This is a genomic window from Kocuria sp. p3-SID1428 (assembly GCF_025149945.1).
GTDB lineage: Bacteria > Actinomycetota > Actinomycetes > Actinomycetales > Micrococcaceae > Kocuria.
This window is the reverse complement of record NZ_JALXVH010000021.1, coordinates 1-46676: the sequence shown is the minus strand read 5'-3', so window position 1 is coordinate 46676 and position 46676 is coordinate 1. Positions and strand designations below refer to the sequence as shown.

The window sequence follows — 46676 nt, the reverse complement described above, 5'->3', positions numbered from 1 at the left end:
AGCTCTCACGGTCAGCCGACCTTCTGGCGGCGCAGATTGCCGTCGGGATCAGGGCGCAGGGACGCCGGGAGGCGCGCGGGTGACCCTTCATGGCGCCCCTGGTGCGGCATTGGGGATTCTGCGCTCGAGCTTGCCGGCAAGCATCGCCGCTGAGGGGACTCAGCGACGGCGCTTCAGCCCGCAGCGCCAGAACCACACCACGGGGCCTCTGGGTCGAGGCGTCCACGCTGCGAGGCCGCTCGATATGCCCCAGAGCATATCGAGCGGCCTGCTGCGGCGTGATCACGGGGATGCAGGCCGATCCCGTACACACATTTCTGCCTATAACCCCCTATAACCCGCGAGGGGTGTCGGAGCCTGTCAGCACAGACAGAAGCACCCCGATCCGAAGGGATCGGGGTGCTTCTGGGACTTTCGTGCGCGAGGGGGGACTTGAACCCCCACGCCCTCTCGGGCACACGGACCTGAACCGTGCGCGTCTGCCAATTCCGCCACTCGCGCTCGTGGTTCGCAGGAACTCTCATCCCTGCGGGCAACGACGGATAGCGTACCCGAGTCCGTGCTCGCGCGCCAATCCGGGCGGACGGGGCCTCAGATGGACTTGGGTTTGCCGGGCAGCTGGGTGTCGCAGCCGGGGGTCGCCCAGGCCTTGAGGAAGCCGGCGGACTGGTAGACGTAGGCCTTGAACGTCATCCAGGGGTGGCGCCAGTAGGAGTCCACGTAGTCGATGGGCGACCACTGGGTCTGACCGCTGTAGCACCGGTCCACGATCAGCTGGGCCCGGGCCACGTGAGGGCGCATGGTGATCACGATGATGTCGTCCCAGCCCCGCTCGTCCACCAGCTCACGCAGCTTCATGGCCTCGCCCTGCGTGGTGGAGGGGTCGGGCTCGAAGCAGATGGCCTCGTAGTCAACGTCGGTCTCGCAGTGCGGCTTGCCGATCTCGTCGGTGGTCGCCTGGCCGCCTCCGCCGAAATCGCCCTGCGGGGTGGCGTACACGACAGTGGGCGCCAGGCCCTGCTCCATGAGCTCACGGGCGTGCTCCACGCGGGTCCCGTCGGCGGGACCGAGCACGAACACCGCATCGGCCGGCTGGGGGGCCTCGGTGATCTCGGGGTGCAGCAGCACGGAGGTGCACACGATCAGCCAGGCGAGCACCAGTGCGCCGGCGGCGATCCCGAGGGCCGCCAGGCGACGACGGCGGGGCGAGGCGCTCCTGGGCGAATGGGGGGTCGTGCTCATGAAGGTGCCGCTCTGCTCGGGATGGGGTGCGGATCGTCGTGCCGCGGCCTCTATTCTGGGGCCCCCACCCGGAAGGATCCCGCAACATGTCCGAGAACACCTCTGCCGCGTCCGAGTTCGCCGAGGACGGCCCGGGCGTCGTCGTCCGGATCCCCATGCGCTGGGGCGACATGGACGCCTACGGCCACATCAACAACGTGGAGATCGTGCGCATGCTCGAGGAGGCGCGCATCGAGGCCTTCGGCGTGCCCGTGGGCACCGGGCATCAGGCGCGCCCGGCGCAGGTCCGGCTCTTCGACGCCCTGCCGGAGGGCACCCAGGCCCTCGTGGTGGAGCATCGCGTGCGCTACGTGCGTCCGCTCGAGTACAGCAACATCCCCGCGCCCACGCGCGTGCGCATCGTGAAGGCCGCCGGCGCGGCGCTGGTCCTGGGCATCGAGATCGCCGACCCGCGCACGGGCGAATGGTGCATCCGCGCGCACACGCAGCTGGCGTTCTTCGACCCGCAGTCCCAGACCGTGCTGCGGCTGCAGTCGGCCCAGCGCGAGCTGCTGGCCCCGTACGCGGGAGACCCGCTGTTCAGCTGAGGGCGGTGCCGCCCTGTGCGGGCACGACGACGGCGCCGCGAGGCCGGCTCAGCTGGCGCGCAGCCGCCGTCCGATCGCAGGGGGCAGCTGCACGGTGCTGACGGTCTGCACGAGCCGTCCGGTCGCCGGCTGCGTGCGCCAGGTGCGCCACTGCAGCTCGTCGTCGCCGTCGGGGAGGTAGAGGCACATGGCGGCCGCGGCGCCGTCGCCGCCGCGAAGCAGCAGAGAGGCCTGGGCGGCCGCGCTGTGGTGCTGGAAGCGCTCGCGCTGCTTGACCAGACCTCGCGGGGAGTGCTCGGTCAGCGTGCAGCGTGCCTCGTAGGGCCCGCTTCCGGGCAGCGGGGACTCGACCCGGGTCTGCGTGGGCAGGTGCGGGAGCCGTCCGGGCATCTGCGCGAGCGTCTCGATCCACTCGGTCTCGTCCAGGCGCACCACGACCTGGTGGCCGCTGCCCAGCAGCCGCAGCTCGACCGAGGCAGAGACGAGCTGCGGCAGCTGCTCGGTGCGCACGGCCAGCGCCGGAAGGCGCGGGACGCGGTGCTGCAGGCTCAGCGACGACGGATCGACGCCCAGGATCGGGGCTGCTGCGCTGTGGTCGTCGGACTCGACGGTGGTGGTCATGATGCTCCTCCCCATGCCGGCGGCGTCCAGGTGGGGGCCTGGGGGAAGCCGCGCGCCGGTGTGTCGATCGCAAATTACCGGCAGGGGAGGCGGGCTGGCAAGCCGGAATGCCGGGCGGTGGGCCGTTCCGGGGACGCGTGTCCGCTATTGCGACGACAAGAGCGGCGGATGTGGTCTGTGACCTGGGCCTATGGCACGTCGTGGCCGCGAGCGGTGTTCCAGAGGCGGTACCACTGCTCGTGCGTCATATTCGCGGCGGCCACATCGGCCTGCGCGCAGGCGCGGATGCGCTCGGGGCTGGTGGTGCCGATCACTGGGCGGATCCGCTGCGGCAGGCGCATCAGCCAGGCCAGCACGACCGCCTCGCGGGAGCACTCCAGCTCCCGGGCCAGCTGCCGCACGAGCTCGATGGTGGGCTCCAGATTGCGGACCTCGTCGGTCGAGCTCGGGGCGGGCGCCCCGGTGAAGATCCCCTGGGCCATCGATCCCCAGGCCTGGACCTCGATGCCGGCGCGGGCGCAGCGCTCCAGGAACGTCCCGTCCTGGACCGTGGTGCGGCCCTCGGGGTGGTTCCACAGGATCTGAGCCTCGATCAGGTCGCGGTGATCCAGGCTCAGCTGGACCTGGGCGGCCGACAGCGGGCTGGTCATCGCCTGCTGGAGCAGCTGCAGGTGATCCCACGGCATGTTCGACACCGCCACGCGGCGGGCCAGCCCCTCGTCGACGATCGCATCCAGCGCGGCCCCGAGCTCGTCGAGATCCGCCAAGGGGTCCCAGCGGTGGATGAAGAACCGCTCCACGGACTCCATCCCCAGGCGGGTCAGCGAGTCCTCGAGCGAGCCGCGCACGGTGGCGGTCTCGAGCCGGTAGTGCATGGGGGCGCTTCCGTCGGCGGTGGCGCCTGGGATCCGGATGCCCGCCTTGGTCTGCACGCGCATGCGCTGACGGCGGCTCGGGTCCTGCGCGAGCCAGTGCCCCACGACCGTCTCGGACTTCCCGGCGGAGTAGATGTCGGCCAGGTCGAGATCGCGGTACCCGGCCTCCTCCGCGGCATCGAGCGCGGCGCAGCTGATCTCCGTCTGCTCGTCGCTCAGGGGGTCCTCGGCATCCCATGACCCGCCCAGCGGCATGGCGCCGTAGATCAGCCGAGTGAGGCCCGGGTCATCGCGGGTGTCCGAGGGCTGGGGGACACTGGTGCTGGAATCGCTCATGGCCCCAGTCTGGTCGGACCGGCCCGAGCAGGCGAGTCCGCCGCACCCCCAGCACACAGCGTCGAGGTCCCGCCCGGGGCCGGTCAGGAGAGCTCATGCTCGCGTTCATGCGCCACGGCGAGACCGACTGGAACCGTGCCATGCGCTTCCAGGGGCGCACGGACATCCCGCTCAATGACACCGGGCGCCAGCAGGCCCGCGATGCGGCCCAGCGCATGATCGACGAGGGCGAGAGCTGGGATCTGGTGGTCACCTCGCCGCTGTCCCGCGCCCGGGAGACCGGGCGGATCGTGGCGCAGGCCCTGGGCGCCGAGCTCGGCGGAGTCTGCGACGACCTGATCGAACGGTCGTTCGGCTCCACGGAGGGCAAGCACAACGAGAACCTCACCGCCCAGAAGTACGCCGAGCTGATGATCCCCGCCGAGCCGGAGGACGAGCTCGCGGCCAGGGCGCTGCGGGCTGTGCAGGAGATCGCCGCCGAGAACCCCGGCCGCGACGTCCTCATGGTCAGCCACGGCTCCCTGATCCGCATCGCGCTGAACCACTGGTCCGGCAGCACGCACCCCCGGATCATCAACACCCAGGTCCTGCAGATCCAGCAGGAGTGGATCGGCTGAGCCTCTGCGGCTCTCACAGCACGACGACGCCGGCCCTCCCCGCGCAGGAAGGGCCGGCGTCGTCGTGCCCGGACGTCCGCGGCGGCGGAGCCGGCCGGCGCTGCGGAGTCGATCAGCGGGTGTAGCGGGTGCGGGCCTCGGCAGAGCGCTCGCGCACGTCCTCGACCGAACGGGCGGCGCCGGTGTGCTCGCGCTCGGCGCGGGTCTGCGCGCCCTTGCCGAACTCGGGCTGCTCGACCAGCGGGTAGGCCTGCGGCAGCGCCCAGTCGCGATCGGCCATGACGTCGCGCAGGGTCGAGGGGTAGTCCGTGATCAGCCCGTCCACGCCCCAGTCGATGAGCCGCTCCATGTCCACACGGTTGTTGACGGTCCACGGGGTCACGGTCAGGCCGAGCTCGTGCGCCTCGGCGATGTTCTGCTCGGTGAGCAGGGTGTGCCGCGGCGACCAGACGTCGTAGCCGCGCTCGGCCGCATCCTGCGGGTCCATCCCGGCGTCCACCGGGTTCTCGGCCTCGGCCAGCGCCACCAGGGTCATCTCGGGATCGATCTCGCGGACCTGGTCCAGGGCGGCCCAGTCGAAGGACTGCAGCGTGGTGCGTTCGGGCCAGCCGTGCTCCTGGATCGTGGCCATGACGCCGGCCACCAGGGCCGCGCGCTCCGGGGCGTCGGTGGGATCCTCGACCTTGGTCTCGATGTTCCAGCGGATCCCGTCCTCGGCGCCGTGCTGGACCGCCAGGGCGAAGACCTCCTCGAGGGTCGCGATGCGATTGCCCTCGATGTTGTCCTGCACCGGGTAGCCGGGCAGCTGCTGGTAGCCGCAGTCCAGGGTCTGGATCTGCGCGTAGGTCAGCTCGCGGAACCGGTCGCCCACGTAGGGGTAGTCCGGATCGTTGGGGGTCGCCGGGCCGGTGTCCTGGCACTTCTCGGCCTGGATGGTGTCGTCGTGCCACACCATGACGACGTCGTCCTCGGTGAGGTGGGTGTCCAGCTCGAGGGTCGTGACGCCGAGCTCGAGCGAGCGGGAGAAGGCGGTCAGGGAGGACTCGGTCCACTCGGCGCGCCCGCCGCGGTGGGACTGCAGATCGAAGTCCTCGGCCTGCGAGGCGCTCGCAGTGTTCACGGGGGCAGGGGCGGCGACGGCGGCCGGGGCGGACGATGCGGCCAGGACCAGGACGGCTCCGAGCGCGACGGTGCGCAGCGAGGTGTTCATGGGCATGGGAGGGGCCTTTCCATGGGACGGTGAAGGATGCGTGCCGGGCAGTGCGCATCCGTCTGCGGTCAATCGACGGCAGGCCCGATGCGGCCCGGGCAGACACCGGCGACACTAGGAACCGCCCTTGAGCTTCCGGTGGCGCCCGAGCGAGGTGCGGGGGTCCATCGGATGGCCTGCGCGTGAACTGCCTCAGATGCATGGAAGATGCTCTGACCAGCGGGGATACTGTGGGAACCTGTGCGTTGGGGCCGTCGTCGGGGTCGGAGGCCGAGCGCGCGGCGATCACGGAAGACGCCAGGAGGCCATGGCCGTCTGGTCATGCGGACAGATGCCTCGCCGTGCCCCTGTTCCGCCTGTGATCGTGCGGGCTACAGTGGCCGGATCGGCCGCCAGAAGCGGATGACCAGCTCACGACTTCACAAAGGTGTGATCCCCCAGTGGCAGAGTCCCAGGACCGTCCCGACCTCTCGACAGCAGACCAGCAGGGCACAGGAGGCCGGGAGCATCCGCAGCTCGGCTCAGAGGCGTGGGTGCAGACCTACTACGCCGGCGCTCCGGCGCAGGACCTCGACAGGCGCGGCGAGGACGTGCTCGTGGCCCGCGCGCAGCGCCACCGCGAGCTCGCTCAGCGCCGTGAGCGCGGCGAGACCCTGATCACCACCGTGGACGAGGAATCGCGCACCGTCGTGCTGATCGTCGCCGACGACGTCCCCTACCTGGTCTCCACCCTCAACGCCCGGATCGCCGGCGACTGGGGTGGTGCGCGCCTGGTCGTGCACCCGATCCTGCGGGCCACCCGCGACGACGACGGTCAGCTGCGCAGCGTCGATGAGCTCGAGGACATCCGCGCCATCTCCAGCGGCGACACCCAGGCCATCCCGGTCGTGGGCGGGCTCGGCGAGACCTCGGCCGCCGAGTCCTGGATCCAGGTCGAGCTGGTGGAGCACCTGGACGAGGACAGAGCCCAGGAGCTCATCGAGGCCCTGCGTCCCGCGCTGAGCACGGTCGCGCAGATCGATGCGGATCACGACGACATGGTCCGCTGGGTCGACACCGTCAACGACTCCCTGAGCCCCATGCGCTCGCAGCTCGACGACGTCGAGCCGGCCCAGGAGTTCCTGAGCTGGCTGCTCGACGGCCGCTTCGTGCTCATGGGCGTCAAGGAGTACGACCTCTCCGAGGACGACGAGGGCCTCTACCTGTCCTCCGTGAAGGGCAGCGGCCTGGGCATCCTGACCGAGCCCCAGGAGAAGGCCGGTCGCCCCCGTCGGCTCACCGTGCAGGCCGCCGAGCACGCGCGCGATCGCCAGGCCATGTTCGTGACCAAGGCGAACACCCGTTCGGAGCTGCACCGCAACGACTACCTCGACTACATCGGCGTGCGCCGCTTCGACGCCGACGGCCAGGTCGACGGCGAGTACCTGATCCTGGGCCTGTTCGCCCGCAAGGCGTACTCGACCTCGGCCCGCAACACCCCATGGGTGCGGGACAAGGTCCGGGCCGTGGCCGAGTCCTTCGGCTTCCGCCCCGACTCCCATTCGGACCGCGACCTGCAGTCCGTGCTGGAGGAGTACCCGCGCGACGAGCTGCTGCACATGTCCGTGGACGAGGCCGTGCAGGCCGCCCGCGGCGTGCTGGAGCTCGACGAGCGCCGTGTGACGCGCGTGTTCTCCCGCACCGACCTGTTCGGGCGCTTCGTCTCGGCCGTCGTCTACCTGCCGCGCGATCGCTACAACACCGAGGTCCGCCAGCGGATCTCGGACATCCTCACCGAGGCCTACGGTGCCGTGGACGTCGACTTCGACGTCTCCCTGTCGACCTCCTCGCTGGCCCGCCTGTTCTTCCGGCTGCGCCTTCCGCAGGACACCCCGCCGCCGGTGGATCACGAGGACCTGCAGCTGAAGGTGCGCAAGGCCGCCCGCTCGTGGCCCGAGGCGCTGTCCATGGAGATCGAGGAGCTCTTCGACTCCAAGCGCGCCCGGGAATACGTGCAACGCTGGGCGGAGGCGTTCCCCGCGGACTACCGCGCCCACTACGAGATCGACGAGGCCATCGAGGACCTGCGCCGCTGCGAGATGCTGTGGGGCCGTGACGAGGCCCTGCCCGCCGAGGTGCGCGTGGCCCCGCCGGCCGCCGAGGGCGAGCCGGCGCGGGTCAACGTCTACCTGACCCGCAGCCTCACCCTGACCGAGATGCTGCCCATGGAGCAGAACCTCGGGCTGACCGTGCTGGATCAGAAGCCCTATCAGATCCGCACCGGCGACGGCCGCGAGTTCCAGCTCTACGACTTCGGCGTCGAGCTGCCCGCCGGCGTCGACGCCGTGGGCCCGGACGATGCCCGCACCGAGGACCTCATCGAGGAGATCCTGTGCGCGGTGATCTCGGGGCGCTCGGAGTCGGACTCCCTGGACCGGCTCGTGCTGGCCGAGCGCATGCACTGGCGCTCGATCGCCGTGCTGCGCGCCTACGTGAAGTACCTGCTGCAGCTGCGGGTCCCGCACTCCTTCGAGTTCATGTCGGACACGCTGCTGGCCCAGCCGCAGGTCACCCGGGGGATCGTCGAGCTGTTCGAGACGTCGTTCGAGCCCGAGCGCTTCGACGACGACGAGTCTCGCCAGGCCGCTCGCGAGAAGGTCCTGGAGCAGCTCGAGGCCGCCCTGGACGAGGTGCCCTCGCTGGATGCCGACCGCTTCCTGCGCACTCTCGTGGAGGTCGTCTCCGCCACGGCCCGCACGAACGCCTATCAGGAGGACCGCCCGGCGATCGCGCTGAAGCTCGAGCCGCGGCGCATCTCCGCGGCCCCGCTGCCGCGCCCGCGCCACGAGATCTGGGTCTGGTCCCCGCGAGTGGAGGGCACGCACCTGCGCTTCGGCCCCGTCTCGCGCGGCGGGCTGCGCTGGTCCGATCGCCGCGAGGACTTCCGCACCGAGGTCCTCGGGCTGGTCAAGGCGCAGATGGTCAAGAACTCCGTGATCATCCCCGACGGCGCCAAGGGCGGATTCTTCCCCAAGCAGCTGCCGGATCCCGCGCAGGACCGCGAGGCCTGGGCCGCCGCCGGTGAGGATGCCTACAAGGAGTTCATCGGCTCCCTGCTGGATGTCACGGACAACCTGGTTCCCGGCGACGACGGCGAGGATCGCACCGTCGAGCCCCAGGCCGTCGTGCGCCGCGACGGCGACGACTCCTACCTGGTGGTCGCCGCAGACAAGGGCACCGCCCGCTTCTCCGACACCGCCAACGGCATCAGCAAGGAGCGCGGCTTCTGGCTCGGCGACGCCTTCGCCTCCGGCGGCTCGGTGGGCTACGACCACAAGGCCATGGGCATCACCGCCCGCGGGGCCTGGGAGTCGGTCAAGCGCCACTTCTTCGAGCTCGGCCACGACACCCAGACCCAGGACTTCACGGTCGTGGGCGTGGGCGACATGTCCGGCGACGTCTTCGGCAACGGGATGCTGCTCTCGGAGCACATCAAGCTGGTGGCGGCCTTCGACCACCGCGACATCTTCCTGGACCCGGATCCGGACCCGGCGGCCTCCTTCGCCGAGCGCAAGCGGGTCTTCGAGCTCGGGCGCTCGTCGTGGCAGGACTACGACGAGTCCGTGATCTCGGACGGCGGCGGCGTCTACTCGCGGACGTCGAAGTCGATCCCGGTCTCCGATCAGGTCCGCGAGGTCCTGGGCCTGCCCGAGGGCACCACGGAGCTGGCTCCGCCGGAGCTGATGCGCGCGATCCTCAAGGCCCCGGTGGACCTGTTCTACAACGGCGGCATCGGCACCTACTTCAAGGCGGAGTCGGAGTCGAACGCGGACGTGGGCGACAAGGCCAACGACGCGATCCGCGTCAACGGGGCCGACGTCCGCGTGCGTGTGATCGGCGAGGGCGGCAACCTGGGCGCGACCCAGCTCGGCCGCATCGAGGCCGCCCAGAACGGCGTGCTGGTCAACACCGACGCGATCGACAACTCCGGCGGGGTGGAGTCCTCCGACCGCGAGGTCAACATCAAGATCCTCGTGGACCGCATGGTCGCCGCCGGCGAGCTCGCCGAACAGGACCGTGCCGGGTTCATCGAGTCCATGACCGATGAGGTCGCCTCCCTGGTGCTGCGCACCAACGTGGCGCAGAACATCACCCTCAGCGTCGACCGCTGGAAGGCCGGTGACTACACGCTGACCTACGCGCGGTTCATGGACTGGCTCGAGGAGCACGCTGATCTGGACCGAGCGATCGAGTACCTGCCCACCGACGCCCAGCTCGAGGAGCGCGCGCAGGACGCCGAGGTGGCCGAGCCCCTGACCGCTCCGGAGCTGTCGGTGCTCACCGCCTACGCCAAGATCCAGCTCTCCGGCCAGCTGATCCGCTCGGACCTGGCCGATGACCCCTGGACGGCGCAGGTCGTGCAGCGCTACTTCCCGGAGGCCATGGGGGAGCGCTTCGGCGAGGACCTGCAGACGCACCCGCTGCGCCGCGAGATCGTGGGCACCCTGGTGGCCAACCAGATGATCAACATGGGCGGGTCGACCTTCGCCTACCGGGCGCTCGAGCAGACCTCGTGCGAGCCCGGCGAGCTGGCCACCGCGTTCCTGGCCGCCGTGGAGATCTTCGAGCTCGATCCCCTGATGCAGCAGCTGGCCGAGCTGCCGGCTGACGTGCCGACCGAGCAGTGGATCCAGATGATCCAGGACGTCCGGCGCCTGCTGGACCGCGCGGTGCGGTGGCTCATCAGCCGCGGGCTCTCGCAGCAGCCGGTCGAGGAGATCGTCGAGTCCTTCGCCCAGATCGGCGAGGTCAGACGCGAGGGCCTGACCTTCCTGGGCGCCGAGGACGCGCAGAACGCGGACCGCCTTTACCAGCAGGCCCTCGAGGCCGAGGTGCCCGAGGACCTCGCCCGCTCGTGGTCGCGCCTGCTGGACTCCTACTCGCTGCTGGACATCGTGCAGCTGGCGCGCACGGAGGCCTCCGAGCGGGACCTCGAGGTGGTGGGGCGGCTCTACTTCGCCCTGTTCGAGCGCTTCGGCTTCCAGGCGCTGCTCACCCGGATCTCGGCTCTGCCGCAGACCTCCCGCTGGGAGGTGCTGGCCCGGATGTCCATGCGCGAGGACGCCTATGCCACGCTCACGGCCATGACCGCCAAGGCCCTGAGCGCCCAGGGGGAGACGGCCGAGCAGAAGACCGAGGCCTGGGTCGAGGACAACCGCCAGTCCCTGGAGCGCGTGGGCCGCACCCTCGAGGAGATCGAATCCGGTTCCACCCGTGACGCGGCCACGGACATGGCCTCGCTGTCGGTGGCGCTGCGCTCCATGCGCTCGCTGATCAGCGGCTGATCACCGGGACCGCCTCCTGAGCGCGACGGCGCCCGCTGCCTCTCGAAGGCGGCGGGCGCCGTTGTCGTGTGCGGTGGACGGCGTCGGGGAAGGTGCGGCTCAGGAGTCGTCCGAGCAGACTCCGGCGTAGCGGGTCTCGGACAGCTGCGTGATCTGCTCGACGTAGCGCTGCGTCTCCCGGTACTCGGGGATGCCGCCGGCATCGAGCACCACGGTGGGCCCGGCGTTGTAGGAGGCCAGCACCAGCTCGATCTCCTCCTGCTCGTCCGCGGGGTCGAGCTCGGCGACCATCTCGCGCAGATCGCGCAGATAGCGGCCCTGGGCGCGGATCGAGGCCTCGGGATCCGTGGGCTCCCCCTCGCCGTAGATCTCCCAGGTCTCGGGCATGAACTGCGCCAGCCCCTGCGCGCCCACGGGGCTCTCGGCCTCCGGATCCCAGCGGCTCTCCACATCCAGCTGAGCGGCCAGCAGCTCGGGCGGCAGCCCGGAGACCTCGGCGGAGCGTGCGACATCGTCGGCCCACTGCCGGGGGATGGTCCCGCCGTGGTCCGAGCACTGCGGGTCGCTGTTGTGCATGATCGCGCCGGCAGTTCCGATCACCAGCAGCACGAGCGCGCCCCAGACCGGCCAGGCGCGCAGCACCGCATTCGAGCGGGCTCTGCTCGAGCGGCTTGCGCTGGAGCGGCCCGGTGCCGACCCGCCTGCCGCCCGGCTGCCCTCGCGCGGCTGCGGACGCGGCGGCGCCTTGCGCCGGGGCGCGGGGGATGAGCGGCGTGGGCTCTTGGCGGAGGTGCGCTTGTCGGGAGACGGCATCGACTCGAGCCTAGGCCACACCGCCCAGCAGCGAACATGCCCGGTCATGGACACGCCAGACATCGGCGCTCGGCGGTGCCCGCGCTGGAGCCGGTCATCGGCCGCGCCTGTGCACAGCGCCTCCCGACGGGACCGGGCGGGCACAATGGGCGGCATGCTTCCCGAGATCATCGCGACCGTCGTCGCCGTCCTCCTGCTGGCCATCGGCTGCATCGGCATTGTGGTGCCGGTCCTGCCCGGATCGATCACGGTCGTGATCGGCCTGGTGATCTGGGCGGTCGTGGTGCGCTCGCCGGAAGGCTGGGTGGCCCTGGCCCTGGGCGTCACGCTGGCGCTGGCCGGCATGTCGGCGTCGATGGCGCTGACCGGTGCACGGCTCAAGCAGCGGCAGATCCCCAACAGCTCGGTGCTCTACGGCGTGGTGGGCGCAGTCATCGGCCTGTTCGTGATCCCGGTCGTGGGCCTGTTCCTCGGCTTCGCGGTGGGCCTGCTGGCCTCGGAGACCCACCGGCAGCGCGATCTGAGCTCCGCCCTGGAATCCAGCTGGATCGCGCTCAAGGCCATGGGCCTCGGGATCGTGATCGAGCTGGGATGCGCTCTGGCGGCCTCGGCGGTCTTCGTGATCTGCGCGATCGCGTACTTCGTCACGGCCTGACGGACCAGCCTGCTCGGTCGGACGACGGGCCCCTTGCGGTCCGGCCGGCCGACCGGTGCTCCCGCCGCCTCAGAGCCAGGGAAGCGGCAGCGCCTGGACGGGCTCGCCCGGCCGCACGCCGTCGGCGGGGATCAGCAGCAGCACGTTGGCCTGCGAGAAGCCGCGCAGCTGGTCGGAGCCCGCGCGTGACAGCGCCACCGCGCTGGGCAGCTCGGTGCCCTGGGCGTCAGCGCCTTCGCTCAGGTCGGTGATCGTGGTCCCGGAGACGGCGGCGCCAGCCACGAAGGCCAGTCCCGGTGCCAGTCGATCCGTCTTGGAGGCCGGCAGCTCGCGGGTCAGGCGCACCGTGGTCAGCGGCGGGATGACGTTGCCGCCGAGCCCGGCCAGCAGCGGCGCCCCCAGCAGCATCAGGGTGGTCATGGCCGCCAGCGGGTTGCCGGGAAGGCCCAGGACGAACGGGCCGTCCTCCGGCATGCGGGCAAGCAGCGCGGGGTGGCCCGGGCGCAGGCCCAGCTCGTCGATGAGCAGATGCGCGCCGCTGTCCTCCAGCGACGGGCGCAGATGATCCGCGGTCGAGCGGCCCGTGCCGCCCGTGGTGATGATCAGCTGCGCGCGGGAGTCCAGCACGGACTCCGCGCCCACCGCGGAGCCGGTGAGCCGCTCGAGCATCTGCTCGCGGTCATCGCCCACGCGGTGCACGGCATCCACCTGACCGCCCAGGAGGTGGACGAACTGCGGCAGCTGCGGGCCGAAGGCGTCCCGGACCCGTCCCGGCTCCGGGACGCCGTCCTCGTCGACTTCGTCGCCGGTCAGCAGCAGGGTCACGCGCGGGCGCCGCAGCAGCGGGAGCATGTCCAGGCCCGTGGTGGCCGCGAAGGCCACGTGCCCCGGGGTCAGCCGCGTCCCGGCGCGGATCAGCAGCTCTCCGGTCTCGGCTTCGCGGCCTGCCCGGCGCAGGTTCTGTCCCTCCTCGGGGGCGCCCTCCGGTGCCTCGGGGCTCAGGCGCAGCGAGTCGCCGTCCTCGAGGCCCCATTCCGAGCGCAGCACCGCGCTCGTGCTGAACGGGACCAGTCCGCCCGTGACGATCGGTGCGGCCTCGCCGACGGCCAGCGATCGCGGGGGCTTGAGCTGCGGCTCCTCGGTGCGGGCCCAGGCCACGCGCTGGTCGATCTGCTCGTACTCGCCGCGGTTGATCCGCCAGGGGCCCGGTCCGTTCACTGCCCAGCCGTCCATGGCCGAGGAGGTGTAGTGGGGCACCGGACGTTCGGCGCGCAGGTCCTCGGCCAGGGTCTCGCCCACCGTCTCCCCGAGAGGGAGCCAGTGCGGCGGCAGCGCCGCAGCGGCGTCGAAGGCCGCCTGGCGGGCCTGCGCCCAGTCGGGGCTGCGAAGAGTGCGGGTGGTCTGCGGCTGATCGCTCATGGTCTCCTCAGTCCTGAACGGGCACGAGCCCGAATCTCTTCACATCGTCCCATGTGTCCACGTCATCGGTCAGTCCCCTGACGGCTGTTTGCCGGTCCCACAGCGGCCCGAGGACTCGACGCACCGAGCGATCGACGACGGGCTGGTCGACCAGCTGCCGACCCAGCACCGCGCTGCGGTAGACGGCGGCCAGCGGCTGGAGGATGCCGCGATCGCTCAGCACGATCCCGCGCGGGGCCTCGAGGGGCGCTGTGCTGGTGCGGCCCGAGTCGGTGGCCTCCGAGGCGGGGGAGGGCGCTCGGCTCGTGCCCCGTGCCTCGATCTCGGCGATCAGGGCCCGAGCGGCGTCGGCGACCCGGGGCATGTCGCAGGCCAGGGTGAGGGTCCACTGCTCGTCGGGGTCGACGGCGCGGTCCGCAGTGCCGGGCGCGGCGGGATCGTCGCCCCCTTCAGGTTCGGAGGGCTCGGCGGAGGCGCAGGCCCCGGAGGGCTCGGCCAGCGCCAGGGCGAGTGCGCCAGCGGCCAGGGCGGCCGCCGGACCGGAGAACGGCGGGTCCTCTCGGGTGCGCAGCACGCCGTCCGGCAGGGGAAGGCCCTCCGGGCCCACGACGGCGATCCGATGCGCCGGAAGGCCGAGCCCGCTCAGGGCTTCGACGGCGCCGTGCACGAGGGCAGGGGCGCCGTCGCGATCCGGGCGCATCAGCGCCTTGGGCGATCCGCCCAGGCGAGAGGACCGGCCACCGGCGACCACGATCGCGCTCAGCGCCGCGCGGGAGCTGCGGGTGGGCGTCGGCGCGGATGCCGGAGCAGGCACCGGGACCGGCAGCTTCGGCAGCGGGGCCACCTCAGCCCCCGGCGAAGGGCGGCAGGACGTCCAGGGCGGAGCCGTCGGAGATCTCGGTCTCGGGCTCGGGGCAGGCCTGGCCGTCGAGCAGGAACGAGCAGCGCTCGAGCACCTCGGCCAGCGGCAGCTCGCCCGCAGGCGCGGTGGGATGCGCCGCGATCAGCGCGTTCTCCACCGCACCCCGGGTGACGCGGCCGTCGCCGTCGCGAGGCAGGGCGTCGTAGTCCAGCTGCTGTGTGTCCTGGCCCACCGAGGCCTTGGCCGCGGCGTAGTAGTTGACCGTCAGCGACATATCGCACCTCCATCGTGATCTCGCGCGCGCACGGCGGCGGGTTATGGTCGGATCAGGATCTCATCCACCGATCGCGGACATGGAGCGCTCGGGCTGGATGAAGCCGTCGTCGCCCAGTCCGGTGCGATCCATGCCGTGCGCCGCGGGCTTGATCCACATGGCCGCGCGCCAGCGCTCGGCGATCAGTTCGTCCGCCCGCTCCTGCGGCAGCGCGCCCTGCTCGGTCTGCCCGCGCAGCAGGTCGCGCAGCCCGAACTCCTCATGGGAGAACAGGCAGGAGCGGATCTCGCCCTCGGCGGTCAGGCGGGTGCGGCGGCAGTCGCCGCAGAACGGCTCGGTCACCGACGCGATGATCCCCACCGTGCCCAGCGGCTCCTCCGACAGGTCTGCTCCGAGGGCGCGCACGTCCCACAGCTCGGCCGGGGCTCCGGCGCGGGGGACCGGGCGAGGATCTAGACGGAAGCGCCGTCCCAGCAGCTGCCGGATCTCCGCGGCCGTGATCATGCCTCGGCGCGTCCAGGTGCGGTCCTCGTCCAGGGGCATCTGCTCGATGAAGCGCAGGTGCAGCCCCTGCTCGAGGCTCCAGGACAACAGCTCGGCTGCGCCGTGGTCGTTGATCCCGCGCAGCAGCACGGAGTTGATCTTCACGGGCTCCAGACCCGCCTCCTGAGCGGCACGGATCCCCGCCAGCACCTGCGGGAGCCGGTCGCGACGGGCCAGACGGGCGAAGGTCTCCCGGTCCAGGGTGTCCAGCGAGACGTTCAGCCGCGTCAGCCCGGCCTCCCGGAGCCCGGCGGCGCGACGGTCCAGCCCGATCGCGTTCGTGGTCAGGGAGATCGGCAGCTCGGGGTGCTCGCGGTGCACTCCGGCGATGATCTCCTCCAGATCCGGACGGATCAGGGGCTCGCCTCCGGTCAGGCGCAGCTCCACGATGCCCAGGCGCTGCACGCCGATGCGCACCAGGCGCTGGATCTCGGCGGCGGTGAGCAGCTCGGAGGACGGACGCCAGTCCATCCCCTCGGCGGGCATGCAGTAGGTGCAGCGCAGATTGCACTTGTCGGTCAGGGAGATGCGCAGATCGGCGGCCCGGCGCCCGAAGGAGTCGACCAGTCCCTGCGACGGATCCGCGGGTGAGGGCTCCAGGCGCGTGCGCAGGCCTGGCATCCCGAGTGCGGTGGTCATGGGGCTCACCTCGTTCCCTTCCCGGATCTGCTGCAGCCGGTGCTGGTCGTGTCTGCCAGGCTATCGGCGCAGTCTGCGGATCCTGCTGCGGTGGCCCGGACTTGCTTCGCGCCGGCCGGCGCGTTCCTGCTGACGGTGCCGGATCAGAGACCATAGACAGTACAGTCTCCGGGAGCCTTGACGCGGCTCAAGCCGGAGCAGCGGGGCGGACATGGCAGGGGTGGCCGACATGGCAGGGCACGGCGGCAGGCACGGGCACCGATCGCGCGGCGTGGACGAGCACATCGCCGCGATCCAGGGCGTCATCGAGCGCAGCCGGTGGTCAGACCGGGCGACGGAGGAGGTCGCGCTGGAGGATGCCGCCGGTCGGGTGCTGGCCGAGGAGCTGACGGCCCCGATCCCGCTGCCGCGCTTCGACGACTCCCAGATGGACGGTTACGCCGTGCGCGCTGCCGACACGCAGGGCGGTCCTCTGCACGACGGCGGCTCGCAGGCCGATGCCCAGACAGGCGGTGCTGAGCCGGGCGTCGTTGAGCTGACGGTGGCCGCGACCGGTGCCGCCGGGCACGAGCCCGCCCCGTTGGCGCCCGGGACGGCCGCGCCCGTGATGACCGGGGCGCCGATCCCGGTCGGTGCGGACGCCGTCGTGCCGGTCGAGGAGGTCGCACCGGCGCAGTTCCTCCCCGACGGTGCCGTGGTGCAGGTGCCGGCGGAGCAGCCCAGGGGGCGCTTCGTGCGCCCGGCAGGTTCGGATGTCGCGCGCGGCGAGTCCGTGCTGGGTGCCGGGATGGTTCTGAGCCCCGTGGCGATCGGGGCGATCGCGGCTCTGGGCCTGCAGCGGGTGCGGGTGCGCCCTGCGCTGCGGGTCGGCGTCCTGACCACCGGGGACGAGGTGGTCGCGCCCGGGCAGGAGCCGGCCGCCGCCCAGATCCACAATGCCAATGCGCCGCTGCTGCGGGCGCAGCTGGAGCGGATGGGGTGCCGTGTCACGGCGGTGCGTCACGTGATCGACGACGACGATGAGCTGCGCCGCCTGCTGGCCTCCTCCGACTTCGAGGCGCCCGATCTCTGGGTGAGCTCCGGCGGGATCTCCGAGGGGGCCTTCGAGGTCGTGCGCCGCGTGCTGGGCGCCGAACCGGACAGCGAGTTCCTGCACGTGGCCATGCAGCCGGGCGGTCCGCAGGGCCTGGCCATGACCGACGGCACGGCGGTCGTCTGCCTGCCCGGAAATCCGGTGTCCACCTGGGTCTCGGCGGAGGCCCTGCTGCGCCCGGCGCTCGCGGCGGCGGGTGCCGGAGCCGAGGCGCCGCGCACGATCAGCGCCGCGTGCGCCGAGGATCTCGAGCGGCTGCCCGGTCGGTCTCGGATCGTGCGGGCCCGCTGGGACGGACGGCAGGCGCACCGACTCGGCGGGTACAGCTCGCACCTGCTGGCCACGGCCGCGCAGGCCGACGCCCTGATCGTCCTGGGCCCCGGCGAGGGATCGGTGCCCGCCGGCGAGCCCGTGGAGGTCCGTCTGCTCTGAGGTGCTCGGACGCGGATGCCCGCGGCCGTGAAGGGTCTGTCGTGCAGGCCTTCTGCCGGTGAAGGGCGGCAGAGGCGACCCCTCACCGGGCGGGCGGTCCAGGGAACGATCAGAGCCCGGCACCTCGCGGAGGGCGAGGTGCCGGGCTCTGGAGGAGAGACCTCAGCGGCGCTCGGGCTTGACGGCCAGCACCGGGCAGGCGGACTCGAGCAGGATCTGCTGCGCGGCGCTGCCCAGCAGCAGCTTGCCCATGGGACTGCGGTGGCGGATGCCCACGACGATCAGGGAGGCGTCCGCGGCCTCGGCGGCATCCAGCAGATCGCCGACGGCGTCGCGGCCGCGGGCGTCCGGGAACTGGTGAGCGACCTTGACGCCCTGCAGCTCCTGGGCCTCGGTATCCGAATCGTCCCCGCCGAGGTGGAAGATCACGGCGTCCTCCGAGCGGCGGGCTGCCTCGGCCAGTCCGGCGTCCAGGGCGGCCTGGCCCTCGGCGGTGCCGGCGCGGGCGATCACGATGGTCATGGGTCCTCCTGGAACGGGGTCTGGGGAGCGCCATGGCGGCGCTCAACCTATGGTACATATCACATCCGCGGCCTCGGGCTGAGGCCTCGAGGCCAAGAATGCACTTCTGTCTTGAACGTGACGCGGGATCGTCGCCGCACGTCGCAGGCGAAGCGGGCGGGGGCTGCGCTCCGGCCACCAGCTGCATCCGCACCCGCGTCGAGGTCCTCATGAAGCTCCGCGCGCCGCTGTCCTGCCTCACGGTGACCCTGGCCGTCACCGCACTCGGTCTCGGCGGCCTCGTGCCCGCTGCGGCCGCACCCGAGTCGTCGTCGAGTGCCGCCGAGCCTGCTGTCGGAGCGGTCCCGGAGACCGCGCCCCCTGCTCCGTCTCAGGCCCTCGCCGTCGGGGCGGCCGACAGCGCGGCGGACCAGCCGCTGGGGCCGTTCTACGTCGCGCCGTCGCAGCCGCCCGACTCGCCCGCGAGCCTGCTCAAGCACGAGGCCTCCCCGTTCTGCCTCGGCCCTGCGCGGGCCGTGCGGCTGGGTGAGGCGCAGTCGCGGATCATGTACACCAGGACCGACTCGGACGGGGCGATCGTCCCGGTGATGGGCTCGTTCCTGGAGTCGGGCTCGCCGTGACGGGGCAGCGGGGCCCGTCCGCTGATCACCTACGCGGTGGGCACGCAGGGCGTGGCGGATCAGTGCGCGCCCAGCCATCAGGGCGCGCAGGGCACCGAGTACGAGGCCGCGGCCATCAACGCCCTGCTGCTGGCCGGCTACGACGTGGTCGTGACGGACTACATCGGCCTGGGGATGCAGGGCCCGCACGCCTACATGGACCGCCTGGACCAGGGTCACGCCGTCTTCGACGCGACCCGCGCCGCGCGCGACGCCTGCATGGGCGGGACCAGCGCGCAGACGCCGGTCGGGATCGTGGGCTACTCGCAGGGCGGTGGGGCCGCCGCCTCAGCGGGCGAGCTGGCTGCCTCTTATGCTCATGAGCTGAAGGTGCGCGCGATCGCGGCGGGTGCGGTGCCCGCGGATCTGCACCAGGTCGCGGCCCAGATCGACAGCGGCCTGTGCAACGGCTTCCTCATGTACACGCTCAGCGGTCTGATCGAGTCCGAGGGCATCTCGCCGGCGTCGTTCCTGAACCCCCGCGGCGTGCAGCTCTACACGGAGACGGTCGGGGAGTGCACCACCTCGGCGATCGCTCCGACCGGACGGGGCGCGAGCTCGCCGGCAGGTGGTGCGCGCAGGGTGCGAGCGTGCAGTTGGCCCCCACGCTGGGTGCCGGGCACGTGGGCGGCTACGTCACGTCCCAGCCGCACATCCTCAGCTTCCTCCAGGCCCGGTTCGACGGCAGGGCCCCGGTCTCCACCTGCGCTCACCTCTGAGCCCGGGCCGGATTCCGCTCAGGCGACGATCCAGGCCAGAGCGCCCAGCGCGACGAAGGCGATCGGGAAGATCCAGGCGATCAGCACCACGCCGCGTCGCGCCGGCGTTCGCGCGCCGTCCGGGGCGCGCAAGGGTGAGGTGACCCAGTCACCGTCGGACAGCTCGCGCATCTCGAGGGCCGAGAGCACGCACAGGATCGGGAGGGCACCCACGGAGACGGGGGCCGCGGGGATGCCATCGACCACAGAAGCCAGCGGCAGCAGACCGGCCAGCGCGCGCAGCGCGCCCAGCAGGAAGAGCCCCGCGAAGAAGACGATGCCGAGCCAGGTCCTGCGCAGCAGCGGTCCGAGCACGAAGGGCAGCGCGGCGACTCCGGTGACCAGCAGGCCCAGGATGACCAGCTCCACCAGGTTGAAGGACAGCGCCTCGCCTCGGGCCCAGCGGTTCGTCGCGTCGATGCCTGTGAGGAAGACGACCAGGGCCGTCGGGGAGATCAGAGTGACGCGCAGGACGCCCGTGTCCCGCACCGGCTCATCTGCGTCGCCGACCTCCCGGGCATACTCCCGGGCGTCGCCGAAAGCCTCCTCCGGGTCGGTGCCCGTCTCGATGCAGTGCGACTCGACCTCGGCGAGGCGGTCGCCGATCCGTGCGCCGGGCACATCCCGCAGGCGCAGCTCGAGGATGAAGTCATCGCACCAGCGGCGATGCATCCGCACGAAGGGCCGCTGCCAGACCTCGTGCTCATCGGCCAGGGAATCGGGTGCTGTGCTCATGGTGACCTCCTGATGAAGGGTGGAGTTCAGGGGCGCGACGGAGCTCGGTCGAGCTCCAGATGGGCGTCGACGGCGCGTGCGAAGGTCGACCAGGCGGTGCGGGCGTCGGCCAGCTCGGCGCGGCCGGCGTCGGTGAGGCGGAAGTACTTGCGCCCGGGCCCGCCCTCGCCGGTGCGCCACTCGATCGTCACGAGCTCGCGGGTCTCCAGGCGGGCGAGCAGGGGGTAGAGCGTGCCGCCCTTGATCTCGCCGAGCCCGGCCTCGGCTCTAGACTGACCGCGTCCGTCACCGGCCCCAGGAGATCTCCCCGCATGAAGTCCGCCGTCATCGCCCCCGCCCTGTTCGCGATCGCCGCCGTGATCCAGGCGCTCGGGATGCATCAGTACCACCAGGACGCGATCACGGTCACCGGGCAGCTGTTCTTCACCCTCTTCCTGATGGGCCTGGCCGCCTTCTACGGGCTGCGCGGGCGCGCCGAGCGCTTCGCGACCGTCCGGCTGGGGCTGCTGGTGCTGTCGGTGCTCGCGCTGGTGCTCACGCTCGCGGGCTGGGGCATGACGCTGTTCTGGTTCTATCCGTCGGTGTGGATGTTCTACGGGACCTTCCTCCTGCTGCTGGTCACGGCCGTCGTCGCGGTGGCCTCGAATCCGTCGGCGCGCCAGCGCGAGCGCGAGGCGGATGAGGGTGCGAACGCTGGCTGACGTTCCTCGCCGGGCGTCGACCGCCGGAGACCCCGTGGCATCTTCCGGAAATGACTTGCATTCTCGGAATCAGCTCGAGAAGAAATGATGCGCGAGCATTAGGCAACGCGATTGTGTGCTAATTCTTCTCAGGTTTGCCTGGCCATCCTGAAGGCTATGGATCCGCGTGATCACGCCGCTGTCAGATATTGATCCGCCGTTCCTTGACGCAGATCAAGGGTTCCTCGCGGTCGATTCTGCAATTCCGGCAACTGCCGGAAATCATTCCTCAGCGACTCGGCCTCGTCGATAGCCTCGAGCTATGAGCACGAATACGACTTCCGGAGCGCATACTGCCCACGCCGCAGGCGTCGACGGCCCCGCCAGCCAGGCGCTGCTGAAGACCGGCCGCTTCTTCACCCGTCGCGAGCAGACCGCGGACGGCCGCGCCGAGTTCCGGGAGGGCGGCCGCACGGGCGACTCCTTCTACCGCAACCGCTGGAGCCACGACAAGGTCGTGCGCTCGACCCACGGCGTGAACTGCACCGGGTCGTGCTCATGGAAGGTCTACGTCAAGGACGGGATCATCACCTGGGAGGCCCAGGAGACGGACTACCCCTCGGTGGGTCCTGACAGCCCCGAGTACGAGCCGCGCGGATGCCCCCGCGGCGCCGCCTTCTCCTGGTACACGTACTCGCCCACGCGCGTGCGCTATCCATATGTCCGCGGCGTGCTGCTCGAGATGTACCGCCAGGCCCGCGAGGCCCACGGCGGCGACGCCGTGGCGGCCTGGGCCTCGATCGTGGGCGACCCTGCCAAGCGCCGGGAGTTCCAGCAGGCCCGCGGCAAGGGCGGACTGGTGCGCGCGTCCTGGCAGGAGGCCCTCGAGATGACAGCCGCGGCCCACGTGCACACGATCGGCGCCTACGGCCCGGACCGCTGCGTCGGCTTCTCGCCGATCCCGGCCATGTCCATGGTCTCCCACGCCGCCGGCGCCCGGTTCATCAATCTCATCGGCGGCGTGATGAACAGCTTCTACGACTGGTACGCCGATCTGCCGGTCGCCTCGCCGCAGGTCTTCGGCGATCAGACGGACGTCCCGGAGTCAGGGGACTGGTGGGATGCCACCTACCTCATGATGTGGGGCTCCAACATCCCGGTGACCCGCACCCCGGATGCCCACTGGGTCGCGGAGGTGCGCTACCGCGGCACCAAGGTCGTCTCAGTCTCCCCGGACTACGCGGACAGCACCAAGTTCGCCGACGAGTGGCTGCCCGCCCAGCCCGGCTCCGATGCCGCGCTGGCCATGAGCATGGGCCAGGTCATCCTCACGGAGCACTTCGTGCAGAAGCGCACCCCGTTCTTCGAGGACTACGTCAAGCAGTTCACGGACCTGCCGTTCCTGGTCACCCTGGTCACCGGCGACGACGGCCAGGTGGTCCCGGGCAAGTTCGTCACCGCCGAGGACCTGGGCTCCGATCAGGCCGATCCCGCGTTCAAGACCGTGATGCTCGAACGCGCCACGGGCGAGGCCTTCATCCCCAAGGGCTCCATGGGCTTCCGCTACAACGCCCAGGACGAGGGCGACTGGAACCTGGACCTCGAGGGCCACGATCCGGCGCTGTCGATCATGGATCTGGGCGACTGGGACGGGACGGCCGCGGAGATCTCGCTGCCGGCCTTCGTCGACGACACCGGGGAGGGCTCCGTGGTCCGCCGCGGTGTGCCCGTGCGCACGGTCGCCGGGCGCACCGTCACCACGGTCTTCGACCTGATGCTCGCCCAGTACGCGGTCGGACGCGACGGCCTGCCGGGGCAGTGGTCGGGAGGCTACGACGACGCCGAGACCGCCTACACCCCGGCCTGGCAGGAGGCGATCTCCTCCGTGCCTGCCGAGGCCGCGATCCGGGTGGCCCGCGAGTTCGCCGCCAACGCGGAGCGCTCGGGCGGGCGCTCCATGATCATCCTGGGCGGCGGGCTGTGCCAGTGGTACCACGGCGATGTCACCTACCGCGCGATCCTGGCCATGCTCATGCTGTGCGGCTGCCAGGGCCGCAACGGCGGCGGCTGGGCGCACTACGTCGGCCAGGAGAAGGCCCGACCCATCACCGGCTGGGCCACCATGGCTTCGGCCTCGGACTGGTCGCGCCCGCCGCGGTTCATGATCGGCACGGCGTTCTGGTACATGCACACCGACCAGTTCCGCCAGGACGGCCACTCCTCGGCGCACCTGCAGTCGCCGCTGGCCAAGGGCCACCTGGACGGCATGCACACCGCCGACGTCGTGGCCCAGTCCACGCGTCTGGGCTGGATGCCGTTCTATCCGCAGTTCACACAGAACCCGCTCGACGTCGCCGACGCCGCAGCGGCTGCCGTCGAGCGCGGGGATGCCGAATCGGAGGGCCAGTGGGTCGCCGATCAGGCCAAGGCCGGCAAGCTGCAGTTCGCGGTCGAGGACCCGGACGCGGAGGCGAACTGGGCGCGCACGCTCGTGCTGTGGCGCTCGAACCTGCTGGGCTCCTCCGCCAAGGGCGAGGAGTACTTCCTCAAGCACCTACTGGGCACGCACCACAATGTGCTGGGCCGGGACCACGTGGACCACAAGCCGCGCGACGTCGCCTGGCACGAGCAGGCCCCGGAGGGCAAGCTCGACCTGCTGGTCTCGGCGGACTTCCGCATGACGTCCTCGACGCTGCTCTCCGACGTCGTGTTCCCGGCCGCCACCTGGTACGAGAAGTTCGACCTCTCCTCCACGGACATGCACCCGTACGTCCACGCCTTCAACCCGGCGATCACCCCGCCGTGGGAGGCCAAGACGGATCATGAGCTGTTCCGGCTGCTCGCGGACGAGGTCGCCCGCCTGGCCAAGGGCCGCCTGGACACCCGGCACGACCTGGTGGCCACCGCGATCACCCACGACACCCCGGGGCAGATCAACCAGCCCGGCGGGCACGTGCCCGAGTGGCGCGGCACGGACCTGCCCGCGGTGCCGGGGAAGAACTTCCCCAACCTCAAGGTCGTCGAGCGCGACTACACCGCTATCGGCCAGAAGTTCGTGGCCCTCGGCCCGCTGGCGGACAAGCTGGGTCTGACCACTAAGAACATCACCTTCGACGTCGGCCACGAGGTCGCAGCGCTGGGGCGCAAGCACGGCGTCTTCGACTCCGGAGCGGCCGAGGGCCGTCCCGCGCTCGAGACCGACGCCCGCATGGCCGAGGCCATCCTGGCGCTGTCCGGGACCACGAACGGCGAACTGGCGGTACAGGGCTTCAAGACCCTCGAGAAGCGCGTGGGCAAGCAGCTGCACGACCTCGCGCTGGGCTCGGAGGAGAAGAAGATCACCTTCGCCGACACCCAGGCCGCCCCGGTACCGGTCATCACCTCCCCGGAGTGGTCCGGCTCGGAGACCGGCGGGCGGCGCTATGCCCCGTTCACGGTGAACATCGAGCGCCTCAAGCCGTTCCACACGCTCACCGGGCGCATGCACTTCTTCCTGGACCACGACTGGATGTCGGACATGGGGGAGAACCTCCCCACCTACCGCCCGCCGCTGAACAATGCGGCGCTGTTCGGCGAGCCGAGGCTCGGCGAGCGCGGGGAGCTGTCGGTGGCCGTGCGCTACCTGACCCCGCACAACAAGTGGTCCATCCACTCCGAGTACCAGGACAACCTGTTCATGCTCTCGCTCTCGCGCGGAGGCACGTCGGTGTGGATGTCGGACCAGGACGCCGCGCTGATCCAGGTCAAGGACAACGACTGGGTCGAGTGCGTGAACACCAACGGCGTGTTCGTCGGACGGGCGATCGTCACCAGCCGCATGCGCGCCGGAGCGGTCTTCGTCCACCACGCGCAGGAGCGCACGATCGACGTCCCCAAGTCCGAGGCCACCGGCCGCCGCGGCGGCATTCACAACTCGGTCACTCGGATCATGCTCAAGCCCACCCACATGGTGGGCGGCTACGCCCAGCAGTCCTGGGCCTTCAACTACCACGGCCCCACCGGCAACAACCGAGATGTCACCTCGGTCGTCCGCAAGCGCTCGCAGGAGGTCCAGTACTGATGCGCATCATGGCTCAGACCGCGATGGTCATGACCCTCGACAAGTGCCTGGGGTGCCACACGTGCTCCGTGACGTGCAAGCAGGCGTGGACCAACCGCGCCGGCACCGAGTACGTCTGGTTCAACAACGTGGAGACCCGTCCCGGGCAGGGCTACCCGCGCCGCTACGAGGACCAGGAGAAGTGGCGCGGCGGCTGGAAGCTCAACCGCCGCGGCAACCTGCAGCTCAAGTCGGGCAATCGCCTGCAGAAGCTCTTCGGCATCTTCGCCTCCCCCGTGCAGCCGCACCTGGACGACTACTACGAGCCGTGGACCTACGACTACGAGAACCTCGTGGCGGCCCCGGCCTCGGACGACTTCCCGGTGGCCAAGCCCAAGTCGCTGATCACCGGTGCGGACACCAAGGTCGAGTGGTCGGCCAACTGGGACGACTCCCTGGGCGGCGTCGAGGCCACGGAGGCCCAGGACCCGGTGCTGCAGAAGCTGCGCCGCGACTCGGAGGACCGCATCAAGCTGGACTTCGAGAAGACCTTCATGTTCCACCTGCCGCGGATCTGCGAGCACTGCCTGAACCCGTCCTGCATGGCGGCGTGCCCGTCGGGGGCGATCTACAAGCGCGCCGAGGACGGCATCGTGCTGGTCGATCAGGACCAGTGCCGCGGCTGGCGCCAGTGCATCACCGGCTGCCCGTACAAGAAGATCTACTACAACCACAAGACCGGCAAGGCCGAGAAGTGCACGTTCTGCTACCCCCGTGTGGAGGTCGGCATCCCCACCGTGTGCGCCGAGACCTGCGTCGGCCGCATGCGCTACATCGGCATCTTCCTCTACGACGCCGACCGCGTCACCGAGGCCGCCGCGACCCCGGATGAGAAGGACCTCTACGAGGCCCAGCTCGACCTGATGCTCGACCCGAACGATCCAGAGGTCCAGCGCCAGGCCCGCGCCGACGGCATCCCCGAGGACTGGATGGACGCCGCCCGGAAGTCGCCGGTCTACAAGCTGGCCAAGGAGCTGCGGGTGGCTCTGCCCCTGCACCCCGAGTACCGCACCATGCCGATGGTCTGGTACGTCCCGCCGCTGTCGCCGATCGTCGACCTGCTGTCCGCGCAAGGCCACGACGGCCAGGATCTCGACGTCCTGTTCGGGGCGATCGACTCGCTGCGCATCCCCGTGGAGTACCTGGCCGAGCTGTTCACGGCCGGGGACACGGACATCATCACGGACGTGCTGCGCAAGCTGGCCGCCATGCGCTCCTACATGCGCGACATCACCCTGGGGGACCAGGCCGATGAGTCCATCGCCCAGGCGGTGGGCATGACCGGTGCGCAGATGTACGAGATGTACCGCCTCATGGCGATCGCCAAGTACTCCGAGCGCTACGTCATCCCCGCCGCGCATACCGAGGACGCCCACAACCTCGAGGAGATGGGCTGCTCCCTGGACGGCGACGGCGGCCCGGGCATGGGCCAGATGGGCGGACTGGGCGAGGCCTCGGGGCGTCCCACCCCGGTGGCGGTCGAGAACTTCGCCGCCCTCAAGGCGCGCCAGACCGCGGAGGCGCCCGCAGGGGCCACCGAGATGTCGGGGCGCGTGAACCTCCTGAACTGGGACGGCAACGGCACCCCGTACGGGCTGTTCCCGCAGCGCTCGTCCGGATCGAAGGGAGACGGGTCATGAGCCTGCTGGCCAAGATCTTCGGCCTGGGCGGCAAGGGCACCGTCGAGACCGCGCCGTGGCGCGACCCCGACCCGCAGCGCTCCGCCGTGGTACGCCAGTCGGCAGCGCTGCTGCTGGGCTACCCGGACCGGGAGCTGCTCGGGCGGATCCCGCAGATCCGCGCCGCGCTGCAGGAGGTCGGTGTGGATCCGGCGCCCGTTGACCGCCTCGAGCAGTGGATGCTCTCCAAGCCGCTGCCCGAGATCCAGGGCGACTGGGTCCAGGAGTACGACCTCTCGCGCCGACACAGCCTGCACCTCACGTACTGGACCGACGGCGACACCCGCCGCCGCGGCGAGTCGCTGCTGTCGTTCAAGCAGCTCTACGCCGAGCACGGGTTCCGCCTGGACGACTCCGAGCTGCCCGATCACCTCCCGGTGGTCCTGGAGTTCGCAGCGCTCGTGGCCCCCGACGACGGCGCCGAGCTGCTGCAGCGCTACCGGCCCTCCCTCGAGCTGCTGCGCCTGGCGCTGAAGGACGACGGCCTCCCGCACCTGGGGATCATCGAGCTCGTGTGCACCACGCTGCCCGGGCCCTCCCCGGAGGACCGCGATGCCGTGATGCGCATGGCCGGCTACGGCCCGCCCACGGAGACCGTGGGCCTGCAGCCGTTCGACCCGCGCCTGCTCCCGCTGTCCGACTCCTCGGCCTCCGGGATGACGGGCGGGGCCGCCGGGGCCGTGCCCGTGGATCCGGCGAGCCACCCCTCGGCCGCTCGCGCCGCCGGCTGCACACCCACCCATCGACGCGAGGCCGCCGCCTCCACGAGCTCCAGGGGCTGAGACCGCATGAACCTCATCGACATCCTGCTGTGGGGAGTGCTTCCCTACGTGGTGCTGCTGATCTTCATCGGCGGCACGATCTGGCGCTACAAGTACGACCAGTTCGGCTGGACCACCCGCTCGTCGTCCCTCTACGAGGGCAGACTGCTGCGGATCGCCTCGCCGCTGTTCCACTTCGGGATCCTGGCGGTGCTGATCGGGCACATCGTGGGCCTGGTCATCCCCAAGTCGTGGACGGATTACGCCGGGGTGTCCGAGCACATGTACCACATCATGGCGCTGACGATCGGCATGTTCGCGGGCATCGGCACCCTGGTGGGCCTGGCCCTGCTGATCTACCGCCGCCGCACCACCGGGCCGGTCTTCATGGCCACCACGAACAACGACAAGATGATGTACGTCCTGCTGGTGGCGGCCCTGCTGGCGGGTGTGGCGACCACGCTGATCTCGGTCTTCGACGACTCGGTGGTCAACTACCGCGAGACCGTCTCCCCGTGGTTCCGCTCGATCTGGATCCTGCAGCCGGACATCGGGGCCATGGCCGCGTCGTCGCCGTCGTTCAAGGTGCACGTGCTCTTCGCGTTCGCGCTGTTCATCGCCTGGCCGTTCACCCGCCTGATCCACGCGTTCACGGCGCCGGTGCACTACCTCTTCCGGCCGTACATCATCTACCGCTCCCGCGACCGCGGCCGCACCCCCGGACACACCCCGGTCCGACGCGGCTGGGACCCGATCGGCACGCAGGACCGGGCGACGTCGTCCGCCTCGCGGCCCAAGCGCCAGCCGACATCCTCCGGACGCCGCTGAGACGGGCCTGACCCCGGGCCCCACTGCACACCCTCCCGTCGCGCCGAGCGCGGCCACGACCCCTTCAGGAGATCAGCCATGTCCGCTGTCGAGAACCAGGCCTCCGTCGAGACCGAGATGAGAGCCGGCCAGACCCGCAACCTGATCATCGCGACCCTGGCCTCGGTCATGGGCTTCTGGGCCTGGACCATCATCGGGCCGCTGTCCTCGCGCTACTCGGAGGCCATGGACCTCAGCGCCGGGCAGACCTCGGTCCTGGTGGCCATGCCGATCCTGGTCGGCTCGGTGGCCCGCGTCCCGGTGGGCGCGCTGACCGATCGCTACGGCGGACGCGTGATGTTCACGGCCGTCCTGGGCATCACGGCCCCGCTGGTGCTGCTCACCGCGATCGTGGGCCAGCTCAACAGCTTCGGGCTGCTCGTGCTCGTCTCCTTCTTCCTGGGCATCGCCGGCACCGTGTTCTCGATCGGCATCCCCTTCTGCTCCGCCTGGTACGAGGCCCACCGCAAGGGCTTCGCCACCGGCGTGTTCGGCGCGGGCATGGTCGGCACCGCGGTCTCCGCCTTCGTGACACCGCGCATCGTCGCCGGGATGGGCTACATGGGCGCCCACATCCTGATCGCGGTGCTGGTGGCCGCCATGGCGGCGATCAGCTGGATCGCGCTGCGCGAATCGCCCACCCGTCGCGGGCTGGAGCCCACGCCCATGATGCCCAAGCTGCGGGCCGCCTTCGCGCTGAAGGAGACCTGGATGCTGTGCTTCATGTACGCGATCGTCTTCGGCGGGTTCGTCGCCTTCTCGAACTACCTGCCCACCTACCTGGGCAACGTGTACGACTACGACCCCACCGCCGCAGGCACCCGCACCGCCGGGTTCGCTCTCGCCGCGGTCATCGCCCGCCCGATCGGCGGCACGCTGGCCGACAAGCTCGGCCCCAAGACGGTGTCGCTGACCTCCTACATCGGCACCGCCGCGCTGGCGGCCGTGGTCGCCTTCCAGCCCGCGCACGAGTTCGTCTACGGTCCGCTGTTCCTGATCATGGCCGTCTTCCTGGGGCTGGGCACCGGCGGTGTCTTCGCCTGGGTCTCCCGCGCCTCGGATGCGCGCACCGTCGGCACCGTCTCCGGCGTGATCGCCGCGGCGGGCGGCCTGGGCGGCTACTTCCCGCCGCTGGTCATGGGCGCCACCTACAACCCGGAGCACAACTCCTACTTCCTGGGGCTGATGCTGCTGACGGCCTTCTGCCTCCTCGGGCTGCTCGTGGCCCTCGTGCTGCGCAACGGCGGCAGGGTGGACGAGCGCACGGCGGCCTGAGCCGCTGCTGCCGGGCGCACGCAGGCCCGCCTCGTCCGCCCGGTCCGCCCAGGTTCCGGGGCGGGCCGGGCGACCTGCTGGGTCGTCGTCCGGTCGCCGTACCGTGGACGCACGACGCCCTTCCGACTCTCATTTCGACACCCCATCCCAGGAGGACTCCATGCCCGAGATCCCGCCCAGCGGCCTGAGCCACGTCCGTGCGGACGGCTCCGCCCACATGGTCGACGTCTCCGCCAAGGCCGAGACCTCCCGGGAGGCCACCGCGGAGGCCGTGCTGAGCACCAGAGCCGAGGTGATCGAGATGATTTTCGCGGCTGAGCTGCCCAAGGGCGATGCCCTGCCCACGGCGCGGATCGCGGGCATCATGGCCGCCAAACGCACCCCGGAGCTCATCCCGCTGTGCCACCCGCTGCCGATCGCCAAGGCCGCGGTGGACTTCGAGCGCCGCGAGGACTCGGTGCGCCTGCTGGCCACGGTGCGCACCCGCGGCGTCACCGGCGTGGAGATGGAGGCGCTCACGGCCGTCTCGGTGGCGGCGCTGACGCTCTACGACATGATCAAGGCCGTGGACAAGCAGGCCGAGATCGGCGGGATCCGGGTGCTGGCCAAGTCGGGCGGCAAGTCCGGCGACTGGACGCGAGAGGACTCCCACGGATGAGCGCAGAGTCGATGAGCAGCGAGTCGGGCCGCGCCCGTGCCTGGGGCGAGCGGGATCCGCACCTGCCGCCGCGCCGGGCTGTGGTCGTCGTGGCCTCGACCCGCGCGGCCGCGGGCACCTATCAGGACACCGCCGGTCCGGCCGGGGTCGAGGCGCTGCGACGGGCAGGGATCGAGTGCCCGGAGCCCGTCGTCGTGGCCGACGGCGAGCCTCTGCGCCGGCAGCTGCACCGGCTGCTGCGCGAGCTGCCGGAGCGGCAGCGCCCGGACCTGGTCGTGACCTCCGGCGGCACCGGGATGATGGCCGATGACCGCACCCCGGAGATCACCGCCGAGCTGCTGGACATGCAGCTGCCCGGGCTCGTCCACGCGCTGTGGTCCGAGGGGCTGCAGCACGTGCGCACCGCCGTGCTCTCGCGCGGGCTGGCCGGGGTCAGCGGGCGCACGCTCGTGGTGAACCTCCCCGGTTCCCGCGGCGGGGTCAAGGACGGCATGGCCGTGATCATCCCGCTGCTCGAGCACATCCTGCACCAGCTCGAGGGAGACCGGGAGGCCGGGCACACGCGACCGCAGGGCGGCTTCCAGCCCTCCGGTCAGCAGGGGGACCACCCCGCCGACCTGGCGCCGTCGACGATCGTGGACTGCCGGGTGAGCGATCAGCCGCTGGATCCCGCGGGCCTGCGAGCGGCGGTCGCCGCGTCCACGGTCGGGGCCGTCGTGGGCTTCAGCGGCATCGTGCGCGATCACGACGGCGGCCGCGGCGTCGTCTCCCTGGACTACACCGGGCACCCGCAGGCCGCTGATGCGCTGCGCGGGGCCTGCCGGGAGATCGCCGAGACGCACCCGGGCCTGCGGATCGCTGCAGCCCACCGGATCGGGCATCTGACGGTGGGGGAGACGGCCATGGAGGTCGCGGTGGGCGCCTCTCACCGCAAGATCGCCTTCCAAGCCTGCGACGAGCTCGTGGATCTCATCAAGGCCCGGGTGCCGATCTGGAAGGAGCAGCACCTGGGCGACGGCGGCAAGCAGTGGGTGAACCTGTGAGCGCGTCCGTGCTGCCGCCGCTCGTCGAGCCCGGCCCCGAGCTGAGCCCGGAGCAGCTGCGCCGCTACGCCCGCAATCTGCGCGTCCCGCAGATCGGCGAGCTCGGCCAGCGTCGGCTGCGCGCGGCCAGGGTGCTGTGCGTGGGTGCCGGGGCGCTGGGCTCCCCGGCGCTGCTGTACCTGGCAGCCGCGGGCGTGGGGACGCTGGAGATCGTCGACGACGACATCGTGGAGCTGTCCAACCTCCAGCGCCAGGTGATCCACGGCGTCGAGACCGTGGGACAGGCCAAGGCGGCCTCCGCCGCCGCGAGGATCCGGCAGCTGAATCCGGATGTGCAGGTGGTGCAGCACCGCCGGCGCCTGGATGCCGCAAGCGCTGCGCAGCTCGTGGCCGGGTGCGATCTGGTGCTCGACGGCTCGGATAATTTCGCCACCCGGTATCTGGTCTCGGACGCGTGCGAGATCGCTGCGATCCCCCATGTATGGGCCTCGATCCTGCGCTTCGACGGGCAGCTCAGCGTATTCTGGGCCCAGCACGGGCCCACATATCGGGACCTGCACCCCGTGCCGCCGCGGCCCGGCTCGGTGCCCAGCTGCGCGGAGGCCGGCGTGCTCGGCGCGCTGCCGGGGATGCTCGGGGCGAGCATGGCCATGGAGGCCATGAAACTGGTCATGGGCACCGGCTCCCCGCTGCTGGGGAGGGTCTCGGTCTGCGACGGCCTCGACGGAACCTGGCGGCAGCTGCCGCTGCGCCGTGCCGAAGACGCTATCGCGGTGACACGGATCTCGCCCTTCGCCGATCCGGCCCGCGACGGCTATCCGGGGCCCGAGGAGGCGGCAGGGGCGCTCGCGGATCCGGCCCAGTGCGCCGCGAGCCGCGCTGCGGGGAAGCCGGGGCGACCGTCGTCGGACCCGGATCTGGTGACCCCCGAGCAGCTGCGCGATCTGCTGGCGCAGCGGGCGGCGGGGCAGGCGTCGTTCGAGCTGGTGGATGTGCGCGAGTCCTGGGAGCACCGGCTCGTCCGGATCGACGGCGCGCGGCTCATGCCGCTGGGCGAGTTCCTCCGGCAAGCCGGTGCACCGGAGCCGGCCGGCGCCGCGGCGGATCAGCTGGACGGCGCGGACGAGGTCATCCTCCTGTGCCAGGCCGGTGCGCGCTCAGCGCAGGCCCTCGAGCGCCTGCGCGCGGCGGATCTCGCGGCGGGGCGGGCTCGACGACTCCGGCACCTGGCCGGCGGCATGTCGTCGTGGAGCGGCGAGGGCCTGCCCACGACCGGCGACTGAGCACAACGGCTCAGCGATCCGTCGGACGACGGCCACTCGCAGTTCACCCCGGGGTGACAGGATCGTGCCGCGGCGGCGCTGCGCCATGCGCTGCCTCCGAGAGGACACAGGGGAACTAGTGCCGATGATCTCGCCCGAGAGCTCCCGGAACCGACCTCGCCGACGCTCGTCGGGCCGCGTGCAGCAGGTGCGACTGGGGACCACGGCGCTGCGCCCGGACTCCGAGCTCTTCGAGCTGGAGGCGGATCAGGAGCGGGAAGCCGCGGCGGAGACGGTCCAGAACGCCGGCGGTGCCGGCCTGGACAGCGCGCAGACCCACGCGATGCCCTACCTGCGCGCCACCGTGCGCCTGGATTCCTCCGGAGCGGCCCAGGCCGTCTGGTCGGGCAGCGCACCGCAGGGCCGCACGGTGTCGCTGTGGGCCCAGGAGCCTGACGAGGCCGGTTCATGGCGGCTGCTCGAGCAGAGCGAGGGCCGCGGGCAGCGCGAGCCGCTCGAGCTGACGGCGGCGCTCGAACCGCAGCTGCTGCACCCGGACGAGGACGGCCACCCGGTCATGGCGCACCTGCTGGTCCTGGCCCAGGACGACTTCGCGGCGCCCGTGCGCGGCGCCGAGCCGGGCTTCGCCGAGTCCGAGGACTACGACTTCGCGATCCTGCACATCAGCGACACCCAGCACCTGGCCGAGGGTGCGGCCCAGACCCGCGACCCACAGCGGGCTGAGCGCTTCCGAGACTCGATCGCGGCCCTCACGGACTGGGTCGCCCGGAACGCGGGTCCGCGCAAGATCGCCTATGCGGTGCACACCGGCGACCTCGTGCAGCACTGGTGCTGGTGGTGGGACCGCCGCTCGACGGCCGAGGCCGAGTTCGCCGTGGCCAGCGAGATGATCGAGGCGATCGAGCAGGCAGGCGTGCCCTGCGGGGTCCTGCCGGGCAATCACGATAACCGGTGGGGCTCCGATGACCAGGACGACGGCGGCGCCCCCGAGCTGAGCCTCTACAACACCTGGTTCGGCCCACAGCGGCGGCCTCCGCAGCGCCCGAGCGCCTTCGAGGGCGCGGAGACGGTGCGCGGCGGCACCTGGCGGCCGGAGGACAGCAGCTGCCGTTACGACCTGCTCGAGATCGGCGGCACGCGTCTGCTGATGCTGCACCTGGGCTACGGGGTCGACGACGAGCAGATCGAATGGGCCGACACCGTCCTGCAGAACCACTCCGACCGCGACGCCATCCTGTGCACCCACCATTTCCTGGACGCCGGCACACGGCCCGACGGCTCCGGTGCGCCCTGGGGCGGACCGCGCAGCTTCGGTCCCGACGACGGCGTCCGCCTCCAGGAGCGCCTGGTCTCGCGCAACGCCAACGTGGTGCTCGTGCTCAGCGGCCACGTCTCCGGCACCGGGTGGAACATCGATCGCTCGGACCCGGCCCACCCCAGCACCGCGGTGCTGGCCGACTACCAGGCCCACCGGCTGCGGGAGCCGCGGGATGACGGTGATCCCCGCGGGGAGGCCCGGACCGGGTTCGTGCGCCTGCTGCAGTTCCGTGCGGCCGACGGCGAGATGCGCATCAGCACGTACTCGCCCGTGCTCGACAGCTTCGATCCCGACGCCCACGCCCCTGTCGAGCAGCTCGAGCGGCTTCGACTCGGGGCGCCCGACAGACCGGCTCCGTGGGACCCCGGGGCCTCCGCCGGGGCCGCTGCCGGCGGGCAGACCCCGTGGGCCGATCCGCATCAGCTGGTTCTGCCGGTGTCGCTGCGCACGCGGACCACGCGGCTGCGCACCCAGCACCTCGGCGTGCAGCGAGGCCCGCAGCTGACCCCGGCTCAGGACGCCCACGGCCTGGTGCGCCCGGACCGCTGGGGGATGGTGCTCGGGGCCGCGGGCGCGCTGGCGGTGAGCGTGGTCCGGCGCACGCTTCGGCGCGGCTGAGCCGATCCCTCGAGGCTTCCATGGCCCGAGGGCTACCCTGGTCCGGTCCCGCCCGGGGCCGCACCCACCGTCCAGGAGGTCCGGTTGTCTTCCTCTGCCCGCTCCAGCGCCGCCGTCGCGCATGCCGCTGATCGCGCCGCACCCGCGCCCCGCTCTGGCGACGGCCCCGCTTGGGGCAGAGCTCTGGCCTGGATCGCACTGGTGGCAGTGCTGGCCTGGGCCGTCAAGCTCGTGATCGAGGGATCGCTGGACCTCATGGTCTACGACATGGGCGCCCAATGGGTCGCTCATCCCGAGACCCGTGCTCAGCCGCTCTACGACCTCGAGTTCCCGGTGCCCTGGGGCGGGGACACCCTGCCGTTCACCTACCCGCCGTTCGCCGCCCTGCTGTTCGGGCTCCTGGCCTGGATCCCGTTCGACGTCACGCGCTTCCTGCTGCTCGGCCTGGACGTTCTGGGCGCGTTCGTGCTGGGGCGCAGCCTGCTGGCCGTCGCCGAGCGCCGTGGACGCCCCCTGCCCTGGACGCGGGCGCTGGGCTCGTCGGCCTCGATTGCGCTGATCACTGCGGTGATCCTGTTCTGCGGCCCCTGGATCCGTACGATCTCGCTCGGGCAGGTCAACATCCTGCTCTTCGCCCTGATCTTCCTGGACCTCGTGCGCCGCACCGATGGCACCGGCAGCCGCCTGGAGAACGCGGTGGCCTTCATCCCGCGCGGCGTGCTGATCGGCATCGCCGCCGGCATCAAGCTCACGCCCCTGGCCTTCGGCCTGATCTTCCTCATGGGGAAGAACCTCAAGGCGATCCTCGCCATGGGTCTCACCTTCGCGGCCACCGTCGGTCTGGGCTTCCTGGTCCTGTACCGGGACTCGATCCAGTTCTGGACCGACTCCGTCTCCTCGTCCGATCGCGTGGGCTCGATCAAGTACATCGACAACACTGCGCTGACCGGCGTGCTCATCAAGACGGGCGTCCCCGCCGAGGCGGTGGACCCGATCCGCTATGTGCTGGTGCTGATCATGCTGATCGCGGTGGCCGTGGCGCTGCCGCCGCTGCTGCGCCGGGGGATGACCCTTTCGGCGATCTCCCTGAACGCGCTCGTGATGCTGTTCATGTCGCCGATCTCCTGGTCGCATCACCAGGTCTACTACCCGGTGATCGCCGTGGCGCTGTTCACCGAGGCCTTCCCGCATGTCCTGCGCGGGCGGTTCCGGATGCCGGCGCAGGTCATGGCGTGGATCTGGCTCGTGGGCGCCTATATCGGTCCCATGCGCGGGCTGTGGATCGTCGACCTCTTCGGCGTGCATCTGCATGCCGCCGAGACCATCTGGGTCATCCCCTACCTGATCCTGTTCGTCCTGCTGCTGACCTGGTCCGCGGCCGTCGTCGTCACGGCCCGACGGGGCCGCCTCGCAGGCCCTGCCGCCCAGGTCCCGGCCGCCTGACCCGCCCGCGGCCATCACCTCGCGCGTCTCTGCCCCAGCCCCTCTTTCCTCGCGCCTACGTGCGCAAGTGCGCTCCGGGGTCGCTGACGGGCGTCCAGGCACGTAGGTGCGGGCGGGAGCGTGCGGTGGCGCGACGACGGACGCGCACAGCGGAGGACCCCCGCAGCCAGGCGGCTGCGGGGGTCCTCATGTCCGCTCCCGGTTCTGCGGGAGGAGGCGGATCAGCTGGCGTCGAGATCCTGCTCGATCAGCCCGGCGATCTTCTCGACGGCCTCGGCGTTGTCCGAGGAGACCTCGACCTCGGTGCCCTTCTCAGCACCCAGGGCCATGATCAGCAGCGACGACGAGGCGTCTGCCGGCTCCTCGTCCGGGTCGGCCACGAGGCCGATCAGGATCTCGTCGTCGTACTCACCGGCGGCCTCGGAGATGATCGCTGCGGGACGGGCGTGCAGACCGACGGCCGAGCCGACGATGACCTTCTTGCTGGGCATGCTTCCTCCTGACGGGTGCGTCCTCGCACCGCTTCTCGTGGTGTCCTCAGCCTAGGCGGTTCAGACCGCGGCTGTCTGCGTCGTGGGCGCATCTGCGGACTGGGCCTCGGCCTGCGCCCGGACCATCAGAGCGCGCTGGCGCTGGGTCTTCAGCAGCGTGACGATCACGGCCGAGAACACCACACCGGCGACCAGCGCGATCAGGAAGCCCAGCGGGTTGCCGATCGTGCCGATCACGAAGATGCCGCCGTGGGGAGCGTTCTGCGTGACGTTCAGCGCCGCGATCAGTCCGCCCGTGACCGCGCCGCCGGCCATCATCGAGGGGATGACGCGCAGCGGGTCGGCCGCCGCGAACGGGATGGCGCCCTCGGAGATGAAGGCCGCGCCGAGCAGCCACGCGGAGCGGCCGTTCTCGCGCTCGGCCTCGCTGTAGAGCTTGCCGCGCACCGTGGTGGACAGGGCCAGCGCCAGCGGCGGGACCATGCCGGAGGCCATGACGGCGGCCATGATCATCTGGTTCGCCTCGCCGCCGGCGGACAGGCCCGCGGTGCCGAAGAGGTAGGCGGCCTTGTTGACCGGCCCGCCCAGGTCGAAGCACATCATCAGGCCGAGGATCACGCCGAGCAGGATCGCGGAGGAGCCGGACATCGACGACAGCCCGTTCTGCAGGGCGGTCATGAGTGCGGCCAGCGGAGCGCCGAGCAGCAGGTACATCAGAAGGCCCACGATCAGCGTGGTGACCAGCGGGATGATGACCACGGGCATGAGCCCGGCCAGCCAGCGGGGCACCTTGATCGAGGCGATCCACATGGCGATCAGGCCGGCGATCAGACCGGTGACCAGGCCTCCGATGAAGCCGGCGTTCAGCGCCACGGCGATCGCGCCGCCCACGAAGCCCGGGGCGATGCCGGGGCGACCGGCGAGGGCATAGGCGATGTAGCCCGACAGCGCCGGGACCAGGAACGTCATGGCCATGCCGCCGACGACGCTGAGCACGGCCGCCAGGTAGAGCCACAGGCCGTCGCCGCGGATGGCGACATCCGAGTAGTCGGCGGCGCTGGGCAGGTTGGACAGGCTGCTGTTCGCCACGATGTCGCCGGACACGTTGGCGATGCCGGCGTCGCCGAGCAGGAAGCTGATCGCGATCAGCAGACCGCCCGCGGAGACGAACGGGATCATGTAGGACACGCCGGTCATCAGCGCCTGCTGGATGCGCCGCGGCCAGCTCGTGCCGCTCTGGCCCGCGCCGGCGGACTCGCCGCCCGAGCCGCCGCCTCCGGCGATCCGGTGGCCGTTGGGGTCATCGGCTGCGGCCAGCGCCTTGGTGATCAGGCCCCCAGGGTCCGAGACGCCCACGTTCACACCGGCCTCCACGCCCGGCTTGCCGCCGAAGCGCTCGCGGTCGCGCACGCCCACGCCCACGGCGAAGACGACGGCGTCCGCGGCATCGATCTGCTCCTGGCTCAGCGGCGTGCCGCCGGAGGAGCCCTGGGTCTCCACGACGAGCTCGTGGCCCATCTCGGCGGCCTTCTGCTCGAGTGCCTCGGCCGCCATGTAGGTGTGGGCGATGCCGGTGGGGCACGAGGTCACGGCCACCAGGCGGCGCTTGGCGGGGGCATCGGGTCCGGAGCCGTCGCCGACGGCTGCCGCACCGGCCGCACCGGCTCCTGCGGGGGCTGCGGCGGCGCCCCCGTACTGGGGGTCGGAGGATCCGTTGGCCGTGCTGCCACCGGGGGCCGGTGCCGCGTCGAGCTGATCGGTGGCCGGCTTGGGCTTGGGGGCCAGCACCTCCTCGACGATCGCCACGACCTCCTCGGCCGACTGCGCCTCGCGCAGCGCGGACAGGAAGGTCTTGCGGGCCATGGCCCGAGCGAGCTTGGACAGCACCTTGAGGTGTGCCTGGCCCTCGCCGTCGGCGGCGGCGATCAGGAAGATCAGATCCGCGGGGCCGTCCTTGGCGCCGAAGTCCACGGGCTTGGGCAGGCGGGCGAAGGCCAGCGAGGTGGTCTGCACGTGCGCGGAGCGGCAGTGCGGGATGCCGATGCCGCCGGGCTGGCCCGTGGCGGACTGCTCCTCGCGGGCCAGGGCATCCCCGGCGAGCCCCTTTGCGGAGTCCGCCCGGCCGGAGGCGGCGACGACTCCGGCCATGCGGGTGATGACCTTGGTCTTCTCGGAGCCGAGGTCCTGGTCGAGCGAGACCAGGTCGGCTGTGATCAGCGGTGCGTTCTCTGACATGTCCTGTCCTTCGATGCTGCGGCCATGGGCCGCTCGGTGGTGCTCGCCGCCGGGGGACTCCGGACGGCGACCGCGGGGATCATGCATCCGCTGCGGATGCAGGGGGAGGTCTGGAAGGGGCCGCTTCAGTCCAGCGGCAGCTCGGTCACCGTGGTGCCGTCGAGGTCGATCTGCTCGGGGGAGGGGACGCCGGTGCCGGCAAGCGCGGTGGCGCCGGAGCCGTAGGCCACCGCCCGGCGCAGCCGCTCGGCCGGGGCCAGGCCCTCCGTGTGGGCGATCAGCAGCCCGGACAGCGAGGAGTCGCCGGCTCCCACGGTCGAGACCGGGGTGATGGGCGGCGGCGTGGCGCACCAGGCGCCCTCGGCGGTGACCAGCACGGCCCCGGCGCCGCCGAGCGTGGCCAGCACCTCGGCGACGCCGCGCTCCACGAGCTTGCGGGCGGCGAGTGCGGCGGGCCGGAAGTCGCCGTCGTCGGCGGCCGCCTCGATCGCCAGTCCGTCATCGCCCACGAGCTGGCCGAGCTCGAGGCCGTTGGGCTTGAGGATGTCCGGGGCGGCGGTCTCGAGCTGCTCGGACAGCGCCACGAGCGGGGCGTCCGAGGTGTCCACGGCGATCCGCACGCCGGTCCCGCGCAGCTGCGTGATCAGCTGCGCGTACCAGTCCTGCGACGGGCCCGGGGGCAGGGAGCCGCACAGGGCCACCCAGTCGCCGGGCGAGACGGCATCGCGGACCGCGGCCAGGCAGGCCTGCTGGGCGTCGTCATCCAGCAGCGCCCCGGGCTCGTTGATCTTGGTGGTGGTGCCGTCGGGCTCGCTCAGCGTGATGTTGGTGCGCACGCGTCCGGCGACGTCCACGGCTCGATGGGCCACATCCGCCTGGGCGAGGGCGGTCAGCAGCGGGTCGCCGCCGGCTGCGGGCAGCACCGCCAGGGTGGGCGTGCCGGCCAGGGCCAGGGCGCGGGAGACGTTGATGCCCTTTCCTCCGGGGCCGTCGTCCACGGTGTCGATGCGGTTGACGCCGCCGCGCTCCAGCGGGGCGGTCAGCGCCGCGGTGCGGTCGATGCTGGGGCTGGCGGTGAAGGTGACGATCATGCGATCACGACCTCGATCTCTGCTCGGTTCAGGGCTTCGGCAAGGGCACTGGGCGGTGGGGCGTCGGTGATGAGGACGTCGATCGCGTTGAGCTCGGCGAACGTGCACAGGTGCTCGGCGCCGAACTTGGTCGAGTCGACCAGGGCGATCACGCGCTGGGACCGTGCGGCCATCAGGCGCTTGGCGGCGGCCTCCTCCGCGTCCGGGGTGGTCAGCCCGAACTGCGCGGACAGCCCGTTGGAGCCCAGGAAGGCGACGTCGGCCGAGATCAAGCCCAGCAGCGCATTGGTCTGGGCCCCCACGACCGTCTCCGTGACCGGGCGCAGGCGCCCGCTCAGCAGGAGGACCTCGACATCGCGGGCGTGGGAGAGCTCCACGCCGGCGCTCGGGGAGTTGGTCACGACTGTCATGGGATCCAGTGCTCCCTCACGCGCTGCGGCGGCCATGGCGGCGGCCAGGCAGCCCGTGGTGCTTCCGCCGTCCAGCAGGACGGAGCCGTGCGCCGGGGGCAGGTGCCCCATGGCCGCGCGGGCGATCGCGGTCTTGGCCTCGATCCGGGTGGCCCGGCGGTCGTCGACGGCTGCCTCGCGGCCGTTGCGCCCCAGGGGAGGGATGGCTCCTCCGTGCACCCGCTGGATGCGGCCCTGCCGCTCCAGGACATCGAGGTCGCGCCGGATGGTCTCGGGGGCGACCGCGAACTGCGCGGCAAGCTCGGTCACGGAGACGCGGCCCTGGACCGCGGCCCGCTGGGAGATCGCCTGTCTGCGCTCGGGTGCGAAGAGGGACTGCCCGGCATCCGGCTCCACGCTCTCCGAGAGCGAGTGCTCTGTGATGTTCCTTACGCCCATTTGTTCATGATCGTGCCCGGGTGCGTTGATTGTCAATCTGTGTCCTGCTTCACTAGAATGCGTCTAACAGGTGCTCGCCCGCGCATGTCCGCGCGGTTCCAGCGACTCGATGATGAGGAGCGACCGTCATGTCCGAAGATGCCCGTTTGAACTCTGCCGCTGCCGAGGCCCCGCAGGCCGACCTGACGGGCATCGGCGTCGTCGCCGGCGTCGCGGCCCGTCCCGCCATGTGGGTCCGCCCCCGCCCGGCGCTGCCCAGCGATGGCCCGGAGGTCCCGGAGGCCGATCGCGAGCCGCAGAAGGAGCGCTTCGACATCGCCGCCGCCACCGTCGCCGGCCGCCTGGATGCTCGGGCGCAGCGTGCGGAGGGCCATGCCGCCGAGGTCCTGGGTGCCACCGCGGCGCTGGTCACGGACAAGGGCTGGCGCCGCGCCGTCGGCAAGCAGATCGACTCCGGAGCATCCGCCGAGCTGGCTGCCGTGCGCGCCACGGACACGTTCGTGGCCAAGTTCGAGAAGATCGGCGGCCTCATGGCTGAGCGCACGACCGATCTGAAGGACATCCGCGACCGCGTCATCGCCGAGCTGCGCGGGGAGCCGGAGCCCGGCGTGCCGGATCCGGCCGAGCCGATCATCCTGCTGGCCGACGACCTCGCCCCCGCGGACACCGCGGGGCTCAAGCCCGAGCTCGTGCAGGGCATCGTCACCGAGCTGGGCGGCAAGACCAGCCACACTGCGATCATCGCCCGTCAGTTCGGCATCCCCTGCGTGGTGGGTGCGGGCTCCGAGCTGCGGCAGATCCAGGACGGCCAGCTGATCCTGGTCGACGGCGAGTCCGGCGTGATCGAGTTGGCTCCGGAGGCGGACTCCGCCGCCGCGCGGGCCGCCGAGTCCGCCGAGACCCTGGCGCGCATCCGCACCTGGATCGGCCCGGCGGTCAGTGCGGACGGGACCCGCATCCAGCTGCTGGCCAACGTCCAGGACGGCGCAGGAGCCCGCACCGCCGTGGGCACCGGCCTGCCGGAGGGCGTGGGTCTGTTCCGCACCGAGCTGTCCTTCCTCAAGGCCCAGTCCGAGCCCACCGTCCAGGAGCAGGCCGACCTCTACCGTGAGGTCTTCGATGCCTTCGACGGCTCCAAGGTGGTCGTGCGAACGCTGGATGCCGGCTCGGACAAGCCGCTGGCCTTTGCGACCATGCCGGATGAGCCCAATCCGTCGCTGGGCGTGCGCGGTGTGCGCATCGCCTTCGACGACGACGGCGTCCTGACCCGCCAGCTCGACGCCATCGCGGCGGCGGCGGAGGGCTCCGGGGCTGAGCCATGGGTCATGGCCCCCATGATCGCCACGGTGGAGGAGGCCCGCTGGTTCGGCGACCTGTGCCGCGAGCGCGGCCTCAAGCCCGGTGTCATGATCGAGGTCCCCTCGTCAGCCCTGCTGGGCGATCAGCTGCTCGAGCACGTGGACTTCTTCTCGATCGGCACCAACGACCTCACGCAGTACACCATGGCCGCCGACCGCATGGCCTCGGGCCTGGCCCAGCTCACCGATCCGTGGCAGCCCGCCGTGCTCAAGCTGGTGCAGATGGCCGCGCAGGCGGGCCAGCGCGCCGGCAAGCCCGTGGGCGTGTGCGGCGAGGCCGCTGCGGACCCCCTGCTGGCATGCGTCCTGATCGGTATGGGCATCACCTCCCTGTCGGCGGCGGCTCCGGCTCTGGCAGCCGTCGGAGTGAAGCTCGGCGAGGCCACGGACGAGCAGATGAAGCGCGCCGCGGAGGCCGCCGTGCAGGCCGCCTCGCCGGAGGCCGCTCGCGAGGCCGCCTCGGCCGCTCTGTCCGGCGCTCAGGGCTGAGGCGGCGCAGGTGAAGCCGTTCCTCCTGATCTCCACCCGCCCGGAGGACTCGATCGCCGAGGAGGAGCTCGAGACCTTCCTGCGCTTCACGGGGCTGCAGCCAGATCAGCTGCGCCAGCTGCGCCTGGAGGTGGGCCCGGAGGCCGCCCGTGAGCTGCGGGAGCTGGACCTGGGGGAGCTCTCCGGGATCTTCGTGGGCGGCTCGCCGTTCACGACCTCGACGCCGCAGGCGGAGAAGACCGAGGTGCAGGTCCGCGTGGAGAAGGACCTGGGCGAGCTGCTCGACCGCGTGATGGACCAGAACGTGCCGTTCTTCGGGGCCTGCTACGGCGTGGGCACGCTCGGGGTGCACCAGGGCGGAGTCGTGGACGGCACCTACGCCGAGGGCGTCGGGCCCATCCGCGTCACCGTGACCGAGGAGGGTTCCCGGGACGTCCTGCTGGAGGGGTTGCCGGAGACCTTCTGGGGGTACGTGGGGCATCAGGAGGCCGTGCGCGATCTGCCGGAGGGGGCGGTGCTGCTGGCCACCGGCGAAGAGTGCCCGGTGCAGATGTTCCGCGTCGGCCAGCGGGCCTGGGCCACGCAGTTCCATCCCGAGCTGGACGACACCGCCCTGCTGAGCCGGATCGATGCCTATAAGCACCACGGGTACTTCCGTCCGGAGGACGCGGAGGAGGTGCGTCGTCGGGTGATCGACGGGCCCCGGGCCGATCAGCCGCGGCGCCTGCTGGCCCGCTTCGCGGAGGTCTTCGCGCGCTGAGGGCCACAAGCCGCAGCACGGCGATGGCCGCCGTGCTGCGGCGTCATGCTGCGGTCTGCGGCATCGTCCTCGCGCAGGAGCACTGTCGCGGGCAGAGCCGTCCTCCAGGGGGAGGGCGTCGTCGTCCCGAATGGATACCGTGGTGTCCATGAGCAGCGATCTTCCCGCCCCGCAGCCGCCCCGGGCGGCTCCAGCGCAGACCTCTCCCTGGGCGGCGCCGGGGCCGTCCGCCCCGGGTGCTGCTGCACAGGCGGCCGCGGTGTCAGCAGAGCGTCGGCTGCCGCTGGGCGCGCAGGTCCGCGATCTGCCGTACCACCGGCTCGCCCTGGCCGATCACCGGCACCGCCCCTGGGCCCCGCTGATCGAAGGGGCGCTCAGCGGCGCACTGTATCTCGGGGCGAGCATCGTCTTCACCCTCGTGCTCCTGCTGGGGATCTTCCTCTTCCGGCCGGGGGTCGCGGACTCGTTCATGACCGGGGACCCCACACAGATGAACATGGCGGACCCGTGGCTGCTCGTGCTGCTGTTCGGCTCGGTCGCGATCTGGCTGCCCATCGCGCTGTTCGCCCGCTGGGTCATGCGCCCCAAGCCGCTCGGGCTGATCTGGTCGGTGACCGGACGGATCCGCTGGACGTACCTGCTGATCACCGCCGTGGTGGCCATCGTGCTCTATGCCGCCGTCCAGCTCGGGCTCGGGGCGCTGCTGGGCTGGCTGGACCCGCAGGAGGAGGCGGTCGTCTTCGAGCCGCAGCCGTGGTGGTGGCTCTCGCTGATCCTGGCGCTGCTGATCGTCCCCGTCCAGTGCACCGCCGAGGAGGTCGTGTTCCGCGGCTATCTGGCCCAGATGCTCGGCCGCTGGCTGCGCCACCCCCTGTTCGCGATCCTGCTGCCCGCACCGCTGTTCATGCTCGGGCACCTCTACGACATCTGGGGTCAGCTCTCGGTCGGCATGATGGCCGTCGTGGCCGGGTGGGTGACCTGGCGCACCGGCGGACTCGAGGCTGCGATCTCGCTGCACATCGTCAACAACCTCTTCGCCACGGTGGTCCTGCTGTTCATGCCCTACGACCCCGAGGCGCAGGCCGCCTCCGTGGGCTGGTTCGGATTCGTCTCCAGCGCGGCGCTGCAGATCGCCTTCGGCTTCGTGGCGATCTGGATCGCCAAGCGGCGGGGGCTGGCCGTGACCCGACGCAGCGCCGTGTGGCCGGAGCCTGCGCGTCGGGACTGGGAGCGCTTCACCGGCCTCGATGCCGCCGGGGTGCGCGAGCTGCCCGCCGCCGCGGAGATCGCCGACATGCTGGGCGCCTGGCGCGCCGGCGGGCAAGCAGGGCCGACCGGTCCGGTCAGTCGGCAGACACCGGGCACCCCCGTCGGGCAGCCTGCGGCACCCGCGCACGGACAGCCGCAGCAGTCGGTGCCCACGGCGTCTCCATCGGAGCGGTCGAGGCACTAGACGGCCGCATCCCCGCACCTGCAGGAAGAGGGGCGGGGGTGCGTCTCGGGCGTGATCGGGGCCGGCGTGCCGGCTCGGCGCTGCCGGTCGAGGCGGGAGCTCAGGCGGCGACGCTCGAGGCGGCGCTCCAGGTCCCCCAGGCCACCAAGGGCCCCAGCCCCGCCACGATCATGGCCATCCGGGCCGCCCCGCGCCCGCGTCGACGCAGGAAGGCCGTCGCGCCCACGGCCATCGCCACCAGGCCCATGAGGCCGCAGGCCGCCTGTGCTGCCAGCAGCGCGGAGGTCTTGACCTGGAAGGTGCGCGGCATCCCGGCCCAGGTGCCGTCGCTGAACTCCTGCGCCTCGATCAGCACCACGCCCACGAAGGCCGCGCAGAACGTGGAGAGCACCAGGGTCGTCAGCGCGAGGACCAGAGCCGTGAGCCCCATCGAGGGGCCCCGTCCTGTGCCGCCGACGGGGAGCTCAGGGGAGGCGGTCTTCGGAGGGGCCTCCGGGGCCGCGTGTGTCATACAGCGAACCTACAGGCTCCGGCCCGCAGAACGGCCACCGTCTCGAAGTTCGACGGCAGCGCCCCTGCGGCGGCGAGGCCCCTCCCTACACTGGGGCGCATGGTCGACACGCATGCTCAGCACAGTCCCCAGATCCCCGCCGACCCCGAGTGGTCGCAGTCGCCGGCCGGGCGCACCGCCCAGGACCTCGCCCGATACGTGATGGCCTCGCCGAGCTCCTTCCACGCCGCGGCCGAGGGGGCGCGGCGCCTCGAGGCCGCGGGCTTCCACCGGCTCGACGAGCGCGAGGCCTGGTCCGGCGACGACGTCCGGCAGCCGTCGTACGTGGTGCGCGACGGCGCCCTGATCGCCTGGGTGACCCCGGAGTCCCTGGGAGGCCGAGCCGGGTTCCGGGTGGTCGGAGCGCACACGGACTCGCCGTCGTTCAAGCTCAAGCCGCGCCCCAGCACAGGGCGCTCGGGGTGGTGGCAGGCCGGCGTGGAGATCTACGGCGGTCCGCTCGTGAACTCGTGGCTGGATCGCGAGCTGCGCCTGGCAGGGCGGATCGCCGTGCGCACGGAGCAGGGGACCGAGTCCCGTCTGGTGGCCACCGCCCCGGTGGCGCGGATCCCGCAGCTGGCCATCCACCTGGATCGCGGGGCCAACAAGTCCCTGAGCCTGGATCCGCAGCAGCACACCCAGCCGATCTGGGGCTGCGGCGATGAGCCCGGGGATGTGCTGGCGCTACTGGCCGAGGCCGCCTCCCAGGGTGGGGAGACGGTGCGCGCCGAGGACCTGCTGGGCTGGGACATCGTGCTGGCGGACACGCAGCGCCCGCGCCTGTTCGGGGCGCAGCAGGAGCTGCTGGCCTCAAGCCGGCTCGACAACCTCACCTCCGTGCACGCCGGTCTCGAGGCGCTGAGCACGCGCCTGGACGACCTGCGCGGCGCCGAGCACATCGCCGTGCTCGCGGCCTTCGATCACGAGGAGGTGGGCTCGCGCACCCGCTCCGGTGCCGCCGGGCCGTTCCTGGAGGACGTGCTGGTGCGCGTGGGCGCGGCGCTGGGCTGGGACGAGGATCGGCGACGGGCGGCGATCGCCTCGTCGTCGTGCCTGTCCTCCGATGCGGGGCACCTGGTGCACCCCAACTACCCGGGTCACCACGACCCCGCTGTGCGGCCGGGCCCGGCAGGCGGTCCGCTGCTGAAGATCAACGCGGATCAGCACTACACCACCGACGCCGACGGCGCGGCCCAGTGGCAGCTGGCCTGCCGTCGCGCCGGGGTGCCGGTCCAGGAGTTCGTCTCCCACAACGGCGTCCCGTGCGGCTCCACGATCGGCCCCATCACGGCGGGCCGGCTGGGGATGCGCACCCTGGACGTGGGAGTCGGGCTGCTGTCCATGCACTCGGCGCGGGAGATGGTCCACGTCGAGGACCTGCACGGGCTGGGCGCGGCCCTGCAGGAGTGGCTGCTGGGCTGAGCAGACCCCCGGGTGCTCGTGCGACGGCCCCGAGACGCA

Annotated in this window: 39 protein-coding genes, 1 tRNA gene and 1 pseudogene; 23 read left to right on the top strand and 18 right to left on the bottom strand. The window is 71.6% G+C overall.

What is annotated here, in order from left to right:
- Window positions 1-417: 417 nt before the first annotated feature.
- A tRNA-Leu gene (locus M3E84_RS06405) sits at window positions 418-501 on the bottom strand.
- Between the two features lie 90 nt (window positions 502-591).
- Window positions 592-1242 (bottom strand): YdcF family protein, encoded by a 651-nt coding sequence (locus M3E84_RS06400; RefSeq protein ID WP_259895390.1) that lies wholly within the window; start codon window positions 1240-1242, stop codon window positions 592-594.
- Window positions 1243-1328: 86 nt separating this feature from the next.
- Here M3E84_RS06400 and M3E84_RS06395 point away from each other — a divergent pair, with 86 nt between their 5' ends.
- Window positions 1329-1829, top strand: a complete 501-nt coding sequence (locus M3E84_RS06395; RefSeq protein WP_259895389.1) for a thioesterase family protein — start codon at window positions 1329-1331, stop codon at window positions 1827-1829.
- Between the two features lie 48 nt (window positions 1830-1877).
- On the opposite strand, the gene M3E84_RS06390 is transcribed toward M3E84_RS06395, so the two are convergent.
- Window positions 1878-2450, bottom strand: a complete 573-nt coding sequence (locus M3E84_RS06390; protein WP_259895388.1) for a DUF2617 family protein — start codon at window positions 2448-2450, stop codon at window positions 1878-1880.
- Window positions 2451-2638: 188 nt separating this feature from the next.
- Window positions 2639-3661: an aldo/keto reductase gene (locus M3E84_RS06385; protein ID WP_259895387.1), complete on the bottom strand. Its 1023-nt coding sequence runs from the start codon at window positions 3659-3661 to the stop codon at window positions 2639-2641.
- Between the two features lie 95 nt (window positions 3662-3756).
- On the opposite strand from M3E84_RS06385, the gene M3E84_RS06380 reads away from it, so the two are divergent.
- A complete protein-coding gene (locus M3E84_RS06380) occupies window positions 3757-4278 on the top strand; it encodes a histidine phosphatase family protein (protein ID WP_259895386.1) in 522 nt (173 codons plus the stop codon).
- A 112-nt stretch (window positions 4279-4390) separates the two neighbouring features.
- Here the strand turns inward: M3E84_RS06380 and M3E84_RS06375 are convergent, their stop codons facing one another.
- The gene (locus tag M3E84_RS06375; RefSeq protein WP_259895385.1) at window positions 4391-5494 is read right to left on the bottom strand and encodes a glycerophosphodiester phosphodiesterase family protein; all 1104 of its coding nucleotides are present in this window, start codon (window positions 5492-5494) and stop codon (window positions 4391-4393) included.
- 434 nt (window positions 5495-5928) lie between these two features.
- Between M3E84_RS06375 and M3E84_RS06370 the strand changes: the two genes are divergently transcribed.
- Complete coding sequence (locus M3E84_RS06370; protein WP_259895384.1) at window positions 5929-10812, top strand: NAD-glutamate dehydrogenase; 4884 nt, start codon at window positions 5929-5931, stop codon at window positions 10810-10812.
- A gap of 99 nt (window positions 10813-10911) precedes the next feature.
- On the opposite strand, the gene M3E84_RS06365 is transcribed toward M3E84_RS06370, so the two are convergent.
- A complete protein-coding gene (locus M3E84_RS06365) occupies window positions 10912-11625 on the bottom strand; it encodes a transglycosylase SLT domain-containing protein (protein ID WP_259895383.1) in 714 nt (237 codons plus the stop codon).
- A gap of 154 nt (window positions 11626-11779) precedes the next feature.
- Between M3E84_RS06365 and M3E84_RS06360 the strand changes: the two genes are divergently transcribed.
- Window positions 11780-12280, top strand: coding sequence for a DUF456 domain-containing protein (locus M3E84_RS06360; protein WP_259895382.1), 501 nt, complete (start codon window positions 11780-11782; stop codon window positions 12278-12280).
- Window positions 12281-12349: 69 nt separating this feature from the next.
- Here M3E84_RS06360 and M3E84_RS06355 read toward each other — a convergent pair whose 3' ends face one another.
- Genes M3E84_RS06355 through moaA form a run of 4 tightly spaced genes read right to left on the bottom strand, consistent with a single transcriptional unit; the run spans window position 12350 to window position 16017 of the window.
- Window positions 12350-13699, bottom strand: coding sequence for a molybdopterin molybdotransferase MoeA (locus M3E84_RS06355; protein ID WP_259895381.1), 1350 nt, complete (start codon window positions 13697-13699; stop codon window positions 12350-12352).
- Between the two features lie 7 nt (window positions 13700-13706).
- Complete coding sequence (locus M3E84_RS06350; protein WP_259895380.1) at window positions 13707-14543, bottom strand: NTP transferase domain-containing protein; 837 nt, start codon at window positions 14541-14543, stop codon at window positions 13707-13709.
- 1 nt (window position 14544) lies between these two features.
- On the bottom strand, window positions 14545-14835 hold the full coding sequence (locus M3E84_RS06345; RefSeq protein WP_259895379.1) for a MoaD/ThiS family protein: 291 nt from the start codon (window positions 14833-14835) through the stop codon (window positions 14545-14547).
- 60 nt (window positions 14836-14895) lie between these two features.
- Window positions 14896-16017: a GTP 3',8-cyclase MoaA gene (moaA, locus tag M3E84_RS06340; protein WP_259895378.1), complete on the bottom strand. Its 1122-nt coding sequence runs from the start codon at window positions 16015-16017 to the stop codon at window positions 14896-14898.
- A gap of 211 nt (window positions 16018-16228) precedes the next feature.
- On the opposite strand from moaA, the gene glp reads away from it, so the two are divergent.
- On the top strand, window positions 16229-17542 hold the full coding sequence (gene glp, locus M3E84_RS06335; protein ID WP_259895377.1) for a gephyrin-like molybdotransferase Glp: 1314 nt from the start codon (window positions 16229-16231) through the stop codon (window positions 17540-17542).
- 162 nt (window positions 17543-17704) lie between these two features.
- Here glp and M3E84_RS06330 read toward each other — a convergent pair whose 3' ends face one another.
- Entirely contained in the window at window positions 17705-18064 is a 360-nt protein-coding gene (locus tag M3E84_RS06330) for a universal stress protein (protein WP_061712893.1), read from the bottom strand.
- Window positions 18065-18273: 209 nt separating this feature from the next.
- Here M3E84_RS06330 and M3E84_RS06325 point away from each other — a divergent pair, with 209 nt between their 5' ends.
- From M3E84_RS06325 to M3E84_RS12405, 3 genes and pseudogenes are all read left to right on the top strand, one after another.
- Window positions 18274-18684, top strand: a complete 411-nt coding sequence (locus tag M3E84_RS06325; RefSeq protein WP_259895376.1) for a hypothetical protein — start codon at window positions 18274-18276, stop codon at window positions 18682-18684.
- A gap of 36 nt (window positions 18685-18720) precedes the next feature.
- Window positions 18721-19161, top strand: a pseudogene (locus M3E84_RS12485) (lipase family protein); the annotation flags it as partial.
- Window positions 19125-19442 (top strand): lipase family protein, encoded by a 318-nt coding sequence (locus M3E84_RS12405; RefSeq protein ID WP_311200445.1) that lies wholly within the window; start codon window positions 19125-19127, stop codon window positions 19440-19442. The pseudogene M3E84_RS12485 and the gene M3E84_RS12405, both read left to right, overlap by 37 nt.
- 18 nt (window positions 19443-19460) lie before the next feature.
- Here M3E84_RS12405 and M3E84_RS06315 read toward each other — a convergent pair whose 3' ends face one another.
- Window positions 19461-20216, bottom strand: a complete 756-nt coding sequence (locus M3E84_RS06315) for a hypothetical protein (RefSeq protein ID WP_259895374.1) — start codon at window positions 20214-20216, stop codon at window positions 19461-19463.
- 26 nt (window positions 20217-20242) lie between these two features.
- Window positions 20243-20596, bottom strand: coding sequence for a PadR family transcriptional regulator (locus M3E84_RS06310; protein ID WP_396415577.1), 354 nt, complete (start codon window positions 20594-20596; stop codon window positions 20243-20245).
- On the opposite strand from M3E84_RS06310, the gene M3E84_RS06305 reads away from it, so the two are divergent.
- The 11 genes from M3E84_RS06305 (at window position 20528) to M3E84_RS06255 (ending at window position 35940) form a co-directional block, all read left to right on the top strand.
- On the top strand, window positions 20528-20917 hold the full coding sequence (locus M3E84_RS06305) for a hypothetical protein (RefSeq protein WP_259895392.1): 390 nt from the start codon (window positions 20528-20530) through the stop codon (window positions 20915-20917). The two genes, M3E84_RS06310 and M3E84_RS06305, sit on opposite strands and share 69 nt — an antisense overlap.
- Before the next feature lie 301 nt (window positions 20918-21218).
- Window positions 21219-24956, top strand: coding sequence for a nitrate reductase subunit alpha (locus tag M3E84_RS06300; RefSeq protein WP_259895373.1), 3738 nt, complete (start codon window positions 21219-21221; stop codon window positions 24954-24956).
- Window positions 24956-26635: a nitrate reductase subunit beta gene (gene narH, locus M3E84_RS06295; protein WP_259895372.1), complete on the top strand. Its 1680-nt coding sequence runs from the start codon at window positions 24956-24958 to the stop codon at window positions 26633-26635. Before M3E84_RS06300 ends, narH begins: the two co-directional genes overlap by 1 nt.
- Window positions 26632-27456, top strand: a complete 825-nt coding sequence (narJ, locus tag M3E84_RS06290) for a nitrate reductase molybdenum cofactor assembly chaperone (protein ID WP_311200444.1) — start codon at window positions 26632-26634, stop codon at window positions 27454-27456. Before narH ends, narJ begins: the two co-directional genes overlap by 4 nt.
- Window positions 27457-27462: 6 nt before the next feature.
- Entirely contained in the window at window positions 27463-28263 is an 801-nt protein-coding gene (narI, locus tag M3E84_RS06285; RefSeq protein ID WP_259895371.1) for a respiratory nitrate reductase subunit gamma, read from the top strand.
- Window positions 28264-28341: 78 nt separating this feature from the next.
- Window positions 28342-29577, top strand: a complete 1236-nt coding sequence (locus M3E84_RS06280; protein ID WP_311200443.1) for an MFS transporter — start codon at window positions 28342-28344, stop codon at window positions 29575-29577.
- Between the two features lie 160 nt (window positions 29578-29737).
- The gene (gene moaC / locus M3E84_RS06275) at window positions 29738-30235 is read left to right on the top strand and encodes a cyclic pyranopterin monophosphate synthase MoaC (protein WP_259895370.1); all 498 of its coding nucleotides are present in this window, start codon (window positions 29738-29740) and stop codon (window positions 30233-30235) included.
- Entirely contained in the window at window positions 30232-31278 is a 1047-nt protein-coding gene (locus tag M3E84_RS06270; protein WP_259895369.1) for a molybdenum cofactor biosynthesis protein MoaE, read from the top strand. Before moaC ends, M3E84_RS06270 begins: the two co-directional genes overlap by 4 nt.
- On the top strand, window positions 31263-32561 hold the full coding sequence (gene moeB / locus M3E84_RS06265; RefSeq protein WP_396415576.1) for a molybdopterin-synthase adenylyltransferase MoeB: 1299 nt from the start codon (window positions 31263-31265) through the stop codon (window positions 32559-32561). The genes M3E84_RS06270 and moeB overlap by 16 nt, the downstream gene beginning before the upstream one ends.
- 178 nt (window positions 32562-32739) lie before the next feature.
- Window positions 32740-34497, top strand: a complete 1758-nt coding sequence (locus tag M3E84_RS06260; RefSeq protein WP_259895367.1) for a metallophosphoesterase — start codon at window positions 32740-32742, stop codon at window positions 34495-34497.
- A gap of 84 nt (window positions 34498-34581) precedes the next feature.
- Window positions 34582-35940 carry a glycosyltransferase 87 family protein gene (locus M3E84_RS06255; RefSeq protein ID WP_259895366.1) on the top strand — a complete coding sequence of 453 codons (1359 nt, stop codon included), beginning with the start codon at window positions 34582-34584 and terminating at the stop codon, window positions 35938-35940.
- Window positions 35941-36161: 221 nt separating this feature from the next.
- Here M3E84_RS06255 and M3E84_RS06250 read toward each other — a convergent pair whose 3' ends face one another.
- From M3E84_RS06250 to M3E84_RS06235, 4 genes are all read right to left on the bottom strand, one after another.
- A complete protein-coding gene (locus tag M3E84_RS06250) occupies window positions 36162-36431 on the bottom strand; it encodes an HPr family phosphocarrier protein (protein WP_259895365.1) in 270 nt (89 codons plus the stop codon).
- Window positions 36432-36491: 60 nt separating this feature from the next.
- Entirely contained in the window at window positions 36492-38666 is a 2175-nt protein-coding gene (locus M3E84_RS06245; protein ID WP_259895364.1) for a fructose-specific PTS transporter subunit EIIC, read from the bottom strand.
- Window positions 38667-38791: 125 nt separating this feature from the next.
- Window positions 38792-39757, bottom strand: coding sequence for a 1-phosphofructokinase family hexose kinase (locus M3E84_RS06240; protein ID WP_259895363.1), 966 nt, complete (start codon window positions 39755-39757; stop codon window positions 38792-38794).
- Window positions 39754-40605, bottom strand: a complete 852-nt coding sequence (locus M3E84_RS06235; RefSeq protein WP_259895362.1) for a DeoR/GlpR family DNA-binding transcription regulator — start codon at window positions 40603-40605, stop codon at window positions 39754-39756. Before M3E84_RS06235 ends, M3E84_RS06240 begins: the two co-directional genes overlap by 4 nt.
- A 128-nt stretch (window positions 40606-40733) precedes the next feature.
- Between M3E84_RS06235 and ptsP the strand changes: the two genes are divergently transcribed.
- From ptsP to M3E84_RS06220, 3 genes are all read left to right on the top strand, one after another.
- Window positions 40734-42452 carry a phosphoenolpyruvate--protein phosphotransferase gene (gene ptsP, locus M3E84_RS06230; protein WP_259895361.1) on the top strand — a complete coding sequence of 573 codons (1719 nt, stop codon included), beginning with the start codon at window positions 40734-40736 and terminating at the stop codon, window positions 42450-42452.
- A 10-nt stretch (window positions 42453-42462) separates the two neighbouring features.
- A complete protein-coding gene (locus M3E84_RS06225) occupies window positions 42463-43212 on the top strand; it encodes a glutamine amidotransferase (RefSeq protein WP_259895360.1) in 750 nt (249 codons plus the stop codon).
- Between the two features lie 259 nt (window positions 43213-43471).
- Window positions 43472-44665, top strand: a complete 1194-nt coding sequence (locus M3E84_RS06220; protein WP_259895359.1) for a CPBP family intramembrane glutamic endopeptidase — start codon at window positions 43472-43474, stop codon at window positions 44663-44665.
- A 100-nt stretch (window positions 44666-44765) separates the two neighbouring features.
- Here M3E84_RS06220 and M3E84_RS06215 read toward each other — a convergent pair whose 3' ends face one another.
- Window positions 44766-45176 carry a hypothetical protein gene (locus tag M3E84_RS06215; RefSeq protein ID WP_259895358.1) on the bottom strand — a complete coding sequence of 137 codons (411 nt, stop codon included), beginning with the start codon at window positions 45174-45176 and terminating at the stop codon, window positions 44766-44768.
- Between the two features lie 99 nt (window positions 45177-45275).
- Between M3E84_RS06215 and M3E84_RS06210 the strand changes: the two genes are divergently transcribed.
- A complete protein-coding gene (locus M3E84_RS06210; RefSeq protein WP_259895357.1) occupies window positions 45276-46637 on the top strand; it encodes a M18 family aminopeptidase in 1362 nt (453 codons plus the stop codon).
- The last annotated feature ends 39 nt before the right edge of the window (window positions 46638-46676 follow it).

What these genes read in the sequence shown, in the direction of transcription:
- M3E84_RS06380 (WP_259895386.1), top strand. Translation starts at nt 3,757, where the DNA reads ATGCTCGCGTTCATGCGCCACGGCGAGACCGACTGGAACCGTGCCATG.
- M3E84_RS06245 (WP_259895364.1), bottom strand. Translation starts at nt 38,666, where the DNA reads ATGTCAGAGAACGCACCGCTGATCACAGCCGACCTGGTCTCGCTCGAC.
- M3E84_RS06300 (WP_259895373.1), top strand. Translation starts at nt 21,219, where the DNA reads ATGAGCACGAATACGACTTCCGGAGCGCATACTGCCCACGCCGCAGGC.
- M3E84_RS06360 (WP_259895382.1), top strand. Translation starts at nt 11,780, where the DNA reads ATGCTTCCCGAGATCATCGCGACCGTCGTCGCCGTCCTCCTGCTGGCC.
- narI (WP_259895371.1), top strand. Translation starts at nt 27,463, where the DNA reads ATGAACCTCATCGACATCCTGCTGTGGGGAGTGCTTCCCTACGTGGTG.
- M3E84_RS06310 (WP_396415577.1), bottom strand. Translation starts at nt 20,596, where the DNA reads ATGCATCCCGAGCGCCTGGATCACGGCGGCGATCGCGAACAGGGCGGG.
- M3E84_RS06280 (WP_311200443.1), top strand. Translation starts at nt 28,342, where the DNA reads ATGTCCGCTGTCGAGAACCAGGCCTCCGTCGAGACCGAGATGAGAGCC.
- M3E84_RS06305 (WP_259895392.1), top strand. Translation starts at nt 20,528, where the DNA reads ATGAAGTCCGCCGTCATCGCCCCCGCCCTGTTCGCGATCGCCGCCGTG.
- M3E84_RS06355 (WP_259895381.1), bottom strand. Translation starts at nt 13,699, where the DNA reads ATGAGCGATCAGCCGCAGACCACCCGCACTCTTCGCAGCCCCGACTGG.
- M3E84_RS06325 (WP_259895376.1), top strand. Translation starts at nt 18,274, where the DNA reads ATGAAGCTCCGCGCGCCGCTGTCCTGCCTCACGGTGACCCTGGCCGTC.
- M3E84_RS06210 (WP_259895357.1), top strand. Translation starts at nt 45,276, where the DNA reads ATGGTCGACACGCATGCTCAGCACAGTCCCCAGATCCCCGCCGACCCC.
- M3E84_RS06250 (WP_259895365.1), bottom strand. Translation starts at nt 36,431, where the DNA reads ATGCCCAGCAAGAAGGTCATCGTCGGCTCGGCCGTCGGTCTGCACGCC.
- moaA (WP_259895378.1), bottom strand. Translation starts at nt 16,017, where the DNA reads ATGACCACCGCACTCGGGATGCCAGGCCTGCGCACGCGCCTGGAGCCC.
- M3E84_RS06395 (WP_259895389.1), top strand. Translation starts at nt 1,329, where the DNA reads ATGTCCGAGAACACCTCTGCCGCGTCCGAGTTCGCCGAGGACGGCCCG.
- M3E84_RS06240 (WP_259895363.1), bottom strand. Translation starts at nt 39,757, where the DNA reads ATGATCGTCACCTTCACCGCCAGCCCCAGCATCGACCGCACCGCGGCG.
- M3E84_RS06375 (WP_259895385.1), bottom strand. Translation starts at nt 5,494, where the DNA reads ATGCCCATGAACACCTCGCTGCGCACCGTCGCGCTCGGAGCCGTCCTG.
- narH (WP_259895372.1), top strand. Translation starts at nt 24,956, where the DNA reads ATGCGCATCATGGCTCAGACCGCGATGGTCATGACCCTCGACAAGTGC.
- glp (WP_259895377.1), top strand. Translation starts at nt 16,229, where the DNA reads ATGGCAGGGGTGGCCGACATGGCAGGGCACGGCGGCAGGCACGGGCAC.
- M3E84_RS06400 (WP_259895390.1), bottom strand. Translation starts at nt 1,242, where the DNA reads ATGAGCACGACCCCCCATTCGCCCAGGAGCGCCTCGCCCCGCCGTCGT.
- M3E84_RS06235 (WP_259895362.1), bottom strand. Translation starts at nt 40,605, where the DNA reads ATGGGCGTAAGGAACATCACAGAGCACTCGCTCTCGGAGAGCGTGGAG.
- moaC (WP_259895370.1), top strand. Translation starts at nt 29,738, where the DNA reads ATGCCCGAGATCCCGCCCAGCGGCCTGAGCCACGTCCGTGCGGACGGC.
- M3E84_RS06215 (WP_259895358.1), bottom strand. Translation starts at nt 45,176, where the DNA reads ATGACACACGCGGCCCCGGAGGCCCCTCCGAAGACCGCCTCCCCTGAG.
- M3E84_RS06365 (WP_259895383.1), bottom strand. Translation starts at nt 11,625, where the DNA reads ATGCCGTCTCCCGACAAGCGCACCTCCGCCAAGAGCCCACGCCGCTCA.
- M3E84_RS06390 (WP_259895388.1), bottom strand. Translation starts at nt 2,450, where the DNA reads ATGACCACCACCGTCGAGTCCGACGACCACAGCGCAGCAGCCCCGATC.
- M3E84_RS06330 (WP_061712893.1), bottom strand. Translation starts at nt 18,064, where the DNA reads ATGACCATCGTGATCGCCCGCGCCGGCACCGCCGAGGGCCAGGCCGCC.
- M3E84_RS06270 (WP_259895369.1), top strand. Translation starts at nt 30,232, where the DNA reads ATGAGCGCAGAGTCGATGAGCAGCGAGTCGGGCCGCGCCCGTGCCTGG.
- ptsP (WP_259895361.1), top strand. Translation starts at nt 40,734, where the DNA reads ATGTCCGAAGATGCCCGTTTGAACTCTGCCGCTGCCGAGGCCCCGCAG.
- M3E84_RS06345 (WP_259895379.1), bottom strand. Translation starts at nt 14,835, where the DNA reads ATGTCGCTGACGGTCAACTACTACGCCGCGGCCAAGGCCTCGGTGGGC.
- narJ (WP_311200444.1), top strand. Translation starts at nt 26,632, where the DNA reads ATGAGCCTGCTGGCCAAGATCTTCGGCCTGGGCGGCAAGGGCACCGTC.
- M3E84_RS06315 (WP_259895374.1), bottom strand. Translation starts at nt 20,216, where the DNA reads ATGAGCACAGCACCCGATTCCCTGGCCGATGAGCACGAGGTCTGGCAG.
- M3E84_RS06385 (WP_259895387.1), bottom strand. Translation starts at nt 3,661, where the DNA reads ATGAGCGATTCCAGCACCAGTGTCCCCCAGCCCTCGGACACCCGCGAT.